General features: G+C 39.1%; 57 protein-coding genes. 40 read left to right on the top strand and 17 right to left on the bottom strand.

Annotated elements, in window-relative coordinates:
- Positions 1–37: 37 nt before the first annotated feature.
- On the bottom strand, positions 38–595 hold the full coding sequence (locus tag BUB77_RS17330) for a TetR/AcrR family transcriptional regulator (protein ID WP_073278110.1): 558 nt from the start codon (positions 593–595) through the stop codon (positions 38–40).
- 210 nt (positions 596–805) lie between these two features.
- On the opposite strand from BUB77_RS17330, the gene BUB77_RS17325 reads away from it, so the two are divergent.
- The 6 genes from BUB77_RS17325 (at position 806) to BUB77_RS17300 (ending at position 6,187) form a co-directional block, all read left to right on the top strand.
- Positions 806–1,180, top strand: a complete 375-nt coding sequence (locus BUB77_RS17325) for a BlaI/MecI/CopY family transcriptional regulator (RefSeq protein WP_073278109.1) — start codon at positions 806–808, stop codon at positions 1,178–1,180.
- Between the two features lie 16 nt (positions 1,181–1,196).
- Positions 1,197–2,606 (top strand): M56 family metallopeptidase, encoded by a 1,410-nt coding sequence (locus BUB77_RS17320; RefSeq protein WP_207650845.1) that lies wholly within the window; start codon positions 1,197–1,199, stop codon positions 2,604–2,606.
- Between the two features lie 118 nt (positions 2,607–2,724).
- Complete coding sequence (locus BUB77_RS29985; RefSeq protein WP_073278107.1) at positions 2,725–4,368, top strand: S41 family peptidase; 1,644 nt, start codon at positions 2,725–2,727, stop codon at positions 4,366–4,368.
- Between the two features lie 167 nt (positions 4,369–4,535).
- Positions 4,536–4,943, top strand: a complete 408-nt coding sequence (locus tag BUB77_RS17310; RefSeq protein WP_073278106.1) for an Rrf2 family transcriptional regulator — start codon at positions 4,536–4,538, stop codon at positions 4,941–4,943.
- A 20-nt stretch (positions 4,944–4,963) separates the two neighbouring features.
- The gene (locus BUB77_RS17305; RefSeq protein WP_073278105.1) at positions 4,964–5,605 is read left to right on the top strand and encodes an NAD(P)-dependent oxidoreductase; all 642 of its coding nucleotides are present in this window, start codon (positions 4,964–4,966) and stop codon (positions 5,603–5,605) included.
- Between the two features lie 33 nt (positions 5,606–5,638).
- Positions 5,639–6,187 (top strand): NADPH-dependent FMN reductase, encoded by a 549-nt coding sequence (locus tag BUB77_RS17300; RefSeq protein WP_073278104.1) that lies wholly within the window; start codon positions 5,639–5,641, stop codon positions 6,185–6,187.
- Positions 6,188–6,268: 81 nt separating this feature from the next.
- Here the strand turns inward: BUB77_RS17300 and BUB77_RS17295 are convergent, their stop codons facing one another.
- Positions 6,269–7,963: a S8 family peptidase gene (locus BUB77_RS17295; RefSeq protein WP_073278103.1), complete on the bottom strand. Its 1,695-nt coding sequence runs from the start codon at positions 7,961–7,963 to the stop codon at positions 6,269–6,271.
- 204 nt (positions 7,964–8,167) lie between these two features.
- Positions 8,168–8,710, bottom strand: a complete 543-nt coding sequence (locus BUB77_RS17290; RefSeq protein ID WP_073278102.1) for a TetR/AcrR family transcriptional regulator — start codon at positions 8,708–8,710, stop codon at positions 8,168–8,170.
- A 176-nt stretch (positions 8,711–8,886) separates the two neighbouring features.
- Here BUB77_RS17290 and BUB77_RS17285 point away from each other — a divergent pair, with 176 nt between their 5' ends.
- The 5 genes from BUB77_RS17285 (at position 8,887) to BUB77_RS17265 (ending at position 12,477) form a co-directional block, all read left to right on the top strand.
- Entirely contained in the window at positions 8,887–9,786 is a 900-nt protein-coding gene (locus BUB77_RS17285) for a TMEM175 family protein (RefSeq protein WP_139241218.1), read from the top strand.
- Positions 9,767–10,462: a DUF4097 family beta strand repeat-containing protein gene (locus tag BUB77_RS17280; RefSeq protein WP_073278100.1), complete on the top strand. Its 696-nt coding sequence runs from the start codon at positions 9,767–9,769 to the stop codon at positions 10,460–10,462. Before BUB77_RS17285 ends, BUB77_RS17280 begins: the two co-directional genes overlap by 20 nt.
- A gap of 209 nt (positions 10,463–10,671) precedes the next feature.
- Entirely contained in the window at positions 10,672–11,568 is an 897-nt protein-coding gene (locus BUB77_RS17275; RefSeq protein ID WP_073278099.1) for an AraC family transcriptional regulator, read from the top strand.
- The gene (locus BUB77_RS17270) at positions 11,568–12,041 is read left to right on the top strand and encodes a GyrI-like domain-containing protein (protein WP_073278098.1); all 474 of its coding nucleotides are present in this window, start codon (positions 11,568–11,570) and stop codon (positions 12,039–12,041) included. The genes BUB77_RS17275 and BUB77_RS17270 overlap by 1 nt, the downstream gene beginning before the upstream one ends.
- A gap of 205 nt (positions 12,042–12,246) precedes the next feature.
- Positions 12,247–12,477: a PTS sugar transporter subunit IIB gene (locus BUB77_RS17265; protein WP_084124371.1), complete on the top strand. Its 231-nt coding sequence runs from the start codon at positions 12,247–12,249 to the stop codon at positions 12,475–12,477.
- 116 nt (positions 12,478–12,593) lie between these two features.
- Here BUB77_RS17265 and BUB77_RS17260 read toward each other — a convergent pair whose 3' ends face one another.
- Entirely contained in the window at positions 12,594–12,836 is a 243-nt protein-coding gene (locus BUB77_RS17260) for a helix-turn-helix domain-containing protein (protein WP_073278097.1), read from the bottom strand.
- An 18-nt stretch (positions 12,837–12,854) separates the two neighbouring features.
- Positions 12,855–13,514, bottom strand: coding sequence for a GPP34 family phosphoprotein (locus tag BUB77_RS17255; protein ID WP_073278096.1), 660 nt, complete (start codon positions 13,512–13,514; stop codon positions 12,855–12,857).
- Positions 13,515–13,858: 344 nt separating this feature from the next.
- Here BUB77_RS17255 and BUB77_RS17250 point away from each other — a divergent pair, with 344 nt between their 5' ends.
- Positions 13,859–14,311 carry a hypothetical protein gene (locus BUB77_RS17250; RefSeq protein ID WP_073278095.1) on the top strand — a complete coding sequence of 151 codons (453 nt, stop codon included), beginning with the start codon at positions 13,859–13,861 and terminating at the stop codon, positions 14,309–14,311.
- A 304-nt stretch (positions 14,312–14,615) separates the two neighbouring features.
- Positions 14,616–16,583 carry a cellulase family glycosylhydrolase gene (locus BUB77_RS29175; RefSeq protein WP_139241217.1) on the top strand — a complete coding sequence of 656 codons (1,968 nt, stop codon included), beginning with the start codon at positions 14,616–14,618 and terminating at the stop codon, positions 16,581–16,583.
- A gap of 192 nt (positions 16,584–16,775) precedes the next feature.
- On the opposite strand, the gene BUB77_RS17230 is transcribed toward BUB77_RS29175, so the two are convergent.
- From BUB77_RS17230 to BUB77_RS29490, 4 genes are all read right to left on the bottom strand, one after another.
- Complete coding sequence (locus tag BUB77_RS17230; protein ID WP_073278094.1) at positions 16,776–17,384, bottom strand: L-2-amino-thiazoline-4-carboxylic acid hydrolase; 609 nt, start codon at positions 17,382–17,384, stop codon at positions 16,776–16,778.
- Between the two features lie 66 nt (positions 17,385–17,450).
- Entirely contained in the window at positions 17,451–17,891 is a 441-nt protein-coding gene (locus BUB77_RS17225; protein WP_073278093.1) for a MarR family transcriptional regulator, read from the bottom strand.
- Between the two features lie 264 nt (positions 17,892–18,155).
- Positions 18,156–18,326, bottom strand: coding sequence for an Arc family DNA-binding protein (locus BUB77_RS29170; protein ID WP_084124369.1), 171 nt, complete (start codon positions 18,324–18,326; stop codon positions 18,156–18,158).
- 98 nt (positions 18,327–18,424) lie between these two features.
- Positions 18,425–18,595, bottom strand: a complete 171-nt coding sequence (locus BUB77_RS29490) for an Arc family DNA-binding protein (RefSeq protein WP_139241216.1) — start codon at positions 18,593–18,595, stop codon at positions 18,425–18,427.
- Between the two features lie 143 nt (positions 18,596–18,738).
- On the opposite strand from BUB77_RS29490, the gene BUB77_RS17220 reads away from it, so the two are divergent.
- Together BUB77_RS17220 and BUB77_RS17215 are read left to right on the top strand one after the other, a co-directional pair.
- Positions 18,739–19,110 carry a hypothetical protein gene (locus BUB77_RS17220; protein ID WP_073278092.1) on the top strand — a complete coding sequence of 124 codons (372 nt, stop codon included), beginning with the start codon at positions 18,739–18,741 and terminating at the stop codon, positions 19,108–19,110.
- Complete coding sequence (locus BUB77_RS17215) at positions 19,107–19,388, top strand: hypothetical protein (RefSeq protein ID WP_073278091.1); 282 nt, start codon at positions 19,107–19,109, stop codon at positions 19,386–19,388. Before BUB77_RS17220 ends, BUB77_RS17215 begins: the two co-directional genes overlap by 4 nt.
- 238 nt (positions 19,389–19,626) lie before the next feature.
- On the opposite strand, the gene BUB77_RS17210 is transcribed toward BUB77_RS17215, so the two are convergent.
- On the bottom strand, positions 19,627–20,631 hold the full coding sequence (locus BUB77_RS17210; protein ID WP_073278090.1) for an AraC family transcriptional regulator: 1,005 nt from the start codon (positions 20,629–20,631) through the stop codon (positions 19,627–19,629).
- Between the two features lie 181 nt (positions 20,632–20,812).
- On the opposite strand from BUB77_RS17210, the gene BUB77_RS17205 reads away from it, so the two are divergent.
- The 12 genes from BUB77_RS17205 to BUB77_RS17150 all read left to right on the top strand — a co-directional run bounded on the left by BUB77_RS17205 (position 20,813) and on the right by BUB77_RS17150 (position 34,134).
- Complete coding sequence (locus BUB77_RS17205; protein ID WP_073278089.1) at positions 20,813–21,115, top strand: PTS sugar transporter subunit IIB; 303 nt, start codon at positions 20,813–20,815, stop codon at positions 21,113–21,115.
- A gap of 3 nt (positions 21,116–21,118) precedes the next feature.
- A complete protein-coding gene (locus BUB77_RS17200; RefSeq protein ID WP_073278088.1) occupies positions 21,119–21,445 on the top strand; it encodes a PTS sugar transporter subunit IIA in 327 nt (108 codons plus the stop codon).
- Positions 21,446–21,457: 12 nt separating this feature from the next.
- The gene (locus tag BUB77_RS17195; protein WP_073278087.1) at positions 21,458–22,726 is read left to right on the top strand and encodes a PTS sugar transporter subunit IIC; all 1,269 of its coding nucleotides are present in this window, start codon (positions 21,458–21,460) and stop codon (positions 22,724–22,726) included.
- Between the two features lie 261 nt (positions 22,727–22,987).
- Positions 22,988–24,448, top strand: a complete 1,461-nt coding sequence (locus BUB77_RS17190) for a glycoside hydrolase family 1 protein (protein ID WP_073278086.1) — start codon at positions 22,988–22,990, stop codon at positions 24,446–24,448.
- A gap of 672 nt (positions 24,449–25,120) precedes the next feature.
- The gene (panB, locus tag BUB77_RS17185; protein ID WP_073278085.1) at positions 25,121–25,954 is read left to right on the top strand and encodes a 3-methyl-2-oxobutanoate hydroxymethyltransferase; all 834 of its coding nucleotides are present in this window, start codon (positions 25,121–25,123) and stop codon (positions 25,952–25,954) included.
- An 18-nt stretch (positions 25,955–25,972) separates the two neighbouring features.
- Complete coding sequence (gene panC / locus BUB77_RS17180; RefSeq protein ID WP_073278084.1) at positions 25,973–26,821, top strand: pantoate--beta-alanine ligase; 849 nt, start codon at positions 25,973–25,975, stop codon at positions 26,819–26,821.
- Positions 26,805–27,149, top strand: a complete 345-nt coding sequence (panD, locus tag BUB77_RS17175; protein ID WP_073278173.1) for an aspartate 1-decarboxylase — start codon at positions 26,805–26,807, stop codon at positions 27,147–27,149. The genes panC and panD overlap by 17 nt, the downstream gene beginning before the upstream one ends.
- A gap of 237 nt (positions 27,150–27,386) precedes the next feature.
- Complete coding sequence (locus BUB77_RS17170) at positions 27,387–28,388, top strand: carbohydrate-binding protein (protein ID WP_073278083.1); 1,002 nt, start codon at positions 27,387–27,389, stop codon at positions 28,386–28,388.
- Between the two features lie 599 nt (positions 28,389–28,987).
- On the top strand, positions 28,988–29,764 hold the full coding sequence (locus tag BUB77_RS17165) for a response regulator transcription factor (protein ID WP_073278082.1): 777 nt from the start codon (positions 28,988–28,990) through the stop codon (positions 29,762–29,764).
- A complete protein-coding gene (locus tag BUB77_RS17160) occupies positions 29,761–30,672 on the top strand; it encodes a sensor histidine kinase (protein ID WP_084124365.1) in 912 nt (303 codons plus the stop codon). The genes BUB77_RS17165 and BUB77_RS17160 overlap by 4 nt, the downstream gene beginning before the upstream one ends.
- A gap of 114 nt (positions 30,673–30,786) precedes the next feature.
- On the top strand, positions 30,787–31,455 hold the full coding sequence (locus tag BUB77_RS17155; RefSeq protein WP_073278081.1) for an ABC transporter ATP-binding protein: 669 nt from the start codon (positions 30,787–30,789) through the stop codon (positions 31,453–31,455).
- A gap of 48 nt (positions 31,456–31,503) precedes the next feature.
- Complete coding sequence (locus tag BUB77_RS17150; protein WP_073278080.1) at positions 31,504–34,134, top strand: ABC transporter permease; 2,631 nt, start codon at positions 31,504–31,506, stop codon at positions 34,132–34,134.
- 185 nt (positions 34,135–34,319) lie between these two features.
- Here the strand turns inward: BUB77_RS17150 and BUB77_RS17145 are convergent, their stop codons facing one another.
- Both BUB77_RS17145 and BUB77_RS17140 read right to left on the bottom strand, forming a co-directional pair.
- Positions 34,320–34,694 (bottom strand): hypothetical protein, encoded by a 375-nt coding sequence (locus tag BUB77_RS17145; protein ID WP_073278079.1) that lies wholly within the window; start codon positions 34,692–34,694, stop codon positions 34,320–34,322.
- 272 nt (positions 34,695–34,966) lie between these two features.
- Entirely contained in the window at positions 34,967–35,872 is a 906-nt protein-coding gene (locus BUB77_RS17140) for an AraC family transcriptional regulator (RefSeq protein ID WP_073278078.1), read from the bottom strand.
- Between the two features lie 152 nt (positions 35,873–36,024).
- On the opposite strand from BUB77_RS17140, the gene BUB77_RS17135 reads away from it, so the two are divergent.
- From BUB77_RS17135 to BUB77_RS17105, 7 genes are all read left to right on the top strand, one after another.
- Positions 36,025–36,744, top strand: a complete 720-nt coding sequence (locus BUB77_RS17135; protein WP_073278077.1) for an SDR family NAD(P)-dependent oxidoreductase — start codon at positions 36,025–36,027, stop codon at positions 36,742–36,744.
- 237 nt (positions 36,745–36,981) lie between these two features.
- On the top strand, positions 36,982–38,721 hold the full coding sequence (locus BUB77_RS17130; RefSeq protein ID WP_073278076.1) for a GGDEF domain-containing protein: 1,740 nt from the start codon (positions 36,982–36,984) through the stop codon (positions 38,719–38,721).
- Between the two features lie 226 nt (positions 38,722–38,947).
- Entirely contained in the window at positions 38,948–39,994 is a 1,047-nt protein-coding gene (locus BUB77_RS17125) for an ABC transporter ATP-binding protein (protein WP_073278075.1), read from the top strand.
- Between the two features lie 153 nt (positions 39,995–40,147).
- A complete protein-coding gene (locus BUB77_RS17120; protein ID WP_084124361.1) occupies positions 40,148–41,002 on the top strand; it encodes a carbohydrate ABC transporter permease in 855 nt (284 codons plus the stop codon).
- Between the two features lie 40 nt (positions 41,003–41,042).
- The gene (locus tag BUB77_RS17115) at positions 41,043–41,870 is read left to right on the top strand and encodes a carbohydrate ABC transporter permease (RefSeq protein WP_073278073.1); all 828 of its coding nucleotides are present in this window, start codon (positions 41,043–41,045) and stop codon (positions 41,868–41,870) included.
- 68 nt (positions 41,871–41,938) lie between these two features.
- Positions 41,939–43,267, top strand: a complete 1,329-nt coding sequence (locus tag BUB77_RS17110) for an ABC transporter substrate-binding protein (RefSeq protein ID WP_073278072.1) — start codon at positions 41,939–41,941, stop codon at positions 43,265–43,267.
- Positions 43,268–43,566: 299 nt separating this feature from the next.
- Complete coding sequence (locus BUB77_RS17105) at positions 43,567–44,952, top strand: MBL fold metallo-hydrolase (RefSeq protein ID WP_073278071.1); 1,386 nt, start codon at positions 43,567–43,569, stop codon at positions 44,950–44,952.
- A 449-nt stretch (positions 44,953–45,401) separates the two neighbouring features.
- Here BUB77_RS17105 and BUB77_RS17100 read toward each other — a convergent pair whose 3' ends face one another.
- From BUB77_RS17100 to BUB77_RS17080, 5 genes are all read right to left on the bottom strand, one after another.
- Positions 45,402–46,037, bottom strand: a complete 636-nt coding sequence (locus BUB77_RS17100) for an ECF transporter S component (protein WP_073278070.1) — start codon at positions 46,035–46,037, stop codon at positions 45,402–45,404.
- 125 nt (positions 46,038–46,162) lie between these two features.
- A complete protein-coding gene (locus BUB77_RS17095; RefSeq protein WP_073278069.1) occupies positions 46,163–46,918 on the bottom strand; it encodes a type III pantothenate kinase in 756 nt (251 codons plus the stop codon).
- On the bottom strand, positions 46,902–47,459 hold the full coding sequence (locus BUB77_RS17090) for a flavoprotein (RefSeq protein ID WP_073278068.1): 558 nt from the start codon (positions 47,457–47,459) through the stop codon (positions 46,902–46,904). The genes BUB77_RS17095 and BUB77_RS17090 overlap by 17 nt, the downstream gene beginning before the upstream one ends.
- Positions 47,456–48,160, bottom strand: coding sequence for a phosphopantothenoylcysteine decarboxylase domain-containing protein (locus BUB77_RS17085; protein WP_073278067.1), 705 nt, complete (start codon positions 48,158–48,160; stop codon positions 47,456–47,458). Before BUB77_RS17085 ends, BUB77_RS17090 begins: the two co-directional genes overlap by 4 nt.
- 313 nt (positions 48,161–48,473) lie before the next feature.
- Positions 48,474–49,085 (bottom strand): TetR/AcrR family transcriptional regulator, encoded by a 612-nt coding sequence (locus BUB77_RS17080; protein ID WP_073278066.1) that lies wholly within the window; start codon positions 49,083–49,085, stop codon positions 48,474–48,476.
- Positions 49,086–49,438: 353 nt separating this feature from the next.
- Between BUB77_RS17080 and BUB77_RS17075 the strand changes: the two genes are divergently transcribed.
- From BUB77_RS17075 to BUB77_RS17055, 6 genes are all read left to right on the top strand, one after another.
- Positions 49,439–52,078: a MerR family transcriptional regulator gene (locus BUB77_RS17075; RefSeq protein WP_073278065.1), complete on the top strand. Its 2,640-nt coding sequence runs from the start codon at positions 49,439–49,441 to the stop codon at positions 52,076–52,078.
- Between the two features lie 83 nt (positions 52,079–52,161).
- Entirely contained in the window at positions 52,162–52,338 is a 177-nt protein-coding gene (locus BUB77_RS29980) for a hypothetical protein (protein WP_170866680.1), read from the top strand.
- A 131-nt stretch (positions 52,339–52,469) separates the two neighbouring features.
- Entirely contained in the window at positions 52,470–53,978 is a 1,509-nt protein-coding gene (locus BUB77_RS17070; protein WP_073278064.1) for a sialate O-acetylesterase, read from the top strand.
- A 395-nt stretch (positions 53,979–54,373) separates the two neighbouring features.
- Complete coding sequence (locus BUB77_RS17065; protein ID WP_073278063.1) at positions 54,374–55,768, top strand: ABC transporter substrate-binding protein; 1,395 nt, start codon at positions 54,374–54,376, stop codon at positions 55,766–55,768.
- A 79-nt stretch (positions 55,769–55,847) separates the two neighbouring features.
- Entirely contained in the window at positions 55,848–56,738 is an 891-nt protein-coding gene (locus BUB77_RS17060; RefSeq protein WP_073278062.1) for a carbohydrate ABC transporter permease, read from the top strand.
- 10 nt (positions 56,739–56,748) lie between these two features.
- Positions 56,749–57,582 carry a carbohydrate ABC transporter permease gene (locus tag BUB77_RS17055; RefSeq protein ID WP_073278061.1) on the top strand — a complete coding sequence of 278 codons (834 nt, stop codon included), beginning with the start codon at positions 56,749–56,751 and terminating at the stop codon, positions 57,580–57,582.
- The last annotated feature ends 89 nt before the right edge of the window (positions 57,583–57,671 follow it).

The raw sequence follows: 57,671 nt of genomic DNA, 5'->3' as shown, positions 1-57,671 counted from the left end.
CGATTCCAATCGAAAATATGACGATGTTCATTTTACTTTAGTAAATCACTTTTCGGATAAGGTCTAGCAGGAAATCACAGGAAGAGTCTTGCTTTAGGAACAACATAATTAAATTATCAAAAACAAAATCAACAAAATCACTTTCTGTAAAACTGCCGGTAAAGACATCTCTGCGAACATCTGCATCCTCCTTAAGAGCTTTCAGCAAGCCGGCCTTCATATGATCAAGATAGTGGTTCATGACCACACGGCCCTCGCCAATTTCATCGGCAGTAAAGCTCATAGCATGTAAAGTAAAGAAGGATGGATATTTTTCGGAGCTATGCTGAATACTGTCGAAAATCCAGCATACACATGCATAAAAATCCTGAGGACGTGAATACTGATTCGCTTGATGAAAGATGTTCTCCCAAATTTTACTGATTGTTGCGGCCAATAAACTTGCCTTTGACGGAAAGTAATTATAGACACAGCCTACAGATATGCCGCCGCGCTTGGCAACTTCCCGTATATTGAGGGCACCAAGACCCTTTTCTGATACCAGTTGTACACTGATATCAAGTAAGGCTTCTTTTGATGTTGCAACATTGTTCATATTGTTTATCCTCCAAAGTGAACTATGTTCATTATACTGTTATTCTCATAAACTGTCAAGATTATATTTTATAGGGCAGACTTTTAAGGGCCTTATTATAAATCGTTGTATTAGGCAGTTGTAAAAAATATGTCTGTAACTTATTGACTTCTGTTTTAGACAATTGTAAAATATAATTATAGGCAGTTGCCTAAAAAGGAGATGAGCTTAATGAACAATATGAAAAAACTACCCGACACGGAATTTGAAATTATGAAGGTGGTATGGGCAAACAAGCCGCCTATCACCACCAACATGGTCATGGAGCAGTTAGGTAATGAACGTGGGTGGAAAGCACCTACCGTGATTTCCCTGATGCTCCGCTTGGTTGAAAAGGGCTTTCTGAGGACGGAAAAAAACGGTAAGGAACGCATCTATTTCCCGTTAGTGGGTAAAGAAGATTATCTGGAATTTGAAACGGGAAATTTCATGAAACAGTACCATGAAAACTCATTTCTCAGCTTGGTCAACACCCTTTACGATGGGAAGAAACTCAATGACAGCGATATTGATGAATTGATGAAGTGGGTAAAAGAACGGAGGTAATAATATGCAGGATTTTTTGATTGTATTAATAGAATGCTCCGTTTCCATGTCATTGCTTGCTCTTGGTTTTATTGTAATGACACCACTGCTATCGAAAAGATATTCCCCAAAAGGGCTTTACTATGCTTGGCTGGTGGTTGTCGCTGGTCTGATCATTCCGTTTCGGTTTCACCTTAACACTGCATTGATCCAGATGAGTACCGATCCGTTCTACATTCAAAATATAATGCCAGAAAATACTTCAGGGGATGCTGAATTTGTTATCCAAGCCGCAGTACATCAAGGAGTTCAGGCAATTCCATGGTATCAATTTGTTGGTTGCCTATGGATTGCAGGAGCTGCTGCTTTCCTTGTTTATCATGGAGTGAGACATTACCGTTTTATCAGGATGGTTACCCGATGGGGTGAACAAGTGAATAACCCTCAGGTGCTTAAGACATTAGAAAAGAGTAAAAATGATATAGGAATAACCAAACAGGTAAAGTTACAGATATGCCCGTGTGTTTCAAGCCCTATGATGATCGGTTTTCTAAACCCTGTTATTTTACTTCCTGGATGCGACTTTTCAGAAGATGGACTGACTTATATTCTTCGACATGAGTTGGTTCACTTTAAACGGAAGGATTTGTGGTACAAAAGCCTTGTGGTTCTGGCAACTGCTATTCACTGGTTTAATCCGGTGGTTTACCTGGCAGCAAAAGTCATTGCGTTTCAGTGTGAAATCTCATGTGATGCGGAAGTCGTAAATGAAACGGACATGGCCGGCAGACAGCGATACAGCGAAACTATCCTAGGAGTGATTAAGAATCAATCAAGAGTGCAAACCGCATTCTCAACCAATTTTTATAGAGGCAGGAAAGGTATGAAAAAAAGAATATTTTCTATTATGGACAATACAAAGAAAAAAGCCGGAGTTGCGATTCTCTGTCTGATACTCATTGGAACAGTAGGGTCCGGGATGGCCTTCGCAGCAAATAAAAATGAGACATCCTACGCGTACTCCACCAATACTCCATTGCCTCTACAGGAGCAGGAAAAACTTATTCAACAGAACAGAGAAACGACTGCAGAGCAGTATGCCATTTATGAAAAGTATGGTCTATCTTACGAACTGAAAACAGACAGTTTCTACTATAACGGTAAATTAGTGCGTTTTTTTTCAGATAAGCTGAATTCAAGTGACACTTACAATTCTTTTACACGCACCAATGGTGTTTTAGACTTAAAAGCTGTCAGGAATGCCAACTATGAATTGACCGGAATTACTTCGGTAAGCCAGGAAGAATATGATAAGCACACAGAATCCATTAAAAGGGCACAAGCAGCAGACACACAAGGTACTATACAGGAAAACGGTTCTGGAAATACTATAGGCGGCTCAACCAGCGCCGTAGAGAATGGAGGGACGGATGATACCGGGAGATAATGTCACTTATATGGATAAAGCAAAATCGCAATATAATGTGGCGTATCCCTTGAGGTGGACAGAATTGCCAACGGATGAATAGAAAAATTGGCTGAAATAGGAAAGGTAGTGTTTATAAATGGGTAAAAAAATATTTGTTTTGATTAGTATTATACTCCTTCTGGTATGTTCAATAGCGAATTCAGCATACGCTGAGAAAAACAATACAGGAAATAATGCAATCATTCCGACATCAAATGAAGCGGTAAAAGATGCGGTATCCGGATATGAGCCGGATGCCGTGACGGATAAACAGTTCGTGACATACCGGATGAATAATAAGCTCCCCAAACAGCTTTCTCAATCTATCATTCGGAAGAGACAAATAATCTTTAAACCAATAGGCAATAACATTTTAAAGGATGTTGAAAAATTCCTCTTTCATGATTTTGATAGAGCAGAGGATTGCCGTATCGCTAAAATAACAGCATCTCTTCCAATAAAAGAGGTAACAGCGGCAGAAGAACCAAAATTTTTAAGTCCTCAGGAAGCGAAGAAAGACGTTAAATTTCTTTTTGATTATTTGAAATATGGTTATGCCGGATACCAATACTGCGGTGGTGACAAAACACTCATTCCAGTCAGGAACAGGATGATTCATGCTCTGCCGTCAATCACTAACGAAAACAATTTAATACCTCTTAATCGATATCGTGGCCTTCTGATTCAATCCCTGAAACCTGTGATAACAGATTGCCATTTTACAATTGATAACACAAACTTTGCTCGGTTTTACTCATACAGATTTTATTATTATAGTGAGAAAATAATCTTTGATAAGGATGAATCCGGGTATTATACATTGCAAGCAGAAACCAAATACTACCTCGATAAAGTTAACGGTGAAATTCCGGACAAGTATATGAAGCAGACTATTGCACCGAACGGGAGGTTTGCCTATGTAATTGGGATATCAAGTAAAAATAAGATTACAGATACTAAAATTCAGATAATAGTAAGCAGAGCCGGTAAAACCTGGCAGAAGATACTAACTTTAAATCCGGCAAAAACTAACTATATTGAGGAAGACGATAAGACGACCGGATATCGTCGGTATAAAGATGATGGCATAACAGTTATAGAGAACCGAAGATTAACGCCTTTCTATCAAAATGATTTAGAACTTAAGAAGCTTGTTTCGGATGCTTCTTCCCTAAAGAAAGAAAAAACGTTTATATTTGATATCAGATATAATGCCGGTGGAAGTGACAATTACGTTACCGGCTGGCTCAGAAATTATATAGGAGAGCCTATTTACGGCTATTCAGCAATAAATGCCACTCTTCGCTCCAATACAGTCTACAGTAGTACAGAGATTAAAGATAAGGAAAGTTATGAAGCTTATTTAAAGGAGGGCGAGCTTCCAGGTTGGTATGACATTGGGTATGGGGAATTTACGCCCACGGCATCTGATAATCTCATATTTGTATTGACTGATCCGTGGGTAGCTTCCTCAGGCGAATCCTATGTATCCTACCTTAGGGAAATCGAAAACACTATTCTTGTAGGATTGAATACGGCAGGTATGAGAACTATCGGAAATGCACGAGGTATTTGCTTGCCTTACAGCAAGACATATCTGTATTGTGGAATCTCGCTTTTTTTACCTTCAGATTTATCTGAATTTGAAGGCAGAGGTTATCAGCCGGATTTATGGGTAGAACCATCTTTATGTAAAGAACGGGTAATTAAGTTTATTAAGTATTATGGGCTGAGCAAATAGGATTCTTTAGGAAGCCCAAGGCATGCGATTACGTTCGTTTTATTAACTCGAAAAATTGCCAAGAGTTTTCGACAAGGCTATTTATATCAGCAGCTTCTAAAAAAAGTAATTTAAGTACTTGACAAACGATTTATTTGTAACTATAATGGTTACAAAAGGAGGCGCTCATGTATTCAACTAAATTATCGGTAAGTATTCATATATTAAGTGTGATTGCGCTGATGGAAGCAGGACCTGTCACATCAGAATACATTGCCTCCAGCATTAATACGAATCCCGCCCTTGTACGGCGCCTGATGAGTCGTTTAAAGAAGGCAAAGCTAATTAAAACGAGTACCAAGCTTGGTGTGACAGGCCTTGCAAGAAAAGCAGAGGAGATTTCACTTCTTGATATCTTTCTTGCAGTGGAAGACCAAAGGGATTTGTTCAGCATTCACGGCAACACCAATCTTAACTGTCCCGTGGGGGCAAAGATAGAAGGTACACTAAAGCACTTATATGACAATATACAAAATGCAACAGAAGAAAAGTTGTCTGCCATTACTCTGGCCGACATTACAAAAGAATTTATTTAATATTAAGGAAAGGAGTTATTATGAAAATTGCAATTATAGGCGCGACTGGCATGGCCGGCACAGCCCTGTACAAAGAAGGCGTGTCACGCGGACACGATGTTACTGCGATAGTCCGGCATAAGGATAAAGCTGTTTCCCTGTTTGGAAACGGTGTAAAGGTAATTGAGAAGGATGTATTTGATTTAACAAAATCCGATCTTGAGGGTTTTGATGTTATTGTAAACGCTTTTGCAACAGCTCCGGCTAAAGCATATCTGCATCTGGATCTGGCTGCAAAGCTTGTAGGTTTATTCCGGGAAACCCAAAGCCCCAGGCTGTTCTTCATTCTCGGTGCAGCCAGCCTGCTGGATGAAAACGGCAAGCTGTTCCTTGACACCTTAAAGACCGTTCCTGAAGCCGCATCCTGGATTTCCATTCCCACGGAAGCCTACAAGACCCTTAATTTTTTACGCAGCATTGAAAATGTTAACTGGGTGGGAGTATCCCCTTCGGCTGAATTTGTTGCCGGAGAAGCTACGGTTCCTGTTTTGGGAAAGGATCACCTGCTAAGCTCCTCCAATGGCAAATCCATTGTAACAAGTGGAACCATGGCGGTAGCAATTTTGAATGAAATAGAAAATCCCCAGTTTATCGGTACAAGATTTACCGTATGTAATCAGTAATTAAAAATTTTATCTAAATGGAGGTGCATTTTTATGAGTAAGACAATTGGAATTATTACAGGCAGTTTAAGAAAGAACTCTTTTTCCGGTAGCATTGCAGAGTATGTTAAAGACCACGCGCCGGAAGGCTATGTGTTTAAAACCATCGATATCGGAGGACTTCCTCTTTACAACCAGGATTACGATGGCGAAGACCTTAAAGAATACACAGCATTCCGCAGTGAAGTAAAAGCTTTGGACGGTGTGCTATTCATCACCCCGGAGCATAACCGCTCCATTCCGGCGGCGCTGAAAAACGCACTTGATATAGGCTCAAGGCCTTATGGTCAAAATGTTTGGAGCGGCAAACCGGGTGCTGTGATTAGCCAGTCTCCCGGAGGAATTGGCGGTTTTGGTGCAAATCATCATTTACGTCAGGTGCTGGCTTTTCTCAATGTTTTGACCCTTGCTCAGCCCGAAGCGTATATTGGCGCTTACCACACATTGATTGATGAAAACGTCGCATTAAGCAACGAAGCTACCAAAGAATTTTTGAATGGATTTTTAGCTGCTTTTGCCGCATGGACTGAAAAGATTTCCTAAATTACACAGGAGGGAAACAGCATGGATTTAAGCTGTTTTCCTCCTGGTTTTTGAGCGGAAAATCAGGAATGCGGGTAAAGTCTATTCCCCTCTTAAGCTTTCAAAAGTACCATAAATATCAACTGTGCCATACCCCCATTCACGATTAGGGTAGGTCAGGGCAGGGTTGCGCTTAACACCCCGTATTAAATATTTTTTAATCTGATAAGTATCCATAGAGCGGTCATTGCCTCTTACAATTCCCCATTCAAGCAGCAAAGCAGAAATACCTGTCATAAGTGCGGCTGCAAGACTGGTACCGGAAGCCAATCCATGCTGACCGCCAGGCAGAGGCGTATAGATATTTACACCAGGTGCCGCTAAATCAGGATTAATTTGTTCATACCGTGTATAGCCCCGGCTGGCTTCCAAAAACAGGGCTTGGTTGATTGGGTTATATGCTGTGGCTGTAATAGCAGACAGGTTGTTTCCGGGATCCGTTATTGTTGTAAATTGATTGGGTGATACAAAAACTGTTTTATCTGAGATAAATCCCCGAACGGGAAGCCATAAATGAAAGCCGGAGGTTATTTTTGAACCATAGACTCTGATTTTCCATATACCTGGAGCAGGGTTTCGGAAGCGGATCAGAATTAATTCATCACCTGTCTGGGCTTCCACAATGACATAATCTACATAGATAATAGTTTCATCAAAAAGAAATCTTATACTTCTGAATTCACCGATTCGCGCAGGAATGCGTGGGATATATTCTCCGGAAGGAGAAATAATATCAATGGAATAGGTGCCGGGGGTATTTCCCCATAATTCTATGGAAAAGTTATTTTCATTTTCGCCCACCTCTAATTCTACTAAAGTATAAGCAGCAGCTTCATCAATTTTTCCAAAAAAATGGTGCATGGCATTGCCTTCATTACCGACTGCAATAATAATAGCGGCTCCAACCTGAGTTGAATAATCAGCGATAATGTCATTCAAAGGTCCCAATCCTTCGTGACTCCCCTGATTCGTGCCTAGTCCGATGCAGATAGCAATAGGGCGGTTTAATTTCTTCGCCATATTCACTAAATAGGCAATTCCAAACATGATGTCATTTTCGGCGTAGCATGCTACGTTATCAGGGACACCAAAATATGTTCTTCCGTTTGATTTTGCAGGTTTTAATTTAACAATTAAATATTCTGATAATTGTGCTGCTCCGTAAAAGTCCGCTGTTACATCTGTAAAGCCTCCTGCAAGTCCGGCTAGGGTAGTTCCATGTCCGATTTCGTCTATGCTTGGAACGATACTTAAAGGTTCTTCACTTTGAATAGCAGCATTAATCTGCTCTTTTGTATATTCCGTACCATAATAAAAAATATCGGGTGAAGCCTGCATATTTACAATTGTCTGATCCCATATGGAAACAATTCTGGTAGTCTTATCAGCGTTCTGAAACATTGGGTTGAGATAATCAATTCCAGTATCAACAAAACCTAAGAGAACGCCACTGCCTTTGAGAGATAGGGGACTGCTTTGAAGCCTTATTACCCCCATTTCTTCAAGACTTACAAGATCCAGGAGAGCAAAAAGCTTTGGTATTACGGAATAAGCAATGGAGCCGATTAGTTTTTCCGGTATTCTTGAGAGCGGAACATATACGGTTGCGTATTTATTGTTAATGAAATTAATGGTTGCGCCTGCATATCGGGCATATTCCTGAGAGCTGACAGCGTATTCAACTATACCATCCACATAATCCTCACTGATTATTCTTGTTCTCTCTTCTTCATTCATCCTTAAACAACTTTCAGATTAATTAGGTTAGTTCATCATATGAAAATAAATGGGAATTGATTTCCTGAAATGTTACTTTATAAATATATTGACTCGGATTTCTTAGAGCTGAGATAAATATTCAAGTTCAAAGCGAACTTATTGCATATTAAAATATAGTATAATTCGCTAAATTGTGAGTTTATACATATAAATCGTAAGTTGTCATTTGCTTAAACCGAGGGCGCTGATGCCACCCTTAACAAACTTTGCAATATATTCTATTTCATCATTTTGGGCGTCATTTAAATTATGTTTTTTTTGTAATCCTATAATGCCATTCATTACGAAAACTAATAATGTGCTTAAATTGTGATATTGGTCCATAGTAATATTTTGATGTTTTAGAACATTTTGTATAGCATTATCTAGTTTTTCTACGAATCGCTGACTGCTTGGACTTGATAAAGTAAGCCGGATACTTGGGTAAATTTTCATTGCACTATACATATTTTGTATAAAAGTTTCCGGTTCTTCGAAAAGAAGACTGCAATCATCGAGATGTTCTGTGATAGATTCAATAGTTTCTTGCTCCAGCCTGTCAATTAAATCATATATTGTGTCATAATGTGCATAAAAGGTTGTCTTGTTTATCTCTGCTATTTCTGACAATTCCCGAACTGTAATTTTTTCAATAGGCTTTTCTTGTATAAGTTGATATAATGCAGCACGAATTGCTTTTTCGGTTTTTTTCACTCTTAAATCCATGTTATTCCTCCTTTATATCAAAGGTGATTTACACAACACTTTTTAAATATAAGTTGATTAAGCTACTGTTTGATTAATAATTGCTGATTGAAGCTATTGATAGTATAGGGTATTATATCATTAAATCGAAAATATACAACAATTTTTGGATAACTAACATAAGTTGGGTATTTATTGTGAGCAGAAAAGAAAGGGGTGATGAAATGGAAAAATATCTAAACGGCAGAATAAAGTCAATAAATGAAAATAATCAAAGAAGAATTGAAACCTTATTTGATGCTGTTATTGCCATTGCCATGACAATGATGGCATTAGAAATAGTTATACCACAAGTTCAGCATTTTGATTTTGGGGTTCTTTGCACCTTATTCAGCGAAATTACAGTATATCTAATCAGTTATATCGTCTTAGCCAGTATTTGGATAATACATACAATGTTATATTCCTCCTATTCATCACTTGGTGGACCTGAAGATATATTAATAAATATTATTATTATGTTTGTTGTAACAATTTTTCCAATATTGACTAAATTAATGGCGGAATATAATAACAGCGCCTTACTAAGATGCATTTACATCAGCACTTATTTCTTCATAGAGATTATTATGTGTTTCATGTTGGTCTTAACAAAAAGGAAAAATATGAACGAAAAAAAAGTACAGATAGAAAACGTTAAATTGATTATGGAAATGATACCTGCCACGCATAAACAGGATGATTCAAAATTTGAGGAAATTAAAAGTAGATTGAATCTTGCAGAAAAATATCTCTATGATAAAGAAATATCAGAAAATCTCTTTCAGGAATTGATGCTGTCATTACCCCAAACGGTTCAAGATATGTATTACGAAAAACAAAATCGGAATAATATTGATTTTCATAAATCAATTTGTTTTTTGTCGATTGGATTTGCGACAGTTGCTGCATCAGTAGCAGTTTTGATGATAAATCCGTTCCTCTGTTACTTTGTTTTTCTAATTGGCGGAATTGCTTGTTTATTAAGTAATACCTTCGTACGTATCTATCATGAAAAAAAGAAAGGTGGAAACAATAATGGGACTAAAATTTGCTGAATTCGAATTGGACAATATTCAAAAAATACAAATCAACTGCAGAATCTTTAAAATCCGGGTAGTCAGCTGCCAAAGCGGTAAGCTTGAATTAAGCTGGATTGATACATCTACAAGGAGTTTAACGGCAGAACAACGGAACAATGAACTAATCATTACGGACAATGCTGCTGTTGCTTTATATGGAACATTGCGTTTGATTGATTTGAAAAGAGACGCACAGCTGCTGATTAAAGTGCCGGAAAATTATCAGGGAATAATTACACTACAAAGCAACGAAGAAAAAATACATTTGACCGATGTTAAGACAAATGGAAATATAGGGGTTGCTTCCAACACCGGTGAAATTATTTTGGAAAACGTGGAAACCAAGGTGATTGATATTCGAGGAAATCATGGAAAAATAAATTGTCTTGCAATCAAAGCCACAGAAAAAATTGATATTTCATCTCAAAATGGAAGCATTGACTGTTGCATTAATGACCGAGAAGAAAATTATACAATCTATTGCAAGACCCAAAACAGAAGATGTAATTTTCCAGAGTGCAAAGGAGACGGTGACAAGAAATTATGTATAACTTCAAAGCTGGGAAACATATCAGTTAAATTTCAAGGAGGAAATTTAGCAAGAAATACATCGAATAGATATAATAGACGGAATTCATTTAAAGATTGGTAAGTAGTAGATTGCCCTGAGAATTATCGCTCTCAGATTGACTTTCCATATCCTTAAAAGTATAATATAGTAAATTAAAGTGTTATACTTATCGACTTGAAATTAGGACTATTTATATACTATAACGACATACAGCCTTGCATTATCGTAACAGAAAATGCAAGGTAATTTTCTGCTTTGCATGTTAGAGTTAGTTTGAGAGGAGGGATATATTGAGTTGGCTTGAAAAAATGAATAATGTTATAGACTATATTGAAAAAAATCTTGATAATGATATTAACTTGAATAAAATAGCAGAAATCTCATGCTATTCTATAACAACTTTTCAAAGGATGTTCTCAATTATTTGTGATATGTCCCTGTCTGAGTATATTAGGCACAGACGACTCACACTCGCTGCGTTTGAGCTTCAGAACAGCAATATAAAAATAGTTGACCTTGCTGCAAAATATAATTATGAATCGCCGGAAGCGTTTACCCGAGCCTTTAATTCTCTACATGGCGTTTCACCATCAGCAGCACGGCAAACCGGAACTTCATTAAAAGCTTATCCGCGTATCTCTTTTCATCTAACATTAAAAGGAGATGCTCCAATGAATTACAGAATTGAGCAAAAAGACAGCTTCGCCATTTATGGAATTGAGCGTATTATTAGCACAGAAAACGGGAGTAATTGGAAAGAGGTGCCGAACTTTTGGATGGAAATTGTATCCAACGGTCTACTTGACAAATTGATGCAATCAACAAATTTACCTGTTCCTGACGAAGGACTTAACCTTATCAATGCGATTGACTGTTATCGCACAACCAATAATGATACCATTCCTTATATGATATTCGCTTTCAAAACAGAAAGAAGTAGTGCCGAAGGTTATACTGAGGTTGATATACCATCTGCAACCTGGGCAATATTCAAGAGTGAGCTTCACACTGTAGAAGAAACAAGCAATGCTCTTACAGGCCTTATTAAACGTATCTATACGGATTGGCTCCCCACAGCTAATTATACCAAAGTAGAAAATTATGAGTTGGAATTAACTTATAAGTGTAAGGATAAATATTACAGTGAAATTTGGATACGGGTCATGCCAAATAAGGAGGAAATCTAGTGGTTACGGTAAGATTAGAAAATAAACCGGCATTTGATGTAACCGGCATAAAAACATGGATTTCTAAAGTAGAGGATTTCCATAATTTTTGGAGCAAATGCCATGAAGATGGTACGATATCAGCTTTAAAATCACTCGGCAGTCAAAACCTTGGAGAGCTCACCAAAAGTCTTATTTTTGGTGTATCCAGAGTTGAAAATGACCCTAATAACAGAGATTTTTATTTTTATATTGCCACAGAATATGCAGGAAATGACAATAAAAATTTCGAAACATTTACAATACCTGCATCAATATGGGCAATTTTCGAAAGTAAAGGCGACGTCAGTCAAGCTTTGTTTGAGGCTGAAATGTACGCCTTTAAAGAATGGCTGCCATCATCAGGTTATATACACGCAAAAGCACCTGAATTAGAAGTTTACCCGGTGCGTGACAGTGAGATTGTTGAGTTTTGGCTGCCAGTAATAAAGTAGATTTAAGCAATTTTGTGCGCAGGGATTTGTTCGAATCCCGCCGCGTACTTCGATTTAAATAATTGGGAAGTCTTATTTTATAGGACTTCCCAATTTTTTATTTCTGCAAAGTAAATAGTTGCACAGTTAAGGTGCAAATGTTTATTCGAAATTGAAAAGACTGTTCGATATAATGTAGTTAAATAAAAAAAGGAGGAACTGAGAAATGAAAAACTTAAGAGTACTTTTGGTATGTGGTTCAGGCGCTTCCAGCGGATTTATGGCAGCTAATATTAGAAAGGCTGCGAAAGAAAAAGGAATAGGGATGGATGTACAGGCAAGAAGTGATTCTGAAATTGATAACTATATAGAGGATGTTGACCTAATAATGGTCGGCCCGCATCTTGAGTATGTTATGGATGATCTTGAGGAATATACTCATGAGTATGGGCATTGATGAGCTATCAGTAGCACCACCATTTGTATGGCAACTTCCAATGCGGGTGTGTTTTATCATAATCAATTTTAATTCTGGATAAAAGAAAAGAGCGACCGAAGCCGCTCTTACAGTAATTAAGTTTTTTGTAGTTCTTCTTTTATTTGAGGAATTGATAATCCATCCTCCTTTAGTTTTTTTATCAAAAGAATTCTCTCCAAAGTATCAGCTCTTCTATATCGTCTTGTCAGGTTCTCCTCTGCCTGTTCAAAATGAAGCATACCTTCCTCTGTGTAAAATTTCAAGGTACTGTATCGAACACCCGTTAAACGAACCAATTCCCCAATTGTAATATATTCGGCATTTTCTATTACTTCCATGGATCTTTGCCTTGACAATTAGCTCACCCCGCCGCCGGATGTGCTGAGTATAACAATCCATGTATCAATATAATCCACCATCTTCTTGATTAAAACGCCAGCTTCGCTCTGATTGATTTCCTTTAAACGGTCATTTAGCTTTTGTATCTCATATTTTGAAAAATACTTTTTTATTAACCCGCTTTTGTTTAACAACGCGCTTAAGACAATCACTTCATCAGAAACATTGCCTTCTTCTAAGAATTCCGCCCGCAGTTTTTCCACAACTTTTGTTACTTCACTTTCATTTGGTAAAAAGCGTACTTTGTTTTTGAATAATCCTTGATTACTTTCTTCAGCAACATGCCCATCCTCAACAATGGAGCAGCCAACTGATTGGAACAATTCATCTGGCCGTTTAAAATCAAAAGCGAATTTTTCGGCGATTGTTTCGATTTTCATCGGTTTATTTTTCTTGATTAATTCGTATATAGGTGCCAAATACATTTTATCAGATGACAATTCCTTATTGACAAACACTTTTTTATTGTCAATGGAAATATATCCGTCCATCAGTAATTCCAGAAGACCACCAGCCAGAAGACAGGTTGAACTTTCGGTTGAGTGCGTTAATGTTGTACTGCCCTGTGGTTTCAGAGCACATAGAAAAAACTCTTGCGTAAAGGATAGATTTTTCATTGTGTTTTCTCCTCGTATTTAAAATTTGAAAGTTACTTACTACTTACTACTTATGATTTAAGTATAGCATATGTTGATCTTTTGTCAATATAGTTTTAAAGGTCTCCCAAAAAGCCACAGAATATGGAGGCAGGGGACTCCAGGCAAAGTTTGAGGTGTTGACAGTGCCTATGACACCAGCCTGCTTTACCAAGCGCAGGAAGAAACAAAATTTACAAATTTTAGTTTTTGTGGTAAAATAAATGGGAGGAATTTATTGGAAGTATGCTTTCGTAATATAAGGCGAACTTCTAATCAGGAAGAAACGGTTAGTGTCTTCACAGAATATGAAAGGTGATTAGGTTATGAAAAAAGTTACTGTTTTATTTAGCTTGTTATTTGTTTTAACTTTATTTGTTAGTTGTTCTACAGAAAATAACGGTGTTGATTCTTCTGCATCAAGTCAAGAGCAAGACGATATATCGCCTGCAGCAGATGAAAGCATAAAAGAGGATGTAGTAGACTTGCCCGCACATTTATATCAAACAACAGAAATGCGAACGTCGTCATTGCTGCGACACGATTTTGATATAGACGAACCAACAAGTCTTGAAATAAACGTATCCACAAGCTCAGGAAAACTAAGTATAGGGGTTAAAAATCGTGATACTGATACTTATGTACTTGATCTTACAGAATGTACAAAAGGGGAATATAATCAAGTTGTTTCCTTAAAAGAAACAGGACAGTATAGTATAGTTCTTAAGATATCAAACCATACGGGGAGTTATGAAGTTGCAGGCACACCTATAGAGTAAGAAAACCGCCTTTCCCCAAGGTCCGGAGAATGATACCTGACTATATGGCGAGCAGCTCGCTGATGGACAAGTATGCTTTGCTGAGGCTCTAGCCTGTTACACAGTTATTTTGTTTGATGGGATAAAAAATAAGTAAGTGGAGGTGAAAAAGATGTGTAAAGTTTAATAAGTATAATCAGCATTGTCGGCTTCTTGGTTACAGAATTTTACTTACTCGAATAATTCATTATAGGTGAGACGTAAAAGAACTATGGAAGGCATTGAAATGCCAATGGGCTGTAACAAAATAATAAGGAGGGTTTATATGTTGTCAAAAGTTAAGTCAATTCTATGTTTTTTATTAGCTTTCGTTTTTATATTTACGACCTTCATTCCCTGCTCAAGTTCGGAAGCACAGGCAGCATCTGCAATAACATCTGATTTCACACAATTAAACGCTACACAACTTGTTTCTGAAATGGGTGCAGGCTGGAATTTAGGAAATCAACTGGAAGCCGCTACAGACGGCACACCCAGTGAAACAGCCTGGGGGAATCCCACAATTACACCAGCTCTCATTCAAAAAGTAAAAGCAGCCGGTTTTCACTCAATCCGCATTCCTGTTTCCTATTTAAGTAAAATCGGGAGCGGGCCGAATTACACCATTGATGCGGCATGGCTTGCCAGAGTCAAAGAAGTTGTCGATTATGCATATAACCAGGGTATGTATGTAATTATCAACATGCATGGGGACGGCTATCATACAATTACGGGCGGATGGCTTCTGTGCGATTCCAGCGACCAGACAGCGATTAAAGCAAAATACCAGAAAGTATGGCAGCAGATTGCCAATACATTTGCAAATTACGATGAGCATTTGATCTTTGAATCAATGAATGAAGAATTTGATGGTACTTATGGGACTCCTAACACTACATACTATTCAAACCTGAATGCCTATAATCAGATTTTTGTTGATACGGTCAGGCAAACCGGCGGGAACAACAGCGCAAGATGGCTGCTGGTTCCGGGCTGGAATACAAACATTGATTACACGGCAGGTAATTATGGTTTTGTAATACCTTCGGATACCTACAGGTCCTCTACAATTCCAAGTGCGGAAAAGAGAATAATGATATCAGCCCACTATTACTCACCCTGGGATTTCTGCGGAGATACTTCCAGCCAGGTAACCCAATGGGGAGCAACAGCCACGAACGCTTCCAGAGTATCAACCTGGGGCCAGGAAGACTATATGGAATCGCAAATCAAGTTAATGAACGATAAGTTTGTTAAACAAGGATATCCTGTGGTTATTGGGGAATGTGGGGCGATAGATAAAACCGGTGCGGATTCAACCAATACTGTTTACCGCCGGGCTTTTGCAAAAGCATTAAGCGCATATTGCAAGAATTATGGCGCCGTACCTGTTATCTGGGATAATGGATATAATGGCTCGAATGGTTTTGGACTGTTTGACAGATCTGCCCTGACCGTAACACAACAGGGAATCATAAATGCTATACTGGAAGGCTTGAACACGGTTATTCCACCCGATTCCACAATTTCTCCAACGGAAACCACTTTTGACAAAAGTACTTCCGGACAGGCAGATATAGCCGTAACCATGACACTGAAAGGCAATACGCTGGGAGCAATTAAAAATGGAACAGCAGCATTGAAAGCAGGGACTGATTATACGGTGTCAGGTTCAACCGCAACTATTTTAAAGAGTTACCTGGCAAAGCAACCCATCGGTTTAATGACTCTTACTTTTAACTTCAGTGCAGGTAAGGATGCTGTTATGACTGCGAATATAATTGATTCCTCGGACCAGTCAGGTAGCCTTAAGATTCAGGAATTTAATGGAAGCACCGCCGCTGCCGTCAATGCACTTAATCCCAAACTGAAGCTGGTAAATACAGGTACTGCACCAATCCAACTGTCAAAAGTAAAAATACGCTATTATTATACGATTGATAGTGAAAAGGAGCAGAGCTTTACCTGTGATTGGTCTACAGTCGGTGCCAGCAATATTACCGGTTCATTTGTAAAAATGCCCGCAGTCAAAACAGGCGCAGATCATTATCTGGAAATCAGTTTTAGCAGCGGAGCAGGCAGTCTTGCAGCAGGCCAGAGTATAGAAATTCAGACCAGAATAAACAAAACAGATTGGAGTAATTATACACAGACAGGAGACTATTCCTTCAATTCGGCATCAACCACTTATATTGACTGGACTAAAATCACGGCTTACCAATCCGGTAATCTGATGTGGGGGATAGAGCCGTAATATTCAAATACAGCTTAATAATAACTTTAAAAACGCCACAACTGTGACGGGTTAAGACAATAGACAAAGTCCACGGAAACGATTCAGGAATCCGGGGACTTTGTCTATTTTTAGTATTAAAATATATGCCCTTACTTTGGACAACATCTTTATGAGTATTGAACTGAAATATTCACCTAATAAGTATCTTCTTTAATTTGTATATTCCCAAACAAAGTGACACTCATTGCATCCATCTGCAATACGTCTATTTATACCACCGCGATGAAAGGTAATTTCTTCAGGCAAATAAGAATTAAATACTGCGTTATCTACTTGACAGATTAATTTTGTCGCTTCAGGAATTTGTAAAGAAGTTGTTAGTTCATGATAAAGGCATTTAGTTATTTTTATTTCAAATTTATTTTCGTCCTTACAAACTACTTCTAAGTCATTCCATTTAGTTGTTCCTGTTTTATTAATTTGTAGTTCTTGTTTAATAAAATTTTCAAAAGTTCTTGGCTTGTTGACAGAATCAAATAAAATGCTTTGTTTTGCGAGTCCTCCTGTAAGTAATGCTATTCGCATTATTTCAAATGCTTTTTTTTCGCCTAGCTTATTTTTTAAATTTATGTACACCCATAATGGCATTGATATAAATTTTATTAAGTCAGGTGGAAATTTTTTATCAATAGTACTTTGAAAGGTTGGAAGAGATGATTTACACTCTTGTAAAAAACATTCTGGTGAAGTAATTTCATCCTGCAGAAGTTCTAATAGTATAGGTGTCGTAATTTTTGTGAAATCAAATTCATTTTTCAATTTTATACCTCCATAAAATCAAATATTTTTTAGCAACTAAAACATTTTGCTTATTTAAGGCCTTCATTAATTAGAAGGCCATGAATTGATTAATTCATCTAGAAAGTTATTTATTGTATTTATTTCTTCAAGAGACAGTTTGTTAATATATTCCTCCATATTACTATATTGCTCTTTATGATAATTGCTATGTGCAATGTTAGCAATTTCTCCTTGACTAGTCAGTTTATAATAAACATCTTTTTTATTATCATTTGTACGATACTGTTCTAATAACCCTTTTTTAATAAGTTTATTTGCTACTTGATTAATAGCTCCATTTGTAATTCCCATAATAGCAGCGAGTTCACTGGCATTAACATTTTTATGAGTGCTAGTGGCTTCTATCATATGGATTTCAGACGTGTAGAGTATATGGTCAGTTCCATAATTATTTGGCTTTTTATTATTTTGATTAATTTTATTAGAAAGACATATAATTTTTTCTAAAATTTTATTATAAATCATTTTCATCACCAAGTAAATTATATAGCAGCTAAATAATATTGTCAATATTTTTTTTAGCTACTATATAATAATTTAACTATGTCTTGCCATATCTGACAAAGCTTTCTACAAGCAGTGTGAATTTTATTATATTTAATAAATTTAACCATAACCCAGAATAAAGTAAAGCGAAAGTCAATAATTCATATTGTATAGTTTGTGAGAATGCTAAACTAAACTTCTAGATATCGCTTTTCCAGAATTCAAAAAAAGACCCAACCTTAATCATTCAGTCGTAATCTTGCCATGTTTCTTCTCAAATTCATCAACATGTTTTTTCATAAGGACTTCTATTTCACGATTAGCAGACCGGTCATTATAATCCGCTACAAAACGAAATTTTTTAAGTAATTCAGCGTCAGTTCTTAATGTGAATTTTGATAAATCAGACCGCATATGTCACCTCCATAAAAATTTAATGACTTAATTATAACGGCTAAATGACGGCTTAAAGATGGTTTGACGGCAATTCGACGGCTTTAAATTAAAGCAGATTATTCCTGCTCTATTCTACCGTGCTCCTTCTCAAATTCAACAACATACTTTTTCATAAGAACCTCTATTTCCCTATTAGCAGACCGAGCATTATAATCTGCTACATAACGAAATTTTTTTAATAATTCAGAATCTATCCGTAATGTGAACTTGGATAATTGGTATGACATATAGATTCCCCCTTTAACAAATTTATCTGACTTCATTATACTGTCCAAATGACGGCAAAATAATTATTGACGGCACAATGACGGCGTATTATAATTAAGACATTATTATGACGGCACATTGATTGAAAAAGGGAGGCAATAAAATGAGCGAGTTCAGCGAAATGCTGGAAAGAGTAGATTTGGACGATATGATAGCATATCTAATTTGGGGTACGGATTCCAAAATTGAACATATTGGAACATACGAGGGGAGAATAAAAGAATCTTATGATAAAATTTTTAAATCATTAGAGGAAATGTTTCCGGCTGCCAACCGGCAGGATGATGGCTTGTATGGTGCCATACTGGACTTTTCCATAACCCACAGTGAAGTATATTTGGAGATGGGGTTAATCCTCGGACTTCAGTTGTATAAAAATTTGGAACAGAAGTACCAAAGCTTTGAATTAACGGGTTTGCAATCAACCATTAACAAGAATTGGTTTGCTGATAGGGAAATGGAGAATGGCAGATGAAAAAAGATATTGTATTAGAGGAACTTTTTTCTACTAGAATAAACCATGCTTTGGAATTATCGTTGACTATGGATGAAAACTATAATAAGGTAGTTAAAAAAGAAGAAAACTTGCTTAATAAGCTAGCTAAAATAAAGTTGAGTAATAAGCAGAGGTTAGCAGTTGACAAGGCTTTTTCCGCAAATAATGCTTGCAGTGCAGAGTATGGTAGGATTGCCTACCAGCAAGGTTTTCAAGATGCCTTAAAGCTTATGGCAGAACTGTTGAAACTCATGTAAAATATGCAATGATAAAAATAAGCTTCGCAGACATCTGATCCATGAAAGGCCATAAAGGCTGGAACCCTCTGCCTTTATGGCCTTTCATGGATTTTTTTATATCATCCTTAAGCCCAAAATGTAATCTAAAAAATCAAATTCTTTTAGTATTGTCACTATTTTTTAGCTGCTATAAAATAATTTTACTATGGAGTGCCATATCCTGACAACATGAGTCTTTTTTATTTTGTCTTGAACACTATTTATTAGAAAAGGAAGACGAATATTTCTCCCTGTATTCCATAGGAGTCATTTGATAAAGTTCCTTAAATTTATCATAAAAAAAGCCTAAATTGTTATATCCAATTTCCTGTGCAATCTGATAAATAGGGGTGGTACTGTTGGAAAGATAAAAACAAGCCTTAGACATCCGTTGGATAATAACCAGTTCCTTGAAGGTCTTCCCTGAGTTTCGTTTTAAGTAAGCGGAAATATAATTGGGATGAAAGGAAAAATTCTGTGCCATGGAATTTAAGGTAATGGTTTCATAATTCACTTCAATATACTGGAGCATTCTTAAAAGGTCGCTTCCGGAGTCAGTCTGTTTCTTGAAATTTTCCTGATGATTCATATAAAGGCGCAGGAGTTCGGAAAAAATGATAATCATATAGGCATCAATAATTTCATTGGAGCCAGTTTGCTTATCATAATACTCGCACAGCAGTTGTTGCACAAGTAGATGAAGCTTAGCATCATGGTGGCGGAATATGAGGCATTGCTTTTTTTCCGTGTTCATGGATATCGCTCCGGCCAAAAAGGAAGCTACTATCCCCTGAGAAGAGAGCCGGGATAAAAAGCCTGCGGAAAAATAGGATTTTCGCATGTCAATGGTCATAATAATATCATTTTCCGAAAGAGGCAGGATCTCATGAATGGTGTTGGTATCAAGAATACACAGGTCACCTTCGTGAAGCTCATGCCGTGTTCCGTTAATAATTTGCGAGCAATTTCCACGGTAAATATAATTAATTTCAATAACGGAATGAACGTGAAGCGGAATCCTTGTGAAACGGGATTCTTTCAGAATGCTGATATTGCTGTTTTTTAACACTGACTTGAAAGAAAAACGGTAATAGGACTGGCTGTTTTCTGTAATAATTGGGATGGAGCGATAGCGGGTGCTCAATTTGCCGGGGTGATTCAGGTGCCATTCTTCGCTTATAGTATGGGTAAACAGCTTTGCTTCTAAAGTTGAAACGTCCATTTCCAGGCTCCTTGCATAAGGTATTGGGATCAAGCTGTGACTGATAAGCCTATGTTAACATACTTTGTTGGCTCACTCAAGAACAATATATTAAGTTTGGTAAGTCTATGGACTGAAACCAGTCATTGTACAGGTGGGAAATCCCGTTTATAATCTAGGTAGAAAGCGAGGAGGTTAAGCTATGAGAAATATTATTTTATTCTGTAATCAGGGAATGTCGACAAGTCTTCTGGTAAAAAAAATGGAGGAGGCTGCAAAAGCCATGGCATATGATTGCCAAATTTACGCATATCCCATGGTGGAAGCAGAGCAGGTCGGCAAGGCTGCTGATATGATTCTGTTAGGTCCGCAGGTTCGGTTTAAGCAAAAGGAAATAGCGGGTAAGTGTCCTGGTGTTCCGGTCGAGGTTATCGATATTTCTGCTTACGGAACCATGAATGGAGAGAAAGTCATCAACGATGTAAAAACGAAGCTGGGGGACTAGAGGATGAATCAGTCAGAGATGGAAATGATTTTTTTGCAGATGATTACGGCCAGTGGGTCAGCAAAATCCTATTATATGGAAGCTCTTGGAGAGGCTAAAAAAGGGGATTATGAGCAGGCCCAGGCACTGATTTCAGAAGGAGACAAGCAGGCTATTGAAGGACATAAGGTACACAGTCAGCTCATTAGCCGGGAAGCAGGAGGTGATTCGGTAGGTACCAGCATGATACTAATGCATGCGGAGGATCAGGCTATGAGCGCTGAAATAATCAAAATAATGGTTGAGGAATTGATTGAGCTTTACCAAAAAGTGGATGCATGCAGCAAATAAAGGGGGATTACAATGGAGAAGTTAACAAGTTTTTTAGATCGATATCTAACTCCGGTATTTTCAAGATTTGGAGAAAATAGATATCTGCAGGCAGTTTCGGGAGCATTCTTTTCTACCTTGCCGGTAATTATAGTAGGCTCTATTTTTACACTGATTGGGAATTTCCCGATTCAGGCTTATATTGACTGGTTAAAATCGATTGGGGTATACGATATTATAAGCCTGGTAGGAAATTCCACCACGGATATTATAGCTTTGATGACGGTGTTTTTCGCCGCATATAATCTGGCTGCGGAGTTTAAGGTGAAGGAATATCCGGCGGGTCTTTTGGCCTTGGTTTCCTATTTTATTGTAACACCTCATTTCATAGTTGTGGAAGGGATCGAAAAACCCATATCAGCAGTGGCTTACGGATATTTTGGTTCTAATTCACTGTTTGTTGCACTGATTATCGGTTTGTTAATGGGTAGAATTTATATTTTTGTAATTCAAAAGGGCTGGGTGCTAAAGATGCCGGAATCTGTACCACCCAAGGTAGCACAGTCTTTTACTCCTATTTTTGCCGGTTTTTTTGTAGCACTGGTATCTCTCGTAATTGCTGCCATCTTTAAGGCAACTTCCTATGGGAACATTCATGAGTTTGTAACAAAAGTAGTACAGGCACCTTTAACCAATATGGGGTCTTCTCTGGCTTTCTTTGTGGGCTTGTATATGCTGATGAATCTTTGCTGGTTTTTTGGTATACATGGAGCGGCTGTTTATGCTGCTGCCCAGCCAATTGTCAATGCCATTAATCTGGCTAACTTAACGGCGTTCCAGAATGGGCAGCCTTTACCGAATATGTACGCAAATTGGGTTTTGTTTTTAAAAATCGGAGGACTGGGCTCTACCCTTGGATTGTGTGCTTATATGGCATTCCGTGCAAAATCCGAGAGATACCGTTCACTTGGAAAGATGGCGCTCGTTCCGTCTATTTTTAACATCAATGAGCCCCTTTGCTTTGGTATGCCTCTGATGCTGAATCCCTATATGTTTGTTCCGCTGGTGCTTAATCCGCTGATTTGCGGAATCTTTGCTTATCTTGTGCAAAACTCCGGTCTGGTGAACTATACCAGAGGATTGTCCCTGCCATGGACTACCCCTGCCCTGTTAAATGGATTTCTTCAGGGTGGTACTTCCGTGATGCTTCTTCAACTGGTATGTCTGATAATTTGTACTGTTATGTATATTCCGTTTTTCCGTGTAATGGACAAAAACGCAGTAGCGGAAGAAAAAAAATAAAGAGGAAACCTGTAGATGAAAATTTTCGGGAGGGAGCTGTGACGGCGGGCTGGGAAAAAGAAAGCCATGGGGCTTTTCAGAGACTGATTGCTGGAGAACTGCCTCCCTCTCCTATCATGTGCCGGCAATGAGTAATTTGCGGCAGGCAGGCTTGAAACCAAGAAGAAAAGAAAGAGAGAGTAGTAGGTTGAAAAATGAATTTTTCAACTACGAATTCAGGAATATCCAATCAAAGATTGGATATTCACGAAAGGAGTTAAAATGAATATTAATTTTCCTGATGGATTTTTGTGGGGAGGAGCAATTTCTGCATCACAGGCAGAAGGTGCTTATCTCCAGGATGGAAAAGGCCTGGATACTCAGGATTTAAGATATTTCGATGCTGCCTGGACAGCGGACGAGCGTAAGGAAAAGAGCAACCGGAGAATGAACGAAGAGAAATTTAACCGGGCTTTAAGCGACACAGATATTGAACATTATCCTTTCCGATGGGGAATTGATTTTTACAACAAATGGGAAGAAGACCTGGCTTTGTTTGATGAACTTGGCATGAAGGTTTTCCGTCTGTCTGTAAATTGGGCAAGGATTTATCCTAATGGTGACGACGTACAGCCAAACCAAAAGGGGCTTGATCATTACCGGCGTATATTTGAAGAATGTAAAAAACGTGGAATTAAGCTTTTCGTGACTATTCTTCATTATAATATTCCGGTTAATCTGGTTTTGAAATATGGTGGTTGGAAGTCCAGAACAACTGTTGATTGCTATGTGAAATATGCAAGGACCCTTTTTAAAGAATTTGGGGAGCTGGTGGATTATTGGCTTCCCTTCAATGAAATCAATGCAGGAAAATTTAATCCTTATAATGGAGCATGCCTGATAGAGGACCAGGAGGACAATTTAGACGGAGCTATATTCCAGTGCCTGTATCATCAGTTCGTTGCCAATGCAATGGTAGTAAAGCTGGCGAAGGAAATGCTCAAAGAACCGATGATTGGCTGTATGATTGCTCGGTTTACTACCTATCCGGCTGACTGCAGGCCTGAAAATGTAATGCAGATGATTTTGGACGATCAATATTCCAATTGGTTTTACACGGATGTAATGGTCAGAGGTTTTTATCCTGAATATATGAATCGGTATTTCCAACAGTTTGGAATCCAGGTGGACACAATGCCTGGTGATATGGAACTTCTTCGTGAAAATACGGCGAACTTTGTGGCGTTTTCCTACTATATGTCCTTAGTATCTTCTGTGGAGCAAGGCCTTGAAAAAACCAGCGGTAATCTAATAATGGGCTTTAAAAATCCATTTTTGGAAGCAAGTGACTGGGGCTGGCAGATTGACCCGGTGGGACTGAGGATTACGCTTAACCAGGTATACGACCGGTATCATCTTCCGGTATTCATTGCAGAAAACGGCCTTGGAGCGTATGATCAGGTGTCTGATGATGGAATGGTTCATGATCCATACCGAATTGAATACATGAAGGAGCATGTGAAACAACTTAAGGAAGCAATTGGGGACGGGGTAGATGTCGTTGGTTATACCCCATGGGGTATTATTGATTTGGTTTCCTGTGGCCCCATGGAGATGAGTAAGCGTTATGGAGTTATTTACGTGGACAGGGATGATAGAGGGGAAGGCACCAACGCCAGGATTAAAAAGGACTCCTTTGAATGGTATAGAAAATGTATTGCGTCCAACGGAGAAGAGCTGTAAGTACGGAAGGGGAGTATCCGTACTAATAGAGACTGTTATAAATGAGTTGCTTATGCCTGCGGTTAATTAAAATACATATATGTACGTAATGTCTGGCACTTGATAATCTTTGCAGCGGTACCATAGAGGTATATGGAATATTCCAAATAAAGGCTGCTGATAAATCCAATATGGATTCACTGTAATACCAATCAGAATTTTATATTAATTGGCTTTTGAAGAGTGCCTCTTGATTAACCAAATAAAATAAGTTATACTATGTAAGTACTTGGAAAATAGCGGAACTTTATCTGATATCACCATACTGTACGAATTTACAGATGGGACGATAAAATGGAAAAGTAGCAGCTCAGAGTGCATCGAATAGGACTTCGGAAAGAAGTTATATCGGTAACAGGAATATAAAAGTTATATAGTCTTGACCATGTAAACAGAAGCGGCAGGAACTGAAAATTATTCCATTTTACATAGTATATAAGTAGATAAAAACATAATTTAGTTCGTATAGAGCGCTTGTTTGCTATGCAATAGATTTATCTGTTGCGTAAACAAGTGCTCTTTTTTGTGTAAACAACGAGCCATGGGGCTCATGGCCTTCTTCTGCCGTTGGAGATTGCAAAAAGAAACATCCTAAGAAAGATTTCATAGCATTTAAGAAGGAGAGGAGAAATTATGAGAAATACTGTGTCTACCATACTTGAACAAAAGAACAGGAAAGATAAGATAACGATGCTGACAGCATACGATTATTCTACTGCCAGATTAATCGATGAAGCCGGAGTCAATTCCATATTAGTTGGTGATTCCTTAGGAATGGTAATGCTCGGATACGAAGATACCTTATCCGTAACCATGGAGGATATGATTCATCATACTGCAGCAGTTGCACGGGGCTGTAAAAATGCACTTATTGTGGCAGATATGCCCTTTATGTCATATCAGACCTCCGTTTATGATGCCGTTTGTAATGCAGGACGTCTAATGAAGGAAGGGCGCGCTCATGCAGTAAAGCTAGAGGGCGGAGTAAGGATGTGTCCTCAGATTAAAGCAATTGTAGAGTCTTCCATACCGGTTGTTGCACACATAGGACTGACACCACAGTCGTTAAATGTGTTTGGCGGATATAAAGTCAAGGGAAGGGATGAAGAAACTGCAAGGGAGCTGATACGGGATGCAAAAGCGGTGGAGGAAGCAGGGGCATTTGCAGTTGTGTTGGAATGTGTGCCGGATAAACTGGCTGATTTAATTACGGAAGCAATCCATATTCCTACCATTGGAATTGGAGCGGGTGCAGGGTGTGACGGACAGGTTCTGGTTTATCAGGATATGCTTTCCCTGTACAGCACATTTAAACCAAAGTTTGTAAAATGTTTTGCTAATGTGGGTGAAATAATGACAATTGCTTTTAAGCAGTATATCGAAGAAACAAAGGCTGGTGTTTTCCCTGGAGAAGCACATGTTTTTAATATACCAGATGAAATAATCGGGAAATTGTATAAAGAGTGAGGAGCGGGAGGTAAAAGTATGAAGATCGTTAAGACGATAGAAGAAGTTCGCAAATGTATAATGGAATGGAGAAGAGAGGGCTTAAGCATTGGGTTTATACCAACTATGGGATATCTGCATGAAGGGCATCAAAGCTTAATTAATCAGGCTGATGAAAATGATAGGATAGTATTAAGTATTTTCGTCAATCCTATGCAATTTGGTCCCCAAGAAGATCTGGCAAGCTATCCAAGAGACTTGGAGCGCGACAGCAGGTTGTGTGAGGAAAATGGGGTGGACTTAATTTTTCATCCGGAGCCGGAAGAAATGTATGAAGCAGACTTTTGCTCTTATGCGGATATGTCTGTACTTACGGAGGAGCTTTGCGGGTTAAGCAGACCGGTACATTTCCGAGGGGTATGTACCGTAGTTTTAAAGCTATTCAATATCGTTACTCCGGACAGAGCCTATTTTGGAGAGAAGGATGCCCAGCAGCTTGCTATTATAAAACGTATGGTCAGGGATTTGAATATAAATGTGGAAGTAATTGGATGCCCCATCATACGTGAGAGGGATGGAGTGGCAAAGAGTTCACGCAATACCTATCTGAATGCAGAAGAGAGAAAAGCAGCACCTGTTTTATACGGCAGCATCCAAATTGGAAAGAAACTGATTAAAGACGGTGAAAGGGATGCGGCTGTTTTAATAAAAGTTATGAAGAAATATATCGAAAAAGAACCGCTGGCAAAAATTGACTATCTAAAGGCTGTAGATGCAATGTCCATGAGTCAGGTAGATAAACTGGACAGGAGGGTTTTAGTTGCAATGGCAGTTTTTATTGGAAAGTCCAGACTCATTGATAATTTTACATTTGATTTTGAGGAATGAAATAACGAATTATCGAAAAGACAATAAAGCTGATTGTGATGAAGAGCTGTTCGATGCGGCAGGTATCTTAGAATATGAAATGGTATGCATTGTAGATATTAATAACGGACAACGATTTGAAACCTATGTAATTGCCGGAGAACGCGGTTCGGGCTTAATCTGTTTGAATGGAGCAGCGGCAAGATGTGTACAGGTTAATGATAAAATTATTATTATGGCATATTCACGGCTTACACCGGAAGAAGCGGAAAAACATAGACCAAGTGTTGTATTTGTAGATAATCATAACCACATTGTACGAAAAACCAATGTCCCTATTCGGAAGTAATTTGATCTATAATGCAAAAGTTTGTTTGCTTGATTGTTAAAATTTCTGAGCTATAGCTATTAAGTCAGATTATAGGAAAATAACCCTATTTTATGCATTTTATGTTGCACTATGTAAATAAATGATATACTATAATCACATAGGGAGTATTTAACTATTAATTCAATGAAGTTACAGTTATACCTGTAGCTTGCCTGATGGAAAAGCTACAGATAAATAAAATAAGGGGGTCAGAAAATGACTAAGAAAAAGGGTTCTTTGAAAGTATTTATGGTAGTTTTAGCAGTATTCATATCCACATTTTGCCTAGTCCTACCAGTGAGCGCAGCTGCCAGAGGGGCATGGGCTCCAAATACTGCATATGCAGTAAGTGATACAGTAACATATAGTGGAAGTACTTATACCTGTCGTCAGGCGCATACTTCCCTCGTAGGCTGGGAACCATCCAATGTGCCTGCTTTATGGGAGAAAGGCGGCAGCGGAACAACAACACCACCGGCAACAAACGGAGTGACATTCTATGCAGATATAAACTATGGCGGGGCAGCAATAACGCTTGGGGTAGGTAATTATACACTATCTCAGCTGAATGAAAAAGGAATTCCGAATGACTGGATGTCCTCTCTCAAGGTTCCTGACGGCTGGACTGTTGAAGTATATGAGAATGATAATTTTGGAGGAACAAAATGGACCTATACTTCAAGCTCTTCCTGGGTTGGCGACAATGTCAATGATAAAATGTCATCGGTGAAGATTTATACTGGTTCATCAAATCCAGATCCTTCCGTAACAAAGCCTTCCGAAGTACCAAGTAACATATGGACATATACAGTGAATGTAGACAATAAATTTGGTAAAGGCGGAGATTTTGCTTTATTGCTGTGTGCTGTTATCAAAAAGGAAAGCAGCTTTGGAGCAGGCTTGCCAGGCAGTCCATCAGCCGGTGACGGATTGATGCAGGTAGAACCAAACACACGTAGTGCTTATTTATCTCAATTCAGCTCCACATTTGGCCATGCTTATAATCACAGCAGTGAACAAGATCAGGTAAGCCTGGGCGGATTGATTTTAAATGAAAAGATTGCTAAATTCGGCAACATATATAACGGTTTATTGCACTATAACGGAGGAGATTACTGGTATCCGGGAGCTACAGATTCTTATGGCCGCCCTATACTGGCAAATCAATATGCAGATGTAGTTTACGGTACATATAAGGGTTATGGCGGTAAGAACTAAGGTATTATTTAGCCGTTCGATGTAATGGTAAAAATGTTTACATATATAGAAAAATTAGTTTACTGGATTGTTATATTAGATAGTTTTGTTTCGGCTTGTTCTGTATTTCTTCAATAATATTAGCGGAATACAGAACAAGCTTAGGGGTATTTGAAAAGAAGTTGTTAAATTATTGTAGAAATATATAATTGATAAATTATAGAAATAGCAATAAAGCTTAGAATAAAACTATTTTATCAAATTGCATAAAAAGAAATAATAAATGTGACCATTTACAACAGATGGTCACTTTTTTTTGTTCTTTTTCGATGCAGTATTATAACGTTAAATTGGACTATGGCAGCTGCCTGGGATTCAGATTCATGTTGCATAATAGCAAAATATGGATTATAGTAATGCTTAGAATTACTGCCTAAGAACAGGTATTATTGGCTGGAATGCTGATAAAGACCGATAAGTTAGAAGTAAAGTGGAAAGTGTGGAATATATATAGGATAGGTTTGAAGAATCTGGATAAAAAGAATAACACAATCATGGATTCTTTCGTAAAGAAAACAGAGAAAGGTGTTATTAGTACATAAGGAAAGGATGATGGAGATATGCAGGCTGTACTGGTGATAGAAGATGATGAAGGGCTGAATCGGGGCATATGCTTTACATTAGAAAAAGAGGGTTTCCAGGTACACTCTGCACATTCCTTAGCCGACGGCTGGGCCGTATTCCAAAGTAATAAGCTCAATCTAATTATCTTGGATTTAAATCTTCCGGATGGGGATGGTCTTAATTTTTGTAAGAAGATTAGAGAAATCTCAAACATTCCAATTATCATGCTGACAGTAAGAGATTTGGAGACGGATGAAGTGATGGGATTTGAGACCGGTGCGGATGATTATATTACAAAACCATTTTCTCTGTCGGTATTAAAGGCAAGGGTTGCTACAAGATTAAAAATGTATGAAGAACCGAAAGGCTCCTTTATGCAGGCAAAAGGTCATTGGTTATGTTCCAATCATATCCGGTTATGTAAGGAGACGATGAAGGTATATCGGGAGATTTCCGGTAATCATCCCAAGACCGTGGATGGAACTATGGGTACAAAGGATTTTGCAGGTGACTTTAATAACCTGGAAGAAATCGAGTTAAGCATAACAGAATATAAGATTCTGTTACTATTCATGGAGCACCACGGGCGGGTACTTTTAAAAGAACAGATACTGGAAGCTATCTGGGATGTCGATTCGAATTTTGTTAATGAGAATACGCTTCCGGTTAACATTAGCAGATTACGAAAAAAGCTGGAAGAGAATCCATCCAAACCAGAATTGATAAAGACAGTGCATGGCATGGGGTATATTTGGAAGGAAAGCATGTTATGATGATACCAATACTATCGATACTACTATGTCTGGTTACAATCCTTTTCTGCTACCTGTATCTTAACAAGGTACTAGGTCGTATTAGTACGATAATCGATATGTTCATATCAAAGAGAACAGTTGAAGACACAGATGTTTCTGATACCAGAGAATCAAAGCTGATTAGTCAGTTAAAACGCCTGCTCCTGATAGCAAAACATGATATGAATTCTTCAAAAGAAGAGAAAGAAATGGTAACAAGGTTAATATCGGATTTATCGCATCAGTTAAAAACACCGCTTGCAAATATTACGATGTATGTTGAAATCTTAAAAACAGAATCACTATCGGAAGAAGAGAGAGAAGAATTTATTCAAAGAACAGGCGAGCAGGCAGCCAAGATGGAATGGCTGTTAAAATCATTATTTAAGACCTCGCGCCTTGAAACAGGAATCATTGAGTTTAACGAGGCTCCGTCATTTATAAAAGAAACCATTGCAGACAGTATAAGCGCTGTATTCAGTCAGGCGGAGAAAAAGCAGATACGCATCGTTCTTGAGGAGTGCGAAGACAGAAAGCTGTTTCATAACCGTAAGTGGACAGTGGAAGCATTATCCAATATATTAGAGAATGCAGTAAAATATTCTCCTGAATCGTCTGAAATCAAAATTAGCCTGGTACCAATGGAGCTTTATACCAAGATTCAGATTGAAGATCAGGGAATTGGAATCCCATCGGAGGAATTCAATCTAATCTTCCGGAGGTTTTATCGCAGCGAGCAGGTAGAACAGAAAGAAGGTACCGGACTTGGGCTATATCTTTCTCAGTTGATATTATCGAAACAGGGCGGTTATGTAACCGTCGATTCCAAGGTAGGGAAAGGCAGTAAGTTTTCAGTTTTCTTAAAAAATGATTTGATAACCCCTTAGAGATTCTTACAATTCTGTAAGAATCTCTTTTTGACCCTGTCATAACCCTGTAAGATTTATCAGATAGAATGATAATAAGGTCAGGATATACCTGAAGAAAATAAGGAGTTAGCGATGAATATATTAACAACTAAGAATTTAAAGAAACATTACGGAAAAGAGCCGAATATAGTGAAAGCCCTGGATGGAGTCGATCTGTCTGTGGAGGAAGGCGAATTTGTTGCCATTGTCGGCACTTCTGGAAGCGGTAAATCCACACTGCTTCATATGTTAGGTGGTCTCGACTACGCCACAAGTGGAAAGGTTACAGTAGGAGAACGTGATTTATCCGCTTTTAGCGAAAATGAACTGACGATATTCAGAAGAAGAAACATAGGATTTATCTTCCAAAATTATAATCTGGTTCCAATCCTGAATGTCTATGAGAATGTTGTATTACCCATAGAATTGGATGGAAACAGAGTGGATGAAAAATATGTTTCGGACATCATAAAGACGCTTGGTATTGACGATAAAAAATACAATATGCCAAACCAGTTATCCGGTGGGCAGCAGCAAAGAGTGGCAATAGCCAGAGCATTAGCTGCGAAACCAACGATAATTCTTGCTGACGAGCCAACTGGTAATCTGGATTCCAAGAACTCGCAGGAAGTAATTGGGCTGTTAAAGATGACCGGTAAAAAATTCAGCCAGACAATCGTAATGATAACACATAATGAAGCATTAGCACAGTTATGTGATCGTATCATTCATATCGAAGATGGAAGGATTATTGGAAAGTAATTTTATATAGTAGTCAATAGAAATTGTCGCAGAAAAATGGAGATATCGATGAAGAATAATAATAAGAAAATTATCAGGCGATTATCAAACCGAAGCCTAAAGAATAATCGAATGCGTAATATATTTGCTGTAATTGCAATTGCGCTGACCGCTCTCCTGTTTACGACCCTGTTTTCAGTAGGGTCAGGAATGATACAGGTCACACAGGAACAGAGCATGAGAGCGATTGGAACATCCGCACATGCTGGTTTTAAAGAGATTACAAAAGAACAGTATGATAAATTAACCCGTCATCCGCTGATAAAAAAGTCCAGTTATGACATATTAATTGGCTTTGCAAAAAATAAAGAATTGCAGAAAAGGCAGACAGAAATCCGTTATATTGAACCAGAGAATCTGGATTTCACCTTTACAAGATTGAAAGAAGGAAAGCTGCCAGATGAGGAAAACGAAATTGTTGTTGATACAATTGTAATGGATATGCTTCATATCCCGCACAAAATAGGTGCGAAGATACCTTTGGAATTTGGCTTTATGGGGAAAGAGTATAAGGAAACCTTTACAGTCAGTGGATGGTATAAAGGAGATCCGGTAATCGGGGCAAGCCAGGTATATTTGTCGAAAGCGTTCTTAAATAAGATAGAAAAAAATTATACAGAGAAGGATTTTGTTAATTTAAAAAAATCACAGTCCGAAGACTCCGGTGTTGGTCTGATTCAGGCTAATGTATTTTTCAGTAATTCCAGAAATATTGAAAAAAAGGTACTTAAAGTAATTAAGGATAGCGGCTATGCAACGAAAGAAATCGATTATGGAATTAACTGGGGGTATCTGTCCGAACGAAGCAAAGACATAGATCCTGTAAGTCTTTTTATGGTTCTGACAGCGTTTTTTGTAATGTTATTAACGGGTTACCTGATTATTTATAATATTTTTTATATATCCATTATTCGAGATATCCGTTTTTATGGCTTACTCAAAACAATTGGTGCTACGAAAAAGCAGATAAAGAGTCTGGTAAGAAGGCAGGCATTTTTATTATCCTGCATTGGTATTCCGGTTGGTCTTGGGCTTGGATATGTGGTGGGTATCGGTATGATGCCGCTTATATTTAAGGGAATGGATGGACTAAATACTGCTAATTTTCACTTGAATGCGAATCCGTATATCTTTTTATTTGGAGCATTATTTTCCCTGTTCACGGTAATAATCAGCTGCAGAAAACCAGGTAAAATTGCTGGCAGCGTATCACCGGTTGAAGCAACCAAATATACAGAGACAAGCAATAAGAAAATGAAAACAAAAAGGACTACAAATGGGGCCAAAATATCAAAAATGGCTTTGTCAAATCTGGCCAGAAATAAAAAGAAAACAATTGTGGTTATCTTGTCCATGTCACTAAGTGTAATCTTGTTAACAGAAGTTGTTACATTTGTGAAATCCTTCCGTCTGGATAATTATTTGGAAGAAATGCTTACCGGTGACTTTATGATAGGGCAGGCGGCTTTGATGAATACTGGATTAAGTGGAAGTTTGAAATTAGATGAGAATTACTATAAAGCAGTAAGCAGTGAAGAAGGAATCGAAAGCATAAACCAGCTGTATTGTTTACCTGGGGATACGGCCCATACCTTATCGGAAAGTGGGCATGCGCAATATCAAAAATTATTCAGCGAAGGAAAACTGGATGTGCGTGATTTTGGAAATAACCTTTCTGAGATACAAAAAGTCATAAAGAAAAATAGTCCGATTGCGGAAGAACGGTTTGCTTATGATGAAGCCTTACTAAAGAAATTAAAGGTAATCAAGGGAAGCATTGATCTGGGGAAATTCAATACAGGCAGATATATTCTGGTACAGGTCCTTAATGATACCAAGTCCTCCTATTATAAACCTGGTGATAAGGTAGAGCTAGAGCTCCATGGTCCGGAATCAAAATATGTATATGTAAGAGATAAAAAAGGAAATATCATTGATTCAAAGTGGGAAAATGTAACGAAGAAAACGTATGAAGTTATGGCGGTAGTCGATGAAATACCAACCAGTATGACCTTACGCAGATTTGGTATGAATGCGCTGGTTACCATCATGCCTGTAAAAGAGCTGTTAGCGAATTGTTCTGACGCCGAACGTTTTGCTGCGGCATTCCAGGTTCAGGATGATAAGGAAGCTGCTTTACAAAGTTTCCTTAAGAATTACACAGAGAAAGTTGATCCGAATACAGATTTTGAGTCAAAGGAAGGATTACGGGGGGAGTTTTCATCCATTATCAATATGATAGGTATGGTAGGCGGTGCACTTAGCTTGGTAATTTCGGTCATTGGTATCCTTAATTTTATCAATACAATGCTTACGAGCGTAATTACTAGGAAGCGGGAATTCGCCATGCTGCAGAGCATCGGCCTTACCAATAGCCAGCTTAAGAGAATGCTCGTGTATGAAGGAATGTATTATATCAGTTTTACCGCAGTGATATCGATTGTCATTGGTTCCTTGTTATCGGTATCGGTAGTCCGTGCATTTAATAATGTCGTAGAGTATTTTACGTATCATTTTACGATAATACCGTTCCTCTCTGTACTTCCGGTATTTGTAATAATAGCAGTTGCAGTCCCGGTCATATCTTATCAGAGTACCAAAAAATACAGCATTGTGGAAAGGCTTCGTGAAGTGGAATGATATACTGGAGCCGGACAAAGAACTGGCAAAATGCAATTTGGATCAGAATACCTTCCAGGCTATATAAGATGGTGTATCTGCTAATGAAAATCTATTGACTTTCATTAGCAGGTCATCGGCTAATGTATGGAGAAGGGAGTAGTTATCATTGCCTTGGGGGAAGCTTTACCCATAAGCCATTCTCCCTATTTTTCTATGGTATAATGATATTTATTTGCTGCTATTTGATTTATAATAATACCCAAACATATCATTATTGCCATTGTCCAGAAGCCTAAATTATCTATACATTTGTTTCCATAAATAAGCCCCATCGGCGATTGCACAAACAGCACTAATGAAACGATATTGAGTATTTTGTTTATTTTGTAGTTATTAAGCGGAGACCCAACGGAAACAGGAAATTTTAAACGTATAATTTGGTCCAGAACTAATCCGATTGTTAAAAAGATGAACATCATAAAAATACCATATCCCTTGTAGTACCAGTCAGTAATAATCAGAGATGGTACGGCTATCACAAAGGCTATTATTGAGAGTACCCTTAAATTACTTTTCATATTAGACTTCCTCCTAAAAATATATCAACCTGATTATCTATTAATTCTTTTAATTCAATAACATTATTAGTAACCACGTCAAAGTATTTATTAAACACGTTTAATACGTGTTTAATTATATGCTACTGTTTTATTTTTGTCAATAGGGCTGTTTAAATTTTATCAAGCCTACCGTTAGATGTATTCAGTTAATGGATGCAGTACTGAATTTTATTAAATAGAACAGGAAGAATTAAGAAAGTCAATATGAACATTTTTGGCTGGGGTTCTCATTATATTTGATGAATAGAATTACCAGCCTTTTTAATTTCCATTATATCCCGTAAAGGAGAATTGCCGAACATGCGTGAATACTCCCGGCTAAATTGCGATGCGCTATGGTATCCTACCTTAAAGGCTGCATGTTCAGCAGTTTCACTGTCAACAGTCATCAGGCGCCGTGCTTCCAGCAACCGGAGGCGTTTCTGATACTGAATCGGGCTCATTGCCGTTACCTCTTTAAAGGTCTTAAAAAAGGAAGAACGGCTCATATTCGCAGCTTTTGCCAGAGAGGCTACATTCACATCTTCACTGAGGTTGGCTCTTAGGGTATATATTGCCTGGGATATTTTGTACATTTTGCTTCCGGAGCGTACAAACTGACGGAGTGCCGGCCCATCCGGGCCCTTTAAGAGATGATAAAGTATTTCTTTGATCACCAAAGGACCTAATACAGGCGCATCATCAGGTGTTTGAAAAAGCTTACCCAATCGGATTGCGGCCTCCAGCATTTGCTCACTTGGTATGCCAATAAACATTGCGCGAGGGGATGTCTCCGTCTCATTAGGGAAATCCTTTTCAATCTGAGCCGCAAGTTCGTTCAGAACGGCGGAATCAAAGAGGATTTTAAGGCATAAAAAGGGCTGCTCCGGCGTTACCGCAAAGAGGCGGCTGGTAACAGGCAAATCAACGGGAGTGGCAATATAATGAACTCCATCGTATCGATAAGTATCGGTGTCCAGCATGATTTCCGTGTACCCTTGAACAACAATACATAAGGATGAGTGCCAACGCTGCCAGCGGCAATCCTGGTGAGAGTATTTTACGCAATAGGTGCCATCAAGACACATTTTATGCACTCCGTCACCGGAAGCGGAATGATTGATTATTTTTGCTAATTCATACCGTAAGTCTGTCATAATGCCTCCCAAGTAATATGTTTACTAACATTATAGGCCATCCTGGACTATTAGGCAATAAGTATGGATGTTTGTGGATTTGCCGAACAGCTGCCCAGTGGTATACTGAATTCACAAATAAAATTGAATCAGAACAAAGGAGGTTGAATGCAATGTCATCAACTGTTTCAAATCAAAAAAGACCCACGATTCTTCTCATCGCAGCTTCACGCGGTCTGGGACTCGCTATGGCGGAAGAATTCTTGAAAAAAGGCTGGAATGTAGTTGGTACGGCACGAGAGGGGTCGGACCGGACAAAGCTGAATGCTCTTAAGGAGAAGTTCCAGGGGTGTCTGGAAGTGGAGACGCTGGATATCTGCGAACAGGCTCAGGTGACAGCATTGCGGGAGCGGCTGTCGGGCAGAATGTTTGAGATGCTGTTTGTAAATGCCGGCATAACAAACAGCAACGAGATGGCAATGATCGGAGAGGTGGCGACCGAGGAGTTTATACGTGTCATGGTCACAAATGCATTATGTCCGATGCGGGTGGTGGAAGCTTTCCAGGATATTGTTTCCACCAATGGATTGATTGGTGTGATGTCATCGGGTCAGGGCAGCATTGCCAATAACCTCACAGGCATGCGTGAAGTTTACCGTGGGAGCAAGGCAGCTTTGAACCAGTTTATGCGCAGCTTTGCAGCCCGCGACCCTGAATCTTCACGGGCGATGGTGGTGATGGCTCCCGGATGGGTTCGCACGGAGCTTGGGGGACCCAATGCCCACCTCAGTATTGAGGAAAGTATTCCAAATTTAGTGGAGGTTCTGTTAAAGAAGCAAGGACATGCGGGGTTAGAATACCTTGATTACCTTGGACGGACTGTTCCGTGGTGATATATATGCTGAATCAGTTTTAGGCCTGTTTTTTAACTGTCTTTATAGATGACAAAAAATAGTTGGCGAACGTTCTGTGGTGCACACCCACAATCTGCAGGAAGGGTGAAAGTGCTTTCCTTTCACATTCCTGCAGAGAAAAGTTACAAGAATTTTACAGTATCTTGCTAGTTCAATATAACTTCAGTGGATAATCTAATATATTAGAGAAGTCATATCTAAGGAAGGGAGAAATACTTGGAACATCAATTTCAATTGCTGGAAAAGATCTTGGAAGGCCAATACATAATTCCGGTATATCAGCCTATTGTATCTCTGATAGATGGACAGATTTTTGGGTTTGAAGCCCTTAGCAGGATATCTGTGAAAGAACTTGAAATGAATATAGAGCAAATGTTTAAAGTTGCAGACAGACTGGATAAATCATGGGAGCTTGAAACTCTGTGCAGGAGGAAATCATTGGAATGTGCCACAAATCTGAAGGAAGGGAAAAAGCTTTTTCTTAATGTTAATTCCAATATTATTTATGATAAGAATTTTATAGAGGGTTTTACGAAAAGCAGTCTGATTACATACGGACTTTATTCGGATGATGTCATATTTGAAATAACGGAGCGGGTTGCCGTAAACGATACAAATGCATTTCTGGCATCTATTAACCATTATAAAGGCCAGGGCTATGGGATTGCCATTGATGATTTTGGGGTTGGTTATTCCGGTCTTAATATTGTTGCCAGTGTCAGACCCAACTTTATCAAGCTGGATATGAACCTTGTCAGAGATATTGATAAGGAGGAAATCAAACAGCTGGTTTGCAAGGCAATGGTTGATTTCGGAAGAAATGCGGACATTCAGGTCATTGCGGAAGGCATTGAAACGGAAGAAGAGTTAAATACACTGATTAAGCTAGGCGTTAACCTTGGTCAAGGATATTTTCTTGGAAGACCTAAGGAGACTTTTCAGGACCTGGAGCCTGAGAAGGCAGCCTTAATAAAAATGCTTCGTACTAAAATTTATACCGACAACATCAAAAGCACGGCTTATCCCGTTGTCGGATATCTGGCAAGGACAGGTGATACATTTTCTGCCGAAGAAATTGGGGAGGATGTCTATGAAATCATAAGACATGACCCTTCCATCAAGGAATTTACAATAGTGGAAAATGAAGTTGCAATTGGCTTTATGACCAAGATGTCCTTTAATGAAATCCTGGGCGGCAGATACGGATTCAGTCTCTATTCGAAGAAAAAAATCCGGCATCTGATGAGAGGAGATTTTTTACGGGTCAATTACAATACCCCTGTAAACCAGGTATCCAGCCTTGCCATGCAAAGAACCTTTGAACAGCTCTATGACCCGATTGTAGTGGAAAAGGACGGCAAATATTTTGGTATCGTAACGATCAAGAATTTATTGGATGCCTGCACAAAGGTGGAGGTGGATACGGCTATGCATTGCAACCCTCTTACGGGTTTGTCGGGCAACCTGTTAATAGAAAGGGAAATTTTAAGCCGTGTTCTTGACAAATTACCCTATTGCATAATTTACTTTGACATTGACAATTTTAAAGCATATAACGATGCCTACGGTTTTCAGAACGGTGACATGATGATTCTGCTGGTCGCCGACATCTTAAGGGAATGTGCCTTAAGAAATGAATTTATCGGACACATAGGCGGTGATGACTTTATTGTTCTTTGCGATTACCATGAGGGAGGAGAATATTGCAGAGCAGTTATTGACTGCTTTACGTTAAGGGTCGCCGCACTTTACCGTGAGGAGGATTTGAAGAACGGATATATTGTTTCAAAGAACCGGCATGGCAGAACGGAGAATTTCTCCATAGCAAGTCTTTCCATAGCAGGAATTTCCAATGAAACGAATACTTATCACAGTGTGGATGATTTTTCAAAGGACATTGCCCTGCTTAAAAAGAAATGCAAAAGGCAGCAAGGAAATTATTATGAAATACATTAGCTTACCAAGGATACGGTCTGAACAGAGTAAAGTTCAGGCTGTTTTTTAATGAAAATACCGGAATGTTTACTGTCAGATATTTTTGGGTAAAGAAAACTTATGCTTGTTAACCGCCGGTTAAATATGGGTAAAATCTCCTTTCCCTTACTTGTATGGTAAAATCAGTGGTGCTATAATGAAGGGCTCCCGTGGAAGAAGCAACAAATGAAAGGTGAAGGAGAATTCTATGAATGTATATTTACAGCAACTGACCAAAAAATTTGCAAACGTAACAGCGGTAAACAAACTTACCTTGCATTTGGAGGATAAAAAGCTTATCGGGCTGCTAGGGCCTTCTGGCTGCGGGAAATCCACGACCCTCTTTATGCTGGCGGGGCTTTTGGAACCCACGGAAGGAAAAATCCTCTTTGATGAGAAGGATGTAACAAAGGTAGAGACAGAAAAGAGAGGAATCGGGCTGGTATTTCAAAATTATGCTCTTTATCCTCATATGACAGTGATGGAAAATATCACTTTTCCGTTAATTAATCTTAAGGTTAAAAAGGAAGAAGCCAAAAAAAGAGCGATGGAGATGGCAGAGCTGGTTCAGATAGGAGACTTGTTAAAAAGAAGGCCAAAGGAATTATCCGGGGGACAGCAGCAAAGGGTCGCCATTGCAAGAGCGCTGGTAAAGCAGCCGGGACTGCTGCTGCTTGACGAACCCCTTTCCAATCTGGATGCCAGGCTTCGCATTGAAACCAGGGAGGAAATAAGAAGAATCCAAAAAGAAGTGGGGATTACTACAGTCTTTGTAACCCATGACCAGGAGGAGGCACTGAGTATCTCCGATAAAATTGCGGTGCTGGACAAGGGAGTACTGCTGCAGTATGACACTCCCCAGGAGGTCTATAAAAATCCTGCCAATGAATTTGTGGCAAAGTTTCTGGGTACACCTGCCATTGTCATGACAGAAGGAATAGTAACGGAGGGAAGACTGGTCTGTCAGGGAGTTACCTTAAGGGAAAATATTGGAATGGAAAATAAAAGGGTCCGAATCGGAATCCGCCCAGAGGCATTTTACAGAAAGGATACTGGCTTTGAGGTTCCCGTGCAAAGTGTGGAAATGACAGGAAAGGATTTATCGGTGTATTTCCATTTAGGGCAGGAAAGGATGAGGGCGATATTTTTCTCCGATGAGAGGATTACCCAGGGAGAAAATTTAAAGCTTGGTATAAAAACAGACCAGATTCTGTTGTTTGATATGGATTCCGGAAGCAGCCTTGGGCGAGTGTGAATGATAGAAAAGAAAAAGCACTTTATGCGTTGCAGATAGATAGGAGTCAAAAGTGAAAGCTTTTCACTCTAATGCTTGCAAAGCTTGTGCCTGCGAATTCTCCGGCACAAGCTTCACCTGGGCAAAAAAACGTGGGCAGGAATGAGGTTAAATATGAAAAAGAACAATTACAGCGGATATTTGTACATACTTCCGGCTTGTCTGGTAATAGCGGTATTTATCCTTTATCCGCTTATTAAGACAATCTTTATGAGCTTTTATATGAATTATGACTTTTTGAATAATACTGTTACCGGCTTTGGAATGGATAATTACCAGTATCTGATGCAGGACAGGGTTTTTTGGAGGGCTTTTCGCAATACCCTGCTGTATGTGGTTTTTGTAGTGCCCTGCTCCATTATGATTTCTCTGGGAATTGCAGTACTGCTAAACAGCAAGATCAAGTTCAGGGGATTCTTCCAGACGGTGTTTTTTCTTCCCTATGTAACCTCCATAGTGGCGGTGGGAATAGTCTGGAGCTGGATTTTTCATAGTAAATACGGTCTGGTTAACGGATTGCTTCATCTTTTTGGTATACAGAGTGTGGAATGGCTCAACAGGCCCGTTACGGCAATGGCAGCCCTTATTATTTTCAGTATTTGGAAAAGCCTTGCTTTTAATATTATTATTTTCCTGGCAGGCCTTCAGAACATACAGCCTATTTATTACCAGGCGGCCAAGGTGGATGCGACGCCGAAAGGGAGAGTATTTTTAAAGATAACCGTTCCCATGCTTTCTCCTATGATACTCTACGCAATGGTTATGGGGCTCATCAGCGGTTTTAAGGTCTATGACGAGGTGTATGCACTTTTCGGAGGGAAGGCAGGTCCGGCGGACAGTGCCATTACCCTGGTGTATTACATATATAATAAATTTTATTCCAATTGGGATTTTGGAGTTGCTTCGGCAGCAGCGGTATTTTTATTTTTGCTGATATTGGTTCTTACGGGATTTCAGTTAAGAATATAGAAAAAGAAAGTTTTTTATTAAGAAGGAGGAAAGCTCTTGTATGAAAGGTAAGAAATTAATCGCAGAAATCTTTATTTATACGGCACTGGGCCTGGGAGCATTCCTTACTCTTTTGCCCTTTTACTGGATGATTTCCTCCTCCTTAAAGGATGCTTCGGAAATCGTCAAGATGCCTCCCACCTTTTTCCCGGAGGTATTACACTTTGATAACTATGGCAAAGCCTTGAAGGCTGCCCCTTTTGCCAGGTATTTTTTCAATTCGGTCATGGTTACTGTTATCAGCACGGTCTGTACCCTGGTAACTACAGTTCTGGCAGCCTTTGCCTTTTCGAGGCTTCGTTTTCCAGGGAGGAATCTGATCTTTTCCATTCTCCTGGCAACGCTTATGATACCAGGTGAAATGCTTATCATAACTAATTATGTAACCATTACAAAGCTGGGATTGATGGATACCAGGGCAGCTCTTATCGTTCCATGGATAGCCAATGTATTTTATATCTATCTGCTGAAGCAATTCTTCATGCAGATGCCCGATGCACTGTATTATGCAGCAAAGGTAGATGCCTGCAGCGACTGGCGTTATCTGCTGAAAATTGTAGTTCCCAATAACAGGCATGCCATATCCACCATTGGAATCCTTAACATCATCAGCTGCTGGAACGCATTTCTCTGGCCTCTTATTGTAACCAATTCAGAAGAAAAGAGAGTCCTTTCCATTGGCTTGATCCAGTTCCAGACAGAAGCCGGAACAAATTATGAGCTGCTTATGGCAGCCTCGTCCATTCTGGTGCTTCCTATGATAATTATGTACTTGGTTCTTAGAAAACAGATTGTAAACGGTGTAATAGGAAGCGGTATCAAGGGCTGATATTTCTCTCTTTTATAAGGGATAAATATAAAAACAAACAAACAATAACACAAAAAATGGAGGTAAACATGAAAAGCAAGCGTATTCTTTCAATGATGTTAGCAATTGTTATGGTATTTGCCATGACAGCCTGTGCCAAAAAGGTGGAAAATACTGGAGCAGAGGAGGCGGCAACACCAACCGCTACAGAGGCGGTCACACCGGCCGCTACAGAAGAAGCCACACCGGAGCCGACAAAGGAAGCAGAGACCATACAGCCGGTAACCATTGAATACTGGCATGCAATGAGCGGCGGGCCTCAGGATGAATTAACAAAGCTGACAGATAAGTTCAACGCGGAAAACGGAAAAGGAATCACCGTAAAGCTTGTAAATCAGGGAAGCTATGATGATTTAAGCAAAAAGCTGATGGGTTCCGTGGCAGCAAAGACCCTTCCTGATATGGCACAGGTTTATGACAGCTGGATTATCAATTATCTGGATGCTGTTGTTCCACTGGACGATTTTGTAAACTCGGATTTTGACAACTATGATGACATTGTTGAAAGCTACCGCAATGAGAGTAAGGAATTTGGCAAGATCTATACCATGCCCTTTAATAAAAGTATCCAGCTGTATTTTTACAACAAGACAGAATTCGACAAATTAGGCCTTGGTGCTCCAAAAACCTGGGAAGACCTTAAGAACATCGGTAAGACCATATATGATGCCGATAAGAAACCGGCTTTAGGTTATGATGATCTGGCGGCTATGTTTTGGCAGCTGGTACTGCAAAACGGTTCTGAATTCATTGAGAACGGGGAAGTTAAATTCAATAACGCCCAGGGCATAGAGGCTCTGAATTTCTTTCTGGATATGTATAAAAAAGGGTATGCACGTGTTGCGGGAGAGGATAAATATATGTCCGGTCCTTTCGGAAACGGAGATTGCATGGCGTATATCGGCTCCAGTGCAGGCCTTTCCTACATAAAGACCAATGGCTTTGAGCTTGGTGTGGCACCCCTTCCTGCAGGTAAAGCAGGAGCTGTTCCTTCTGCAGGTACCAATCTTGCCATGTTTGCGCAGGATAGAAACAAGCAGCTTGCCGTATGGGAATATATGAAATATCTTACCAGCGCCGACGCAACTGCCGAATGGTCCATTGCAACGGGATATCTTCCTGTGCGCCTGTCTGCCTTCCAGTCCAGTGCTTACCAGACCTATATGAAGGGAAGTGAAGCAGCCCAGGCCTCTTATGCACAGATTGATAACCAGTATTTTGAAGGCGCTTATAAGGGTGCCAATGAAGTCCGCTCTTTATTAAGCTCTGAAGTAGAAGCAGCTATTTTAAATGGAGAGACAGGAGAAAAGGCAGTTCCGGATATTGCTGCTAAGGTAGAAGCTATCTTAAAGAAATAAAATATTTAGGAGATACTTTAAAATGATACAGGGAGCTGTGCCCCGCAGCTGTGCTCTGTAGTTGTCTGAGTAGCTGTACTTTGTTGCCTGTACTATGTAGCTGTGTTTTCGAACAGCTATGGCAGTACGGCTACGACAGCATGGCTATGACAGCACGGCTAAGGCAACTAGGCTACGGCAGTACGGCTAGGGTAGTACGTCTACGACAGCATGACTACAGCGTCAGGACTACGACAGCCCAGTTACGACAGTACAGCTCCCGGTGACAAAAGCAAAGCTTAAAGTGAGGATGAAGTAGAATGACAAAGCTGCATTTTTATAAAGGCTTAAGAACCATTGGAGGAACAGTGGTGGAAATTGAAACAGACAAAGCTCGCTGCCTGTTTGATTTTGGGTTGATTTTTCAAAATATCTGGGAGGATTTAAGGGAAGGGAGAGAAGAGGTTACCCTGACCGATTATCTGAAGCTTGGAATCCTTCCTGCTGTAGAAGGAATTTATGATGAGAAGGAGCTGAATGACTATCCGTTAAAGCCCTGGAGGGTGGAGGATAAGCCGGTATTTTTTCTGATTTCTCATATGCATATAGATCATATGGAAGCCCTTGGCTTCTTAGCGGAAGATATTCCTGTTTTTATGACGGAGGATAGTTATCTGCTGTATGGAGGCCTGAAGGAGACAGGGGAGATTTTTTACCGTTTTAAGGAGGGTTGTACCGGCTTAAGAGAAAATAGCATCTATCAGCTGGAAGATATTCGTTTCCGGCTGATTGGGACGGATCACGACGTGCCCGGTGCCTGTGGATTTGAGATACGGACCGATGAGGGAAATATTGCTTATACCGGGGATTTGAGGCTTCATGGCTTTCATCCCGAGGCGGCACTGGAATTTGCAAAGGAAGTAAAGGGGGGGGATGTATTAATCACCGAGGGGGTTACCGCCAGCTTTATGGAAGGAGAATGGGAGGAGTGCCAGGCAGAATCTCTGCCACTGAACAGGATAACCCCGGAGGATGCCCTGATAGAGGAAATTAAGGAAGTACTAAAAGAAGAGACAGGAATTACCGCTATTAATCTGTATGAAAGAAATGTAGAAAGGGCGTATATCCTTCTTCGCGAGCTGAAAAAGGAAGGGATTAGGATGGTATGGGAGCCCCTCATGGCTTATTATATTCACCTTTTTTACCCGACAGAAACCCTTTATGTGTATGAACCTCTTTTAGGAGAATACGGGCAGGGGGGATTACCGGATTTTCTTTATATGGTACCGGTAACGAAAGAAGAGCTGCAAGAGCAGACAGGTTCTGAGAAATTCTTAATGCAGTTATTTTTTAAACATACCTTTTACCTTCTGGATTTGGATTATCAAAATATGCTGTATATACACAGCAATGGTGTGCCATTAGGAGACTATGACCCGGCTTATAATAAGCTCATGGATTTTCTGGAAAGATTCCATATACGTTATCAGTATCTTGGAAGAGGAGGGCATGCTTATCCCGGGGACTTAAAATACCTGCTGGAGGAAATAAGCCCCAAGTACCTGGTACCGCTGCATTCCTTAAAGCCCGAAAAGGTAAGATGCCAGGAAGGGATACAGCTTCTTCCAAGGGAAGGAAGCGTCTACCTGTTAAACAATCATATTTTAAAAGAGCTGGAGCAGAAGGAGACTCATGTTAACGATTGATGATGGTATATTTTATTAGGGAATAGTGTGAAAATCAAAAAGCAATTTTCACACACAAGATTGAGTCTGCGAAATCCTCGGTCCAATCTTGCGGCGCGTTGGGAAGGCATGGCAATTAGTGTGAAAATCAAAAAGCAATTTTCACACACAAGGTTGAGTCTGCGAAATCCTCGGCCCAATCTTGCGGCGCGTTGGGAAGGCATGGCAATTAGTGTGAATTTCAAAAAGCAATTTTCACACACAAGGTTGAGCCTGCGAAATCCTCGGCCCAATCTTGCAGCGCGTTGGGAGGGCATGGCTGTTAGTGTGAATTATTGAAAAGCATAATTCACATACAAGATTGAGCCAGGGAAATCCTCAGCCCAATCTTGCGGCTTGCTGGGAAGGCATGGTGGTTAGAGTGAAAATGCACTGCATTTATAATCTTTCTATATATATTATTATTATTATTATTTATCTCGATACTGGTTTATTTGCGGATTATTATATAGTACCTTGCAGATAGCGGAAGTAATTATGGCAGCAACGATAGCCTCTGGTATTCCATTCATAAAAATGATTGTAAGAATGGAAGCAAATACAGCATTGACGGAAATGTTTTTTGCTGCGGAATAGGCGTCTTTAAATATAAGAAATATTCCGGACATAACAAGAAGTGTATTAACGAGAGAAGCGAAAATGCCGGTAAGGCAAAAGGTTAAAAGCTGTTTGTTTTTATTTTTAAAAATTCCCTTTAACAGTTTTATAAGAAAAAAGGGAACAATGCCGACAAGTATTCTGGGAACGAAGCATATAAGTAATGCCAAAGCACTTCCATAATCATGCCCGGGAACCGGTATGAACGGTGAAAAGACAAAGGAGAGCAGTACAGGCTTAAAAGTGTTATTGATTAGGCTGGTCAAACCGAATATAAAGCCTAAAATGGCGCCTTTTTTATAACCGAGCAGGATGGAACCAACTATGACAGGCACATGAATTAATGTTACGTTAATTACTCCAAAACTAAAATATCCGATAGGAGTAATAGAAAGAAGAATGATTATACTGCTGAATATTCCTAAAATAACAAGGTCCTTTGTTTTCATTTTAGCTCCTTTCGTGAATATCACAAGCCTTGCTTACGATACTGCTTAAATAGAAAGTGATAATTGATATTCGAATTTTCACAATAATTCCCATGCTTATCGAAAGTTTACTTGTGAGATTACTCCTATAATTTTGATGAATAGATAGCTAGACCTTCAAGTAAAAGGTTTGGCCGGGAAATAATATTACTATTAATATAAGGCTTTATATAATCGCTGTTTCCGCCAGTCATGTATACAGTTGCTTCCTGTCCAAGAACACGGTTTATTTCAAGGATGTATTGGTTAATAAAAAAGGCAGTACTATATAGAATTCCAGAGTTAATACACTGTGCGGTATTATTCCCAATGAGGACAGCATCTTCACTGATATTTATACCAGGCAGCATAGCGGCAGCTTTTGCCAGCATTTGCGATTGGAGTTCTATACCGGGTATTATTAACCCGCCTAAAAAGAACCCCTTGCCATTTACTACATTTGCAGTGGTAGCAGTTCCTAAATCAAACACTATGCTGGCAGAGCTGCATGAAGCATATGCAGCCGTACAGCATAGCAAACGGTCTACACCTACACATTCGCAATTATATAAGGAGAGATTTAATCCTAGATCAGAAGAGGAGGAAACAATTATTGGTGTAATAGAAAAAAACTGCTGTACGGCACTGCTTATAGTATCGATCATTTCCGGAACAACAGAAGCCAAAGTGCAAGCTGTTAACTTTTTAATCTTATTCCGCACTAAAAGCTGATTGATTTGTTCAGCCAGATTTTCAGCTGTAACTTCTGAGTTACGTAATTTGAAGGAAGCTATGGTATTTGTATTGACTGCCTGTATTCCGCAAGTTATATTGGTATTACCGATGCTAATTAACAAGGTCATTATTTTGCTCCAGTTTTTGCAGGACACAGTTTACAATATCATCTACAGTCGCTAATGCACCTTTGCCGTAATCACCACATGCAAGTAATGATGTACGTGGTTCGATAATTATCCATCCATGTTCCTTTAGTTTATTTAGATTTTCCTGCACGATAGGATTTGCATACATATTATTATTCATGGCAGGTGCAATAAATTTGGGGATTTTATTGGCTGCAAGGACAATTGAGGTTAACATATCGTCTGCAATTCCGGAAGCAATTTTTCCGATGATATTTGCTGTTGCAGGTGCAATCAGGATACAAGAGGCTTTTTTAGCAAGATCAATATGTACAATTTCAGAAGGGGTATCTTCCTGCAGAACATCCACATATACAATGTTTTTAGAAAGTGCCTGCATAGTAAGCGGTGTTATAAAAGAAGTGCTTGATTTGGTCATTACAACATTTACATTAAAGTCATTTTGTTTAAGAAGATTCGTAATATCGGCTGCTTTGTATGCAGCAATGCTTCCTGTAATCCCTAGTATTAAATTTTTCATTTCACTGCCTCCCAGGTATTCATAATTTCTGTTACAATTTCTTTTGCAATTTCCTCTTTTGTAAATAAGGTCTTATAGGTACCATCCTTTCGGATGAACATTGCCTTATGCTGCAGCTGGTTAATATTAGCTAAATCATTTGCACAAACGTAATCACATGAATTCTGCTTCATCATTTTATAGGCAACTTGGTAGAGCTCTTCTTCTTTTACATTGACCAATAGCTTGAAGCCAATCAAAAGAGAAGCAGGAAATAAGGATTTAAGATACGATAATATTTTAGGAGCCTTTTTTAATATGATTGCAGGATTTTCTATTTGAGAGCTTAATTTGGTGCCTTTATAATCCTTTAAATCTGAAAGCTCCTCCAGGGTGTTTAAATCTGCGTTATAGGACATAACAGAAGCCACAGTATAATCACTGACTGCCATTGAATGAATAATACAATCAAATTGATAGCTTGCGGCTAATTCTTTCATGACTGAGTCTAAATCTAAAACTCCCTGAATTAGTATGGTTTTTTCAGTGGGTAATTTCGGTTGAACAGATTCATTGCTGCACACATAGATTACTTTTGCACCCTTAGCAATAAATGATTCAGCAATTAAGCTGCCTAATTTCCCGCTTGCACTATTTGTAATTTTTCTTACGCCATCAATAGTTTCAGATGTATTACCTGCCGTTATTAATACATATTTCATAATAACCTCTTTTCTGAATATCCAAATTTTCAATTGGATATTCGTTAATCCGCAGTTGAAAGAACGACCTTTTGTTTTATCAACCTAACAGCCATGTCTTTCCAGTACTGTGTGAATTATGCTTCTCAATAATTCACATTAGCTGCCATGTCTACCCAGTACGCCGCAAGATTGGACTGAGGATTTCGCAGGTACAATCTTGTATGTGAATTATGCTTCTCAATAATTCACATTAGCTGCCATGTCTACCCAGTACGCCGCAAGATTGGACTGAGGATTTCGCAGGTACAATCTTGTATGTGAATTATGCTTCTCAATAATTCACACCTTCTCTGTAAATAAGGATATTTTTCATTAGTGCTATCTGGGCGTCAATTTGAGCTTCCGTTAGAGTAAGGAGCATTCCGTATACTCCCATTCCTTCGATAAGATAAATATACTGTTCTGCTATTTCCTCTAAATTAACATTGAGAATTACACCTTGCTCCACACCTAAATGTAAAATATCAAGGATGAAATTCTTGATATATTCAATCTGTGAAAGCCTGGATTGAATAGCCTGGGGGGATTGATGGATGGAATAATACTCATAGGATGCCATAACTATGGTATTTTCCATGTTCAAAAGCCTTTTTTTATGCCCCTCAAGGTATAAATTTAGAATAGTAAGAAAATCTTCTTTCTTGTTTACCTTTTCTCGAATGAATGAAAACCCGCTGATTGTCCGCTTTTGTATAACAGCCTCAAAAATTTCATCTACCGACGAAAAAAATAAGTAAAGGCCGCCCCGGCTTATTCCGCAAGCTTCCACAATGTCTTTCATGGTTACATTATGAAACCCTTTCTGGGCAAATAATTGATGTGCTGTTTCAAGTATAAAGTCTCTTTTTAAATTCTTTTGTTCTTCATTTGGTGTTCTGGCCATAAATGTCTTCTCCAATTAATTAAATGATACGTGTGTCATTTAATTTTAGATATTACATCATTAAAGTGTAATTGTCAATAAAAATAAATAAAATAAATGATTCGGAAGTCATATTTAATCTCAGCCTTCGTTTATGTATGTTTGGGGTATAAAAATGTAACGAAGTGACTTTCATGGAGCTGAGTGCATTTTTATACCCCAAATATACATTTAACAACCATGACGTTTTGATACCCAATTATTAATAGCTTGTCAATTAATCCTTTCCGTAAATATTATCTATCAAACCATTGACTTTGACGCTAGGTCAAGTGATATAGTAAATAGATAGAAAAACCGAAAGGAAGTAAGGTATGGATCTAATCAAAATCACAGAGGTAACGGAAAGATTTGCTGTATCATCAAGAACCTTGCGTTATTATGAGCAGGTAGGGCTGCTCGAAAGTGTACGTCCGCCCTTGGAAAAATATCGTTTCTATGATGACGAAAATATCAGCAGGCTCCAGCAGATCATTGTACTGCGCAAAATGCAGATTCCCATCAAAGATATTATCAGAATTTACGAAAGTAATGATATGTCCGTTTTAGTGCAGAGCTTTGTCAATCGGATGGAAGCCATTGATAATGAAATCAACACCCTGTCCGAATTGAAAAGCTATCTGAATGATTTTCTAAATGCCATGATGAAGCACGGTATTACACAGATTTCAGCCCTGCCCCTGCTTTATGAAAGAGTAGAATCAGAATTTTTAAGGAATGAAGTGCAGGAGCCTTTTACGATGGAGAAATTATCAGAGCTTTCGGACAAGCTGGCAAAGCCGGTTGAAATAGATATTGTGGAATTACCGCCCATGAGGGTTGTTTCTTCTGTTCTGTCGGATACCCAGGTTTCGGATATTGAAGGCTTTTGGGATTGGCTTTCTCTGGAGCAGATACCCTTCGGTCAGCCGGGGAGCAGAACATTATTTGAATATCAGAAGGGTGATAAAATTGTCTTTATGCAAAGGCTGGATATGCCCATAGAGAGTTGTCCGTTCCTCTGTTATGATTTTGGCGGTGGATTATTTGCAGTATGCAGTGCCTTCTGTGATGAGAATATTGGAGCTTTACAGAACCGTATGATTCAAAGCTTTGACGATAACGCAGGCTTTGAAGTGGATTTCTTACATAACGGAAATCTGCGTCACAGCACCCTGATTGAATCGGTATATTCTCCGGACAGTAAGCGGGAGAAAATCAATCTCTTTTTGCCGATAAAAAGGCGTAAGCTGGATTTTGGGGACTTTGAAGAATTTGAACAGGTCCGGAATATCTCGGCAGAGGAAATTCTCCGGGAAACCCCTGTTCTAAGGGAATACAATGTGGATTTTCATAAAATTACTCCCATATATGACCCGCATTATGAGGTGTTGGAAAATGGAGAAGCCGAATTTATTGCATGGATTTCTGCGCGTATGTTGAACACCAATGTAGCTGTAAAAATTCCGTTTCGTATTGATGTGGAATTTTTGGCGGAGAAAGCAAGTGAGGAATATCTCTGGGGTACAACGGAAGGCTGTTTTTGGTTTTCCCACGGAAATTGCAGCTACCGGATTAATGCAGAGAACAACTCAGAAGAAGCGCTGTCAAAGCACGGTATTGCATTTCAGCAGCCGGTACTGGGTAACAATTACCTATTTCCCCAAATTGGAGACATTCCCCATGATGTATACAACAAACTGACTTGGATTATCGGAGAAAAGCACTTCGCTGTTATGATCAACGAGGAGGTTCGTTTTTGCGGTGTGAAATTCCCTTATATGGATATGGATATGCACCTGCAAACACCGCAGCCAATCCTAATGGGGACGGATGGACAAGGGAAAAAGCTGTTCCGCTCCATTAGGATTTCACAGCTCAGAACCACTCCCAAAACAAGTACAAAGCAAGGAGCACTGACAATGACAGTAAAGCAGAGCAACAACATTCTACCCAGGCTGAGGAGAATGATAACCTCACATTATGGTGAAAACTATTGGTTTAACGGCTGTGCAGGCTATCTTATGGAGTGCCTTGGTGAAACAGAATATGACTATTGGTTCTTTGCAGGACTTACCGGTGAGAATTTTACACAAGTTTATTCTAAAAATCACTTCAGAGGTGACGGAGTAATGGACTATCGCCTGAGCGAAAAAGGCAGCCATCATGTGGTCGAAGAAATTTTTGAAAAATGCGGGTATGCCTGCAGTTTTATACCACTGACACAGATTTTGAGCAATAAGGAAATGTATCTGCAGACCTTGATTTCATACATCGATAAAGGGATTCCCGTTATTCTGAATGACTACGGAAAAAATCCCCATGACAGATATGGATTCGGCGTGCTTGTGGGATATGAGGATTATGGAAAGACCCTGCTTTACATGGTAGGAGATAACACAGCACCTGATAGAATTTCAATGGATGACTTATTAACAAATGCTTATAAAAACGAAACGGGGCATTGCCATGGATGGCTGTTTATCGGCGAAAAGAAACATAATGTACCCCTTGCCAGTCTGTACAGGGAGCGGATTTTGACCTTGACGGAATTGCTGACTTATGAAAATGAAAATTATTGTTTTGGTACAAAGGCTTTTCATGCCTGGGCGGACAGCATCGAAGGCGGCAGATTTGACCCTATGAAGCCGGAGGAGTTCGATGACTGGAGCATGTATACCGTTTATATCTGCAACCTGGCCACAAACAGCGGCGGCTGTAAGGGATTTATGGAAAGGGCATTGGAGCTTAATCCGGACCTGGTATTTATCAGTGAGCTGATACAGCTTTACCAGCAGACAGGACATTTTTGGAACGATGATAACGGCAAGGATTTAGAGGCATTAGGCGGAGGATTTAATATCACTTTGGAAGCATTGCAAAACCCGGAGAAGCGCTCTGGAATAGCTGCTGTAATTCGGAAATTTGAGAGCTGTATGGATGAGGCAGTGAGGATTATAGAACTAAATAAATAGATAAAAGCTCTATTTTTTATAGTATTGAATATCTAAATACTTATATTGTTAAATACTGCGAAATATCTTACCATAGGGTAAGTGTGAAGGAAAAGCGCTTTCACACTCCATTATCTATGGCAATACCGCAGACCAGTCTGCGGTATGCAACGGGAGCAAATGTGAAAGAAAAGCGCTTTCACGCTCCATTATCTATGGCAATACCGCAGACCAGTCTGCGGTATGCAACGGGAGCAGGCGGGAATGAAATTTTGTTTTGAATCTGGAGTAGAAAGCAGATTGGAAATTCCTGTATAAAAATACAGAGCTATCAAACATAATCAATTAATAGGTGCTGAATGAAAGTAAAACAGCAGCAAAATCAGGAATTGGCTCGGGAAGAGGATGACTTATGGCAGTATTTAAAACAGCAGCAGTATTCAGTAATCATATGGTATTACAGAGGGATAAGAATATCTGTATATTTGGACAGGGCGAAAACGATAAAGAAGTAAAGGTAACCTTCAATGGAAAAGAGTATGGGACGAAGATAAAAGGGGAGGCTTGGTCCGTGCTTCTTCCTCCCATGGCAGCGGGTATAGGGTATGAGCTGACTGTAAGCTGCGGGTCTGAGATAAAACAGTTTAAGAATGTTGCAGTCGGTGAAGTCTGGCTGGCAGGCGGTCAATCCAATATGGAATATGAACTTCAAAACTGTACTGGCGGACAGGAGATGCTGAAAGCTGATAAAAATCCAAATGTAAGGTATTTCTATTCAAATAAAATGTCCTATATTGATGATACATTTTATGAAAAAGAAGCTATGACCGGCTGGGCTGAATTCAGTGAGGAAAATGCAAAGCAGTGGTCGGCTGTGGGATATCTTTTTGCAAAAAAGATGGCAGAAGAATTAAATGTTATCGTAGGTGTGATCGGATGTAATTGGGGCGGAACCTCAGCCACCTGCTGGATTGGAGAGGAAGCTGTCCGGGAGGATGCCGAACTGAATACCTATTGGGAGGAATACTATAAAGAAACGGAAGGTAAACCGGAAGAGCAGCAGATAAAGGAATTTAAGGAATATGAGGATTACCATGAAAAATGGGATAAGGAATGCACAAAATTATATTCAATGGATCCGGATATGACCTGGGACAAAGTTCAGGAATTACTGGGGCCCTGCCAATGGCCGGGGCCAAAGAGCTGTATGAATCCTTTTAGGCCCAGTGGCCTATATAATACAATCCTCAAACGCCTTGTACCTTATACGTTAAGAGGTTTTCTCTACTATCAGGGAGAATCGGATGACCACAAGCCGCAAATATATCAGAAATTACTTACACGTCTGATTAAGCAGTGGAGAGCTGATTGGGGGGATCAGACGCTTCCATTCCTGCTGGTTCAGCTTCCCATGCATCGCTATAAGGATACACCGGAGGGAAAGAATTGGTGCCTGATTCGTGAGGCGCAGATGAATACCTATCAAACAGTAAAGAATACCGGAATTGCTGTTGTTTTGGATTGCGGTGAATTTAATGAAATACACCCGAAGGATAAAAGGCCGGTTGGGGAGCGGCTTGCGTTACAGGCGCTTCATCAGGTGTTTCATAAAATCAAGGCAGAAGATGCCTTTGGTCCTGTTTATCGTTCTTTTGAGTATGTGGAGAGAGGAATAGAGTTAAGCTTTGACTATGCACAGGATGGCTTTGAAGTCCGCGGAGAGCATAATGGTTTTGAAATTGCAGATGAAGAGTTGGTTTATCAGCCGGCAAAATACGAAATCAAAGGCTCTAAAATCTTTGTCTTTTCGGATCAGATCAAGAAACCAGCGGCGGTCCGCTATTGCTGGACCAATTACAGTGAGGTACCTCTGTTTGGGAAAAATGGACTCCCGCTGGCACCTTTCCGTACACTTATTTAAGCTGTAATACAGCATATTTGAGTTAAAAATAACTAACGTGATGGTAAAATATTACATATACATTGTAAAAAGTATATAAAAATCAGGATAATAATTTGCCTGATTATTAAAAAGTTACAAATTTCCATTGACTTTATGATTTTAAAATGTTATTATCCAAATATACCAAAACGTTTTGAATTGAAATGACATTATAAACAACATATTGTTTGAATTTTTTAGTTGTTTATAACACGGAAGACATATCAATTAAAGAAAAATCCATGATATTTGTATAAGGAACAGCAAATAAAAGATAATACGAATAATTAAAAGTAGGGTGACCTACTTTTAAAAATGGATTGACAGAAAACGTTTTGGATAATAATATTATTAAAATAATTGGAGGAAAAGGTATGAAAAAAATGAAAAAGTTACTTTCGGTTTTAATGGTAATTACTATGATGTTCAGTATGGCTGCCTGCGGAAGCAAAAATGCAGGCACAAAAGAAGCAAATACTAATAGTAATCCGGGGAAAGAAACAGCTAAAGTAACAAGTGAAGCTGATACAGGTAAGCTGATTGAGGTTACAATTCCTACGTTTATGGCAGGAGAGAATGTCGGCGCGGTATTTTTTCTCCCACAGGTGGAACGTTTTAATAAAAAATATGAGGGTAAGTATAAAATCAACATCGAAGAGGTTCCCCAGGCTTCTTATGCGGATAAAATAAAACAGCTTGCCCAGCAGAATAAATTGCCCGCTTTAATACATAGTGCAGGTTCTGGCGGTATTGATACCCAATGGTTCAAGGATGTTGTTGTGGCAAATGATATGGAGTATGATTTAAAACAATTTCTTAATGATAATCCGGATGTGGTTGCTAATTTAGTGCCAGATTCCATTGATTACTGTACCATCAACGGCAAAGTTGTCAATATGCCTGCAGCAGTATTAAAACCCATTGGTCTTTATTACAATTCAACCATGTACACAGGCAGTAAAGACATAAAGGATATGAAGATGGATGAGTTTATGTCTTCTCTTGGAGATAATAAATTAGCATTTATGACAGCAGATAATGCATGGACCTCGGGCTTACTCTTAACGGCACTTATTGCCAATCAGGAGGGCGGTACAGATTTACTGAAGAATGCAGTGGATGACAAGCTGTATGATTATAAGGATTCGATTCTCGTTAAGGCGGTAGGACAGCTCCAGAAATTAATGCAGACGAATGCTTCTTCCAATTCGGTAGGTGCTGCCTATGCGGATGCGGCGAATGCATTTATGAGTAAAAATGCATCAATTATCTGTAACGGATCCTGGATGGCCTCTGAATTCAGCGATGCCTCAAAAGATAAATGGAGCAATGGTTTTAATGGTGCGGATGTTAAGGCGACCATCTATCCTGGAAATGTTGCAATTGCGAATTCAAGATGCTATGGAGAGTTCTGGGTGTCAAATTCAGTATCAGCGGAAGAAAAAGAACTTGCTTGCGCATTCTTAGCTTTCAGAGCATCTCAGGACGAAATTGAAGCACTGATTCTTGCAGAAGGCGGTAATGCACCGGCTATTAAACAGTATTCGGATACTTTCCTGACAAAACAAAAAGAATCACCTATTCTTGCAGAGCTTTCAGGCAGCATGGATCAGAATACTACTTATTCCGTATCACTGTTTGATGTTATGCCAGCTTCCGTTGCAGATACGGAATTTGGAAAGCTGTTACCTAAATTGGTGGACGGAACATTAACACCGGAGAAATTCTGTGATGAACTTACCAAAAAGGCTCAGGAAGCAAAGAAATAAGGCAGCCGGGTAAGCGTATAGGATAATATGGGCAATGGAATAATCTATTGCCCATTAACACCAAAGAAAGGAGAGGCCTGTGAAAAAAGTTTCTGCAAGCAGACTGGAGAGAAAAAATTATAAGTGGATATATCTGTTTCTTACTCCCTCAATATTAGTATTTTTACTTTTTTATTTAAGTCCGATTATTACTGTAATTACTACGTCTTTTACAAAATGGGATGGATTTAATAAACCAGAATTTATTGGACTGCAAAATTATATCACCATGTTTCACAATGAAGCTTTTTTACTATCACTTAAGAACCTGTTATTATGGTCTTTGATAGCAGCAACTCTTCATGTGGGGTTTGGCATCTTGGTAGCGTTTGTATTATTCCGAAAGCCCTTTGGCTGGAAATTTACTAGAGCGGTTTTCATGGTTCCCAATGTAATATCTGCTGCTGCCTGGGCTTTGATTTATAAATTTATTTTCAATAATGATATGGGTGTACTAAATAATATAATAAGAAAAGTAAATCCTGATTTTAATGTACAATGGTTCTATCAGTCTCCCTATGCTTTTTGTGCGGTTACATTAACATGGCTGTTTTACGCTGTAATTGTAACTTTAATCGTATTAAACGACTTAATGGCTATCCCGGAAGAACTGCACGAAGCGGCAAAAGTGGATGGTGCTACGGGATGGAAGGTTATTACAAAAATACAATTACCGCTTTGCCGTAATGCATTTGGAACGGCGATTATATGCTCCGTTACCGCCCGTGTTGCCATGTATGAACAAATTGCATTAACAACGGCAGGCGGACCTGGTGATGACACAATGAATTTACCGCTCATTCTTGTTAAATCAATTAGTGATATGAAATACGGCTATGCAAATGCGAATGGTGTCATTATGTTTATCTTAGGGTTGCTCATTCTCGCAATTATAAACAAAGTATTCCGCATGAATGAAAATGTCTATTAGGAGGAGTATTATGAAGAAAGGGAAGAAAATATTCGTAAAAATATTTATGTATGCGGTATTACTTTTTACTATTGTCATATCAATTTTTCCGATCCTTTGGGTTATCATGTCTGCGTTTAAAACCAATGCTCAGATTTTGGGAAATCCTTTTTCATTACCGACCGGAATAAGCTTTGGAGCATTTAAATATATTTTTAAGAACTATAATTTTCATATCTATACGCTGAATTCGTTATTAATAAGTACCTCAGCTACCGTGATTTCACTTATCATATACGCAATGGGCGGATATGTTATTGCAAAATTCAGGTTCCCGGGAAAGAATTTCATATTTGCCCTGTTTACAATAACCTTACTGGTGCCGGCACAATCCAAGGCACAGCCGTTGTTTTCCTTGATTATGAAAATTAATCTTTATGATAATATATGGGGCGTAGCCCTTGTATATATTTCCTTTGGATTAGCAATGTCAATGTTTATCCTGAAGTCTACCTTTATGTCAATTCCAAAATCATTAGATGAAGCGGCTGCCATTGAAGGTGCAGGGTTCTTTACGGTATTCTGGAAGATAAATTTACCCCTTGCTAAAAATGGACTGGCAACTGCAGGAATTTTGATGTTCTTAAATAACTGGAACGAGTATTTTTATGCATCGCTCCTGACTGCCGCAGATAGAAACAGAACACTGCCGATTGCACTGCAATTTTTTAACGAAGCTTTTTCTTACGATTATACCAGATTATTTGCGGCTCTTACCATAGTTGTTATTCCTGGAATTGTCCTGTATGCATTATCCCAGGAACAAGTGCAGGCCAGCGTTGCTGCAACTGGTGTTAAAGGATAATGTGAATTATTGAAAAGCATAATTCACACAAGATTGTGCCTGCGAAATCCTCGGCGCAATCTTGCGGCGCGTTGGGAAGGCATGGCGGA

Origin of the sequence: Anaerocolumna jejuensis DSM 15929 (assembly GCF_900142215.1) — a bacterium.
Taxonomy (GTDB): domain Bacteria; phylum Bacillota; class Clostridia; order Lachnospirales; family Lachnospiraceae; genus Anaerocolumna; species Anaerocolumna jejuensis.
Note: the sequence above shows the minus strand (reverse complement) of the source record. Positions and strands in the feature narration are given on the sequence as shown.

Excerpts from the sequence above, each read along its gene's own strand:
- BUB77_RS17330 (WP_073278110.1), bottom strand. The coding sequence starts at position 595 with ATGAACAATGTTGCAACATCAAAAGAAGCCTTACTTGATATCAGTGTA.
- BUB77_RS17325 (WP_073278109.1), top strand. The coding sequence starts at position 806 with ATGAACAATATGAAAAAACTACCCGACACGGAATTTGAAATTATGAAG.
- BUB77_RS29985 (WP_073278107.1), top strand. The coding sequence starts at position 2,725 with ATGGGTAAAAAAATATTTGTTTTGATTAGTATTATACTCCTTCTGGTA.
- BUB77_RS17310 (WP_073278106.1), top strand. The coding sequence starts at position 4,536 with ATGTATTCAACTAAATTATCGGTAAGTATTCATATATTAAGTGTGATT.
- BUB77_RS17305 (WP_073278105.1), top strand. The coding sequence starts at position 4,964 with ATGAAAATTGCAATTATAGGCGCGACTGGCATGGCCGGCACAGCCCTG.
- BUB77_RS17300 (WP_073278104.1), top strand. The coding sequence starts at position 5,639 with ATGAGTAAGACAATTGGAATTATTACAGGCAGTTTAAGAAAGAACTCT.
- BUB77_RS17295 (WP_073278103.1), bottom strand. The coding sequence starts at position 7,963 with ATGAATGAAGAAGAGAGAACAAGAATAATCAGTGAGGATTATGTGGAT.
- BUB77_RS17290 (WP_073278102.1), bottom strand. The coding sequence starts at position 8,710 with ATGGATTTAAGAGTGAAAAAAACCGAAAAAGCAATTCGTGCTGCATTA.
- BUB77_RS17280 (WP_073278100.1), top strand. The coding sequence starts at position 9,767 with ATGGGACTAAAATTTGCTGAATTCGAATTGGACAATATTCAAAAAATA.
- BUB77_RS17265 (WP_084124371.1), top strand. The coding sequence starts at position 12,247 with ATGAAAAACTTAAGAGTACTTTTGGTATGTGGTTCAGGCGCTTCCAGC.
- BUB77_RS17260 (WP_073278097.1), bottom strand. The coding sequence starts at position 12,836 with ATGGAAGTAATAGAAAATGCCGAATATATTACAATTGGGGAATTGGTT.
- BUB77_RS17255 (WP_073278096.1), bottom strand. The coding sequence starts at position 13,514 with ATGAAAAATCTATCCTTTACGCAAGAGTTTTTTCTATGTGCTCTGAAA.
- BUB77_RS17250 (WP_073278095.1), top strand. The coding sequence starts at position 13,859 with ATGAAAAAAGTTACTGTTTTATTTAGCTTGTTATTTGTTTTAACTTTA.
- BUB77_RS29175 (WP_139241217.1), top strand. The coding sequence starts at position 14,616 with ATGTTGTCAAAAGTTAAGTCAATTCTATGTTTTTTATTAGCTTTCGTT.
- BUB77_RS17225 (WP_073278093.1), bottom strand. The coding sequence starts at position 17,891 with ATGATTTATAATAAAATTTTAGAAAAAATTATATGTCTTTCTAATAAA.
- BUB77_RS29170 (WP_084124369.1), bottom strand. The coding sequence starts at position 18,326 with ATGCGGTCTGATTTATCAAAATTCACATTAAGAACTGACGCTGAATTA.
- BUB77_RS29490 (WP_139241216.1), bottom strand. The coding sequence starts at position 18,595 with ATGTCATACCAATTATCCAAGTTCACATTACGGATAGATTCTGAATTA.
- BUB77_RS17220 (WP_073278092.1), top strand. The coding sequence starts at position 18,739 with ATGAGCGAGTTCAGCGAAATGCTGGAAAGAGTAGATTTGGACGATATG.
- BUB77_RS17215 (WP_073278091.1), top strand. The coding sequence starts at position 19,107 with ATGAAAAAAGATATTGTATTAGAGGAACTTTTTTCTACTAGAATAAAC.
- BUB77_RS17210 (WP_073278090.1), bottom strand. The coding sequence starts at position 20,631 with ATGGACGTTTCAACTTTAGAAGCAAAGCTGTTTACCCATACTATAAGC.
- BUB77_RS17205 (WP_073278089.1), top strand. The coding sequence starts at position 20,813 with ATGAGAAATATTATTTTATTCTGTAATCAGGGAATGTCGACAAGTCTT.
- BUB77_RS17200 (WP_073278088.1), top strand. The coding sequence starts at position 21,119 with ATGAATCAGTCAGAGATGGAAATGATTTTTTTGCAGATGATTACGGCC.
- BUB77_RS17195 (WP_073278087.1), top strand. The coding sequence starts at position 21,458 with ATGGAGAAGTTAACAAGTTTTTTAGATCGATATCTAACTCCGGTATTT.
- BUB77_RS17190 (WP_073278086.1), top strand. The coding sequence starts at position 22,988 with ATGAATATTAATTTTCCTGATGGATTTTTGTGGGGAGGAGCAATTTCT.
- panB (WP_073278085.1), top strand. The coding sequence starts at position 25,121 with ATGAGAAATACTGTGTCTACCATACTTGAACAAAAGAACAGGAAAGAT.
- panC (WP_073278084.1), top strand. The coding sequence starts at position 25,973 with ATGAAGATCGTTAAGACGATAGAAGAAGTTCGCAAATGTATAATGGAA.
- BUB77_RS17170 (WP_073278083.1), top strand. The coding sequence starts at position 27,387 with ATGACTAAGAAAAAGGGTTCTTTGAAAGTATTTATGGTAGTTTTAGCA.
- BUB77_RS17165 (WP_073278082.1), top strand. The coding sequence starts at position 28,988 with ATGCAGGCTGTACTGGTGATAGAAGATGATGAAGGGCTGAATCGGGGC.
- BUB77_RS17160 (WP_084124365.1), top strand. The coding sequence starts at position 29,761 with ATGATGATACCAATACTATCGATACTACTATGTCTGGTTACAATCCTT.
- BUB77_RS17155 (WP_073278081.1), top strand. The coding sequence starts at position 30,787 with ATGAATATATTAACAACTAAGAATTTAAAGAAACATTACGGAAAAGAG.
- BUB77_RS17150 (WP_073278080.1), top strand. The coding sequence starts at position 31,504 with ATGAAGAATAATAATAAGAAAATTATCAGGCGATTATCAAACCGAAGC.
- BUB77_RS17145 (WP_073278079.1), bottom strand. The coding sequence starts at position 34,694 with ATGAAAAGTAATTTAAGGGTACTCTCAATAATAGCCTTTGTGATAGCC.
- BUB77_RS17140 (WP_073278078.1), bottom strand. The coding sequence starts at position 35,872 with ATGACAGACTTACGGTATGAATTAGCAAAAATAATCAATCATTCCGCT.
- BUB77_RS17135 (WP_073278077.1), top strand. The coding sequence starts at position 36,025 with ATGTCATCAACTGTTTCAAATCAAAAAAGACCCACGATTCTTCTCATC.
- BUB77_RS17125 (WP_073278075.1), top strand. The coding sequence starts at position 38,948 with ATGAATGTATATTTACAGCAACTGACCAAAAAATTTGCAAACGTAACA.
- BUB77_RS17120 (WP_084124361.1), top strand. The coding sequence starts at position 40,148 with ATGAAAAAGAACAATTACAGCGGATATTTGTACATACTTCCGGCTTGT.
- BUB77_RS17115 (WP_073278073.1), top strand. The coding sequence starts at position 41,043 with ATGAAAGGTAAGAAATTAATCGCAGAAATCTTTATTTATACGGCACTG.
- BUB77_RS17110 (WP_073278072.1), top strand. The coding sequence starts at position 41,939 with ATGAAAAGCAAGCGTATTCTTTCAATGATGTTAGCAATTGTTATGGTA.
- BUB77_RS17105 (WP_073278071.1), top strand. The coding sequence starts at position 43,567 with ATGACAAAGCTGCATTTTTATAAAGGCTTAAGAACCATTGGAGGAACA.
- BUB77_RS17100 (WP_073278070.1), bottom strand. The coding sequence starts at position 46,037 with ATGAAAACAAAGGACCTTGTTATTTTAGGAATATTCAGCAGTATAATC.
- BUB77_RS17095 (WP_073278069.1), bottom strand. The coding sequence starts at position 46,918 with ATGACCTTGTTAATTAGCATCGGTAATACCAATATAACTTGCGGAATA.
- BUB77_RS17090 (WP_073278068.1), bottom strand. The coding sequence starts at position 47,459 with ATGAAAAATTTAATACTAGGGATTACAGGAAGCATTGCTGCATACAAA.
- BUB77_RS17085 (WP_073278067.1), bottom strand. The coding sequence starts at position 48,160 with ATGAAATATGTATTAATAACGGCAGGTAATACATCTGAAACTATTGAT.
- BUB77_RS17080 (WP_073278066.1), bottom strand. The coding sequence starts at position 49,085 with ATGGCCAGAACACCAAATGAAGAACAAAAGAATTTAAAAAGAGACTTT.
- BUB77_RS17075 (WP_073278065.1), top strand. The coding sequence starts at position 49,439 with ATGGATCTAATCAAAATCACAGAGGTAACGGAAAGATTTGCTGTATCA.
- BUB77_RS17070 (WP_073278064.1), top strand. The coding sequence starts at position 52,470 with ATGGCAGTATTTAAAACAGCAGCAGTATTCAGTAATCATATGGTATTA.
- BUB77_RS17065 (WP_073278063.1), top strand. The coding sequence starts at position 54,374 with ATGAAAAAAATGAAAAAGTTACTTTCGGTTTTAATGGTAATTACTATG.
- BUB77_RS17055 (WP_073278061.1), top strand. The coding sequence starts at position 56,749 with ATGAAGAAAGGGAAGAAAATATTCGTAAAAATATTTATGTATGCGGTA.